The organism is Gordonia sp. 11cp, from assembly GCF_057767225.1.
The window spans coordinates 2,067,360-2,123,425 of sequence record NZ_CM173437.1 but is presented as its reverse complement, the minus strand read 5'-3'; the positions used below and the strand labels follow the sequence as shown (position 1 = coordinate 2,123,425).

The following is a 56,066-nucleotide window of genomic DNA, read 5'->3' as shown; positions in this document are numbered from 1 at the left end:
TCTACGGACAGAACGTGCCGTTCCCCGGTTTCGAGAAGGCGGCCGGCTTCATCACCAGCGTCACCCTGATCCTCATCCTGGTTGTGGGACTGTACGTTTCGTTCCGCCGGCGCGATTGGCTCTGACGACACGCGGGGCATCCGGAATACAGTGCGCCGCAACGTGTTCGAGGCTACGGCAGCGATCCCAGGAAGGCACCTGCCGACATTGATAGCGTGAGTGCGCACATCACCTACGGAAGGTACCGATGGAGTCACCCGCGATCACGATCGACGGTCTCACCAAGCGGTTCGGCAGCCTGACCGCGGTCGACGATCTGTCGTTCACCGTCGCCCCCGGCCGTGTCACCGGATTCCTCGGACCGAACGGCTCGGGCAAGACCACCACGCTGCGCATGCTCCTGGGACTGGTCGAGCCGACGGCAGGCCGCGCACTCATCGGCGACCGCCCGTTCCGGCAGATCCCCCAGCCGGCCCAGCACGTCGGCGCCGCCCTGGAGGCGTCGAGCTTCCATCCCGGACGCACCGGCCTCGGGCATCTGAAGGCACTCGCCCCGCAGGTGGGGGTCCCGACGTCGCGGTGCCGGGAGGTGCTCGACTTCGTCGGACTGTCCCAGGCCGCGGACCGCCGGGTGGGCGGCTACTCGATGGGCATGCGACAGCGGCTCGGTCTGGCCACCGCACTGCTCGGCGACCCGCAGATCATCCTGCTCGACGAACCGGCCAACGGCCTCGACCCGCAGGGCATCGTGTGGCTACGCGGTCTGCTCCGTTCCCTCGCCCACGAGGGACGGACGGTGCTTGTCTCCAGCCATGTCCTCGCCGAGGTGCGGAGCACCGTCGACGACGTCGTGGTGATCGGCAACGGCAAACTGGTTCGGGCGTCGACGCTGTCCGACTTCGAGGCCCTGGCCGAACACGCGGTCGTGGTGCGAACCCCGTCACGTGCGTCGTTCGTCGCGCTCGCGGGCGAACGCGGGTGGCACCTCGAAGACACACACGATGGTTTCCGGATTCCCGGGGTGAGCGCTGCCACGGTCGGCAGCGCGACCTTCGGCGCGGGCATCGAACTCCACCAGCTCGCCGATGTCGGCGCCGATCTCGAGGCGGTCTTCCTGCACCTCACGAAGTCGTCGGACGCACCGACCGGTCATTTCCCGAGCGGTCCACCCGGTCCCCCGACCGCCGGCCCGACTTCGCCGGAGTTGATCCGATGAGGGCCGCGCTGATCGCCGAGTACCGCAAGTTCACCTCCACCAGGATGTGGTGGGTACTGCTCATCGCGATGGTCGTCTACCTGGGTTTCATCGGTGCGGCACTGGCCTTCTCGATGACCACCGAGAACGCCGTGCAACAACCGACGACCCTGGTCGGCGCCGACCTGGCACGCTCGATCTACGCGCTCACGAGTCCGATCGGCTACGTGTTTGCGCTGGTGATCGGCAGCCTCGCCGTGACCGGGGAATTCCGGCACAAGACCATCACCGCGAGCCTGCTCGTCGAACCACGACGCGGAATCCTGCTGGTGGCCAAGCTGATCGCCGGAATCCCGATGGGCCTGCTCTACGGCGTCCTCGGCACGCTGGCGGTCGTCGCGACCGCCGCACCGATCCTCGCGACGGTCGGGGACGGCGCATTCCTCGACGACAGCTCCACCCTCGAGGTGATCGGCCTGTCGATGCTGGTGATGGTGCTGTGGACAGCGATGGGCGTGGCGTTCGGCGCGGTGGTGTCCAATCAGGTCGCCGCCATCGTCATCCTGCTGGCCTTCACCCAACTCGTCGAACCCATCGCACGCATCGCCCTGGCGACGTTCGACGCCACCTCGTCGGTGTCGAAGTTCCTGCCCGGGTCCGCGGCCGACGCCCTCGTCGGATCGAGCTTCTTCGCGACGATGGGCGGCGGCAGCGACGACCTGCTCCCGCAATGGGCCGGCGCGCTGGTCATGCTCGCCTACATCGCGGCGTTCGCGGTGATCGGCCGCTACACGACATTCCGCCGGGACATCGCCTGAGCCGGATCAGCGCTCTCACGCCGGCCGCGGAACCGCCGACGAGATGCTCTGCCCGATCCACGACGGCACGTCGCGGGCCACATCCGCCGGGCCGTGGATCTCGACCCGGTCGGCGGCAAGCGCGAGCCGCCAGTCGATGTCGCCGCGCCAGATCTCGGTGAGAGTGCGCAGATCGGTCGCCACGGTGGCATCGAGTTCATAACCGGGGTCGAAGTCGCACACCTGCGCCTCACCACCGGCGACGACCAGCCACCAGGTACCCGCCTTGCCGATGACATCACGAAAGACGAACTGCACCATGGTGCGTCGGCGCGGCCACCGATCGATCGGGACGGTGCGGTGCATGTCCCACATGAGTAGATGCGGGTCGAGGTCGGCATCGCCGAGTTCACCGATCCAGCGGACACCCCACACGCTCAACGCCTCCACGACGGTCGTGAGCTCCTCCCCCATCGGCGTCAGTGTGTACACCGAACGACCGCCGACTTCACTGCGGTTGATCACCCCGGCGCGTTCCAGCGTGCGTAACCTCTTGGTGAGCAGCGCCGGCGACATTTTCGGCACACCGCGCCGCAACTCGTTGAAATGTCTACTGCCCAAGAGGAGTTCGCGGACGATGAGGATCGTCCACCGCTCGTCGAGCAACTCCATCGCCTTGGCCACCGGGCAGAACTGTCCATACGATGTCATCGCAGCCTCCCCACTGCTGGTCGAGCCGGCCCCGAGCGAAGCGAGGCGCCGTCTCATGCTGGTTGAGCCGGCCCCGAGCGAAGCGAGGCGCCGCGTCGAAACCTCCTCGATCCAGTACACACCCGACGTCGGCCGATGACCAGTACAGAAAGTGAACTGCCGCCGGTACAGATCTTGGTCTGGAGGGCGAACCGGACTTCGTCGGATGCTCGTTGTGTCCGATCGCGGACATCCACCCGACGACTCGAGGGATTCTCATCATGACCACGACGCAACCCGCCCCGTTCGACGCCGAGATCAAGGCCCGCCACCGCAAACTGTGGGCCTCCGGCGACTATCCGGCCGTCGCCGACCTGATCGCCCCGCTGGGGCGTCGCCTCGTCGACGCTCTGCACATCACTGCCGGGGACAAGGTCCTCGACGTCGCCGCCGGCGCGGGAAATGTGGCCGTACCCGCGGCCGAAGCCGGCGGGCACGTCGTCGCCAGCGACCTCACACCCGAACTCCTGGCCGTGGGAGAAGCCCGACACCGCGATCTGCCGATCACGTGGCGTACCGCCGACGCCGAAGATCTCCCGTTCGACGACAACGACTTCGACATCGCGACGTCCTGTGTGGGCGTCATGTTCGCCCCGAATCACCAGAGGTGTGCCGACGAGCTCGTCCGCGTCGTGCGCCCCGGCGGACGGATCGGCCTGATCAACTGGACGCCAACGGGATTCATCGGCGAACTGTTCGCGGTCATGAAGCCCTACGCCCCGCCACCACCGCCCGGTGCGCAGCCGGGCCCGCTCTGGGGCGACGCCGACCACGTGCGGTCGCTGTTCGGTTCCGGTGTCACCGGACACGAGTTCGTCACCGAGACCGTCGAGATCAGCGAGTTCGACGACGGCGCGGCGTTCCGCGAGTTCTTCAAGGCCCACTACGGACCGACCATCATGGCGTACCGCAACATCGGCGACGATCCCGCGCGCGCCGGCGAGCTCGACGCCGCGATCGCCACCCACGCCGACCGCTATCTCACCGACGGACGGATGGAGTGGGAGTACCTCCGAGCGGTGCTGACGGTCGGGTGAATCGCCCTCCCGCTAGTTGAGCCGGCACCGCACCACGCTGGTTGAACCGCACCCACCGCCGGCTGACGCCACCCTCCTGCTGGTTGAGCCGGCACCGAGCGCCAGCGAGGCGCCGAGTCGAAGCCACCCGGCGACCACCATCGATCAGGGACGCGGGAGCCCCGGATCACAGCTCGGCGTACTCGACAACCAGCGGGGCGTGATCGGACAGCCGGACGTCCGGCGCCGCTTCTTTGTCGACCGTCACGGCCCGCGCCCGCCGGGCAAGTGCGGGCGTGGCCAGCTGGTGATCGATTCGCCACCCGACGTCCTTCACGAACGACTCCCCCGCCCAGCTCCACCAGGTGAGCGGCCCGGGGCGGTCGCCGTGTAGCGCGCGGACGACGTCCACCAGCCGGCGTGGACCGGTGATCTCGCCGAACCAGGCGCGTTCCTCGGGCAGGAAGCCCTCCATCTTGCGGGCCGCGCGCCAGTTGGTGACGTCATGCTCGAGGTGCGCAACATTGAGGTCACCGAGGAGGAGGAACTCCCGGCCGGCACGGCGAGCGGCGAGCCGGTTGCGCGCCAGCTCACGGGTGAACCCGACCAGAAACCGTTGCTTGCGTGCGTGTTTGGCGCCCCCGTCGGGTGCTTCACGCAGCGAACCGGGGCGCTGCAACTCGGCCGGGAGCCCACCCTTGGGCAGATAGATGTTGGCGACGGTCAGCGGACGATCGGCCAGGTCGACCTCGATGTAGCGGCCTTCGTGAGCGAAGGCGGGCAGTCCGCGGGCCTTCGGCGGATGGGTCAGCCAGGTGCGCACCGCGGCCGGCTCGCGTCGGGTGAGCACTGCGACGCCGTTTCGTCCCGCGATGGTGCCGACGTCGATCGAGGCGTGATAGCCGTCGAAGTCGCCGACGTCGTCGATGCCACACCGGAGTTCCTGCAGTCCGACCACGTCGGGCTGCCGTCCGGCAAGCCAGGCGTCGAAGCCCCGACGACGCGCGGCCCGGATCCCGTTGACGTTGAACGACGCAACGGTGAAACCACCGGTGCCCATGTCTCCTGCCTTCCGTGGTCTCGGCGGTTCACGAAAAAGCCCCCACCCGGCGTGACAGGTGGGGGTCTCGGGCGGAAGCGGAGGGATTTGAACCCCCGGTGGTTTTACCCACGCTCGCTTTCAAGGCGAGTGCATTCGGCCGCTCTGCCACGCTTCCCTGACGAGCAAGGTTACACACCGGGCGTCGAACCGGACCTCACCTGGCACTCGCGTGCGCTGTGACACCATCGAAGAGGTGAAAGCCATCGTCGTCGAATCCGAGAACCTGTCCCTCTCCGATGTGCCCGACCCGACTCCCGCAAGCGGCGAGGTCGTGATCGATGTGGTCGCGGCCGGCGTGAACCGCGCCGACATCCTGCAGCGAGCGGGCAACTATCCCCCACCGCCCGGGGCGTCGGACACCCTCGGCCTGGAGGTCTCGGGGAGGATCTCGGCGCTCGGCGACGGGGTCAGCGGCTGGTCGGAGGGCGACGAGGTGTGTGCGCTGCTCGCGGGCGGCGGTTACGCGGAGAAGGTGGCGGTTCCGGCCGAGCAGCTGCTGGCGGTGCCCAAGGGCGTCGACCTGGTGTCGGCCGCGGCACTGCCGGAGGTGGCCTGCACCGTGTCGTCGAACATCTTCGACACCGCTCGCCTGACCACCGGCGAGCTCCTGCTCGTCCATGGCGGCTCCAGCGGCATCGGCACCCACGCCACCCAGATCGCCCATGCGATGGGCGCACGGGTTGCGGTGACCGCCCGCACCCAGGACAAGCTCGAGCGCTGCCGCGAGTTCGGCGCCGACATCCTCATCGATTACTCGAGCCAGGACTTCGCCGAGGTTCTCAAAGACGCCGGAGGAGCCGACGTCATCCTCGACATCATCGGCGCCAAGTACTTGAAGTCGAATCTGAAGGCGCTCCGCACCGACGGGCGCCTCGTGATCATCGGCATGCAGGGCGGCACGACGACCGAGATCAACCTCGGGCATCTGCTGGCCAAGCGCCTGTCCGTGATGGGCACGACGCTGCGCGCCCGGCCCGTGCACGGCCCCGGCGGCAAGGCCGAGGTCGTGGCGTCGACGCTGACCCGGACCTGGCCGCTGATCGAAGCCGGGACCGTCGTCCCCGTCGTCGACCGCGTGTTCCCACTCGCCGACGCCGCCGCCGCGCACGACCATCTCAACAGCGGTGACGTGATCGGAAAGGTTCTGCTCAGCGTCGGGGACTGATCGGGTGCGGCTCAGTCCGATGCGGGTGGTTCCGCGACGCGGACGGCCTCCCCGATCTTGCCGAACGCGACACCGAGCGCCGTGAACTCCTCCGGCGTCAGCGCGTCGACGACGAAGCGCCGGATCACCTGGTCGCGGACACTCACGTGGTCGGCGAGTGCGCGCCGGCCCTGATCGGTCAGCCGTACCAGTCGATGCCGGCCGTCGGCCTTCGACTCGAAACGGTCGATGTGTCCGTCGTCGCTGAGGCGGCCGATCATGCGGGACACCGTGCTGATGCGCATGTGCACGGCGTCGGCGACCTCGCTGACGCCCAACTGCCGGTTGGTGCACACGGCCTCGAGGACGCGTAGGTCGGATACCGAGAGTCCCCGTTTCGCGAACTCGTCGTTGACGCGGGCGAACAGGGCCCAACCGCCGTTGACGAGGTTCATCCAGGTCTCGGCCTCCGCAGTGGTGAGTGACCGGGGCGGGCCCTTTTCTGGACCATCAATCGTTTTTGCCGACACAGCATGACAACATACATTGTCGTTAACTCAAACAACACCATAGTGAATATCGCCACGGTGGCGGTGAACTCTCAGGCCAGTGATCCCAGCGTGCGCACCAGGTGATCCACCTCATACGGCGTCGAGTACGGGGCGAGCCCCACCGTCACGGCACCGCCGAAGTCGGGCGCGCCCATGCGTACCAGCGCGCGGTTGGGGAGGTCGGCGAGGGCGCAGACACCGTTGTCGGCCAGGCGTCGGACCACTTTGTCGGCACCCACCGACTCGACGGTGAAGCTCGCCAGCGGAATCCGATTCTCCTCGCTGCCGACCAGATTCACATGGTTGAGCTGGGACAGCGTCGTCACCAGGTAGTAGGTGAGACGCTGGAGGTATTCGTAGACGCCGTCCATCGAGGTGACGAGGCGGCGGCGGCGCTTGCCGATCCCGGCCTCGTCCAGCCCGGCGAGATGTTCCACCGATGCGACGAGCCCCGCGAGCATCGCGCCCTGGTGGGGTTCGGGTTCGAGCCGGGCGGGTCCGCGCGCGGCCGGGTCCATCGCCATCAGCTTCAACCGCTCGATCAGGTGCGGTTCACGAAAAGCCATGGCCGCCATCCGCGGACCACCCCAGCGCTCGGCCGAGACGACCAGCACGTCGGCACCCAGGTCGTGGATGTCCAGGCTGAGATAGGGCGCCGCGTTCGTGGCGTCGACCACCAGCAGGGCTCCCGCTTCGCGGACCAGGGGCGCGATCTCGCTGATGTCGGTGATCGCGCCCGTCGTCGACGACGCGAGGGTCACCGCGACGACCTCGGTGTCGGGCGTGACGAGATCCCCGAACTGCCACGCCGGGAGCCCTCCGGTCTCGACGTCGACCTCGGCCCAGCGGACGCGGCCACCGTAACGATCCGCGGCGCGGAGCCAGGGCACGATGTTCGGTTCGTCGTCCTGTCGTGTGACGACGACGTCGCCCCGCAACCACGCGTGCGGCGCCAGCGCCTCCGCGAGGCCGGACAGCAGCGCGTATCGCGACGGCCCCAGGACCACTCCCGCGGCGTCACCGCCGACGAGGTCGGCGATCGCCCGACGTGCACCGTCGACCACCTCTGCACTCGCCCGAGCCGACGGATAGACGCCGCCCGGGGCAGCGGACAGAGAACGAAAACTGGTGGTCACCGCGGTCGCGACCGAGTCGGGAATCTGCATCCCGGCCTGCGGGTCGAGGTGGATCCACCCGTCGCCGAGCGATGGAATCAATCCACGCACATAGGCGACGTCGAAAGGCATGGCCACGAGGATAGACGTCGGCCATCGGCGGTTTTGCGGTGTCCGGGCACAATGGAGCGCATGGCTATCGAAGGCACTCCAGGACCTGGCCCGACCTCAGGACCATTCGGCTCGGCCGGGGACTCCGACAACGTGATCGTCGTCGGGGCCGGCTCCCACCCGCAGGGCGGTGACGACGACGCATCGGAGTCGACCAGCCTCGCCGACATGGTCGAGCAGCCGGCAAAGGTCATGCGCATCGGCACGATGATCAAGCAGCTGCTCGAGGAGGTGCGCGCCGCTCCGCTCGACGACGCGTCGCGCAACCGGCTCCGTGAGATCCACGAATCGTCGATCCGGGAGCTCGAGGAAGGTCTCGCCCCGGAACTACGCGAAGAACTCGAACGGCTGGCACTGCCCTTCTCCGACGACGCGACCCCGTCGGACGCGGAACTGAGGATCGCCCAGGCGCAGCTCGTCGGCTGGCTGGAGGGCCTGTTCCACGGCATCCAGACCGCGCTGTTCGCCCAGCAGATGGCCGCGCGCGCTCAGCTCGAGCAGATGCGCCAGGGTGCGCTCCCGCCCGGGATGCCGGCCGCGGGCGGCGGACCGGGCCACTCCCCGGGACCCGGGCAGTACCTCTGAGATCGGCGGGCGGGGGCGGTGGCTTCGACACGGCTCCTCGCTTCGCTCGTCACCTGCTCAGCCAGCGGGAGCAGGCACGGCTCCTCGCTCCGCTCGTCACCTGCTGGCAGAGGGGCACCTGCTCAACCAGCGGGGAGCAACGGATGTGCGGACGGGTACGCTGACTCCTCGTGTCAGCGGTAGTAGACGACGACGCGATCCCCGCGCGTCCACAGGGTTCCGATTCGCGCAGCTTCGCGCGCGCGGTCAAGGACCTCCGCGACGGGTTCGCAAGCCGCGAGCTGTGGTTCCATCTCGGCTGGCAGGACATCAAGCAGCGTTACCGCCGTTCGGTGCTGGGACCGCTGTGGATCGTCATCGCGACCGGTGTGACCGCCATCGCGATGGGCCTGCTGTACGGCGAACTGTTCGGCATGGACATCACCGTGTTCCTGCCGTACGTGGCACTCGGTTTCATCTTCTGGAACTTCATCCAGAGTTCGATCCTCGAGGGCTCGGAGGTCTTCTCGAAGAACGAGGGCCTGATCAAACAGCTCCCTGCCCCGGTGAGCGTGCACGTCTACCGGGTGGTGTGGCGAGCGCTGATCATCTTCGCGCACAACGTCGTCATCATCGTCATCCTGTTCCTGATCTTCCCGCCGCCGCTCAACTGGACCGTGTCGCTGATCATCCCGGCCCTCGCGCTGTACGTGCTCAACTCGGTCTGGGTGACGATCGTCTTCGGGATCCTGTCGACCCGTTTCCGCGACATCGGCCAGCTCCTCACCACCGCGGTGCAGCTGGTGTTCTTCATGACACCGATCATCTGGACGACGCAGAGCCTCGGCAACGCGACCGGCGAGGCGTCGTCAAGGCTGAAGCTCGTCGAGCTGAATCCGATGTTCCACTATCTCGAGATCGCGCGCGGGCCGCTGCTGGGCGAGCCGGTGGAGTTCTACCACTGGGCCGTCGTCTTGGGCTGCACCGCCGTGGGCTGGGTGCTGGCCATGCTGGTGTTGCGCAACTACCGGGCCCGCGTGGCCTACTGGGTGTAGGGACGGATTCGATGGCCAGAAACAACGATCTCGGCGACGAGCGGGTCCGTGTGGACACGTGGGACGCGTGCGTGGACTTCCCGATCTTCGACGCCAAGACGCGTTCGCTCAAGAAGTCGGTGATCGGCGCGGCGGGCGGCGTGATCGGCTCCACGGAGTCGAACGTGGTGGTCGTCGAGGCCCTCAAGGACATCAACCTGCACCTCAAACACGGCGACCGTGTCGGCCTGGTCGGCCACAACGGCGCCGGCAAGTCGACGCTGCTGCGCCTGCTGTCGGGCATCTACGAGCCCACCCGCGGCGCCTGTCGTGTGCACGGCCGCGTCGCGCCGGTCTTCGACCTCGGCATCGGCATGGATCCGGAGATCTCCGGCTACGAGAACATCATCATCCGCGGCATGTTCCTGGGCATGACCCGCAAGGAGATGCTCAAGAAGATCGACGACATCGCGGAGTTCACGGAGCTCGGCGACTATCTGCAGATGCCGTTGCGCACCTACTCCACCGGCATGCGCGTGCGCATCGCACTCGGCGTGGTGACCTCCATCGATCCGGAAATCCTCATCCTCGACGAGGGCATCGGCGCCGTCGACGCCGACTTCATGCGCAAGGCACGCGGCCGTCTCCAGGCACTCGTCGAACGGTCCGGAATCCTGGTCTTCGCCAGCCATTCCAACGAATTCCTGGCCCAGCTGTGCGACCGCGCCCTGTGGATCGACCACGGCCAGATCCGCATGGAAGGCGGGATCGAAGAGGTCGTCGGCGCATATGAGGGTCCCGACGCCGCCGCGCACGTCCGCAGGGTGATCGCCGACCTCGAGAAGTCCGATCGTCGAGACACGAACACCGCTGGACCGGCCGAGTGAGCGACGGCAGCGGCGCTCCCACGGTGATCGCGGTGGTGGTCACCCACCGTCGCGTCGAGCTGCTGGCCGAGTCGCTGGCCGTCGTCGCCGGCCAGGACCGGCCCGTCGATCACCTGGTCGTCGTCGACAACGCGAACGAACCCGAGGTCGCCGCACTCGTTGCCACACAACCTGTTCCGACGACCTACCTCGGCTCACAGCGCAACCTCGGCGGCGCCGGCGGTTTCGCCCTGGGCATGCTGCACGCACTCGCCCTCGGTGCCGACTGGGTCTGGTGCGCCGACGACGACGGACGCCCCGACGGTCCGACGGTGCTTTCGACGCTGCTCGACTGCGCCGCACGGCACGATCTCGACGAGGTGTCCCCCGTCGTCGCCAACCTCGACGACCCGGACACCCTCGCCTTCCCGCTACGACGTGGACTCGTGTGGAGGCGGAAGCGGTCGGAGCTCTTCACCGACGCCGGGAGCGAAGCGAGCGGGTCACGTGTCACCGACGGCGAGACCCAAGACGATGACTTGCTGCCGGGTATCGCCTCACTGTTCAACGGTGCGCTGTTCTCCGCGCATTGCCTCGAGCAGGTCGGTGTGCCGGACCTGCGACTGTTCTTCCGCGGCGACGAGGTCGAGGTGCACCGCCGCCTGGTGCGCTCAGGTGTGAAGTTCGGTACGTGCCTGCGCGCCGGCTACCTCCACCCGGACGGATCGGCGGAGTTCCGGCCGATCCTGGGCGGGCGCATGCACACGCAGTACCCCGACAACGCGACCAAACGCTTCTTCACCTACCGCAACCGCGGCTACCTGATGAGTCAGCCCGGACTCCGTAGGCTGCTGCCCCAGGAGTACGCCCGGTTCGGCTGGTTCTTCCTTGTGCAGCAACGTGATCCGAAGGGCTTCGCCGAGTGGGTACGCCTCCGCGGCCTCGGACGCCGGGAGCGGTTCACCCGCCCCTGAGCAGACCTCCCCTGCCCCTGAAATGCGAGCGAAGCGAGCAGACCCCTCCTGCCCCCCGAGGTGCGATGCGAGCAGACCTCCCCTGCCCCCTGAGGTGCGAGCGAAGCGAGCCTCGAAGGGCTCGGAACCTGCGTCACCAGGCCCTTCGAGGCTCGTCGCTGATATGTAGTGCTGCTTTGTCAAGTTCCATGGCGAGTTGGCCTCCTTGCTAGGGGGCTGTAGTGGGGGTTGGCCACCCGCCGCGGTGTGTGGTGGTCGTTACTCGCGACGGTGTTGTCGGACTGATATACGCGGGTTGGTTACCGCTCAACGGTGTTCGACAGGAGATGAAAACGCTGACCGACGGGTCTATGTAAGCGTGCGTACCGTGCACCCAGAGGTGCTGGCGCACATAGCGACGCCGTGGATTCGTTCCCTGTTCACCACAGCGCAGTCGCGGCGGGTGGCCAAGATTGTGTGTCAGTGCTGGTTAGTCGTCGAGCACCGCCAGCGACCAGCACCAGCCGGCGAGCTCACGAGCGATCGCGGTGTTGGCCACGCAGGGATGTTTGCTGCGGCGGTCGAATTGTTGCCAACGCTTGTGTAGCCGTCGGTTGCCGGCATGGCCACGGGCGCGGGCCGAGGGTGAGGCGGCCTCCCACCGACGGCGCATGGTCTGTCCGGGCGTGCCGTAGGGCCGCCGGTGTTGCCAGGCCGCCTCGACCAGCAACCGCCGCACGTGGGCGTTCCCGGCCTTGGTGATCGATCCCTGACTGCGGGTACCGCCGGTCGAGTATTCCGAGGGCACCAACCCGGCGTAGGGGCCGATCGTGGCGCCACTGAACCTCGACCAGTCGCCGATCTCGACGGTCAGAGCGAACGCGGTCAGCGTCGACACACCCCGCAGACATGACAATCGGGTGACCACAGCCCGCCACGGATCGGTGGCCGCGGTCTGTTCGATCAGCTCATCGAGGCGGTCTCGGCGTGCGGTCACGCTCAACACCGCGTCCAGGTCGTTGTCGAAGGCGGCTTGCAACAGCGGCAGCTCGAAACGTTGACGCTGCAGCCACTGTTGATGAACACCGGTCCAGGGTTTCCCGCCGGAGTAGACGATCCCCTGGCGCAGAAGCAGTTTGGACAATCGATGCCGCGCCCGCATCAGGTCGCTGCGAGCGTCCTCGCGGGCGCGGACCAGATCACGGGCCGCTTCGGTACCCTCCTCGGGCACACCGACCGCGACTACCTCGCCCAGGCGCAGCAACTTCGCCAGGTGCGCAGCGTCTCGGGCATCGGTCTTGACGCGGTCCCCGGCTGGCCGTTGCAGCTTCGAGGGCGCGGCAACCACACACTCCATCCCGGCCGCAGTGATCGCCCGAGCCAATCCGAAACCCGTCGGACCGGCCTCGTAGGCAACCCGCACAGGCGGAGCCAAGCTGTGAAGCCAGCTCACGATGGTCGCCGCATCGGGAACCAACGTCTCCCGAATCACGTTGCCGCTGTCCTCATCGATGGCGTGAGCGACCACCGAACGTGCGTGAACATCCAATCCGACACTTGTACCCTGAACAATCACCGGAGGCCTCCTGATCTGCAATGTGGTGCTACCGCCGAGTGTGAACTCAGCAGCAGCAACCCACGATGTGTTTGCAGCTTGAGGCCTTCGGCCCCAAGGCCCTCATACCGTCTATCGCTCCTCGCACCTCAGGGAGCAGTGGGGGTCGGTACTTTCGGATCAGGGAGCAGAGGTGGGCCCTTCTTTCGGATCAGGGAGCAGAGATGGGACCCTTCTTTCGGATCACGGAGCAGTGGGGTCGGTTCTTTCGGATCATGGGGCGGTGGGTTGATGTCGCGGGGGTCATCCCCAGCGCCGAGATCGCGCCCACCACAGCGGTTCCGGTCAGGACCCACCACGCGGTCACGAAGGCGTCGTGCACATCGTCGTAGACGACCGAGGTACCGATGATCGCGACGAGGAGGCTGACGCCGAGTGACATACCGATCTGGCGGCTCATGTTGACCACTGCGCTGCCGGTTGCCGCCTGATCGGCAGGCAGGTCGGCAGTGGCCGACGACAAGATGGACGGGAGCGCGAATCCCACGCCGATGCCGCCGATCAGCCAGCCGGGCAGGAACTCGGTGACGAAATCCGGTGTGGCGTCGACCGACAACGCGACGAGCGCGATGCCGATCGCGAAGAGCGCGCACCCGATCGCGACCAGGACCCCCACCGAGATCCGCGCGCTGAGCCGGTGGGACACCGCCGCGAAGATCGGCACCATGAGCGGTCCGGTCGAGACCGCCAGACCTGTCTCGATCGGCGAGAAGTCCCAGATCTGTTGCAACCAGAGGATGTTGGCGAGAAGGGCACCGGCGAACGGGATCGAGAACAGCACCATCGTCACGTTCGCCATCGAGAACGCGCGGACGCGCAGCAGGGCGGGTGAGATCACGGGTTCGGAATGGTGTGCCGAACTGACGACGAAACCGGCCAACGAGACCGCTGAGACCACCCAGGCCCCCGTGATGCGGATGTCCGTCCATCCCCATTCGCTGCCCTGCACCAGGCCCAGGGTGAGTGCGCCCACGGCGATCACCAGCAGCGCCGCGCCGAGCGCGTCGGGGAAGCCACTCGCGGATTCGTTCCGTGAGCGGGACAGGACCAGTGCGCCTGCGATCAGCGCAGCGACGCCCACCGGGATGTTCACCAGGAAGACCCAGCGCCACGACGCCTCGACGAGCAACCCACCCACTGCCGGACCGAAGGCAGCCGCGAGCGCCCCCGTCGCCGCCCAGATGCGAACCGACCGGGCACGACGCTCCGGCGGAATGGTCGAGACCACCAGGCCCAGGCTGGCCGGGGTGAGTATCGCCGCCCCGAGGGCCTGGACCGCACGAAACGCGACGAGCCACCAGACCCCCTGCGCCGCAGCGCATGCGGCACTGGCCGCGGTGAAGATCGCGAGTCCGAGAAGGAAGCCGCCCTTGCGGCCATAGCGATCGACGATCCGCCCGGCCGGAACCAGCAGCGCCGCATACAGAATCGCGTACGCGTTGAGAATCCACGACATCTGCGACAGGGTCGCGTCGGGGAAATCCGCACCGATGTCGTCGAAGGCGACGTTCACGATGAAGACGTCAAGGCTGGCCATGAATGCGGCCCCGGACAGGATGAGCAGGACGACGCCGGGACGAGCGAGACCGGTGCCCTCAGCCTGCGCATTCGATGCTTCGGGTGTGACGGTCATCGGGCCGGCCATCCGATGACGCGTCGGCTCTGGCGTGCGGACGCCAGGAGCCGGCCGCCGCGGTCGCGCAGGGTGGTGTCGTCGACCGACCACCCGCCGGAGGTCGAGGTGTTTCGCGTGTGGACGAGCACCGGCGCCGGCGTGGGATCGTCCAACGGTGCGGTCACGTGCATGGAGAAGGCGACCGTCGGAAGTGCCAGTGGTGCGGTGAGAGTCGGGAACACCGCGGGCGGCAGGCAGTCGGCCAAGAGCGCGAGGTATGCCGCATCGACGGCCATCGGCGTCCGCGTGGTGATCCAGGCGCGCATCCACGCTTCGCTCGCGCCGGTGAGAGGCAGCGGACCGTCGACCGGCCGCAGGTCCAGTTGCGCACCCATCGGGACTATCTCCGGCGGAATCATGAAGGCGTCCAATCCTTCCGGACCGGGGACGCCCGAGATCCGGTCGATGACGTCCGCGGACCCTGATTCTCCGACACGCCCCGCGGTGATCGCCGCCGTCGCGATCTCGACACCGGCCTGCGTGACCTCGACGTCGACGACCCGCGTGTGTCGACCCACCTCCCGAACCGACGGGGTCAGGATCAGCTCCCCGCCGTCGGGCTTGCCCACGAATCGCAGATCCAGCGCGCGCACCGACCCCTCCGGTGCCGCCTCGGCGGCGACCCGCACGGCCAGGGCGGCGATGACGCCGCCGTGCGGACCCGACCATCCCCACCAGGTCGGATCGATGGTCGCCGACCATCGGCCGTCCCCGGTCGGGCTCGCGCCGAAGCTGTCCGACAGACCGTCGTCGGCCGCGTCCTGCCTGCTGAGTTGCTTCACGCAACTCATGCAAGCAGGTTGAGTTGCATCACGCAACCCACTACGCTCGACTCATGCGCCGCGCCTCGTTCGCCGACATGAACTGCTCGATCGCCCAGACGCTGGAGATCGTCGGCGAATGGTGGACGTTGCTCATCGTCCGGGACGCGATGTTCGGCGTGACGCGGTTCGATGAGTTCTCGTCACGGCTCGGCATCGCACGCAACGTGCTGGCCCAGCGGCTCGACACGCTCGTGGAGCACGGCGTCATGAAGAAGGTGCCGTACCAGGACAATCCGGTGCGCCACGACTACCGCCTCACCGACAAGGGGCGGGACCTGTGGACGGTTCTGGCCGCTCTGCGTCAGTGGGGCGACAAATGGACCGCGACGGACGGCGCCCCGGTGGTCTCGACGCACTCGTGCGGACACACGATGACCGTCGAGCCCACGTGCTCGGGGTGTGGGGAGCTGATCGCGGTCGGCGAACTGCGCGTTCACCCCGGCCCCGGCGCGACTGCGGACAATCCGCTCGCCGGGCGCTGACCGCACCATCTGGCACCTAACCGGATCGAACGCGCCGTGGGCGGATTCCACCGACGCCCGACGCACGCAACCCCCTCCATCGCCGAGAGCATCCTCTGTCGCAACGATGTCGCCGGCCGGATGACGGCTGCGGAAGCAGCCACAATCGACAGTTGCCATGACGCACGTCACGCCGTACGGTTGTCAAAACGTTTAACCAGACTGTGAGGCGAACATGTTCGACACCAGTACGGGCGACACTGTGTCGCCTCCCCGCCATCTGCCACCCAAGCGGCAGGCGAGGCGGGCGACACTCGCCGCGTACTTCGGCAGCATGCTCGAGTACTACGACTACTTCATCTACGCGTCGGCAGCCGCGTTGGTCTTCGACACCGTGTTCTTCCCGGCAGCCGGCGACCTGTCCTTGGTCCTCTCGCTCGGTTCGTTCGGGATCGCCTATGTCGCACGCCCTTTCGGAGCGCTCCTGTGGGGCCACTTTGGCGACAAGATGTCACGTAAACAGGTCCTCGTACTCACACTTCTCATGATGGGAGTGGCCACGCTGGCGATCGGACTCATACCGTCGTACGACTCGATCGGTATCGCCGCTCCGATCCTGTTGCTGCTCATGCGCATCGTGCAGGGCATCTCCGCCGCGGGTGAGACTGCGGGCGCGGTGAGTCTGGTGGTCGAGAGTTCCGGCCAGAAGAACCGTGCGCTCAACGCCAGCTGGATCCAGTCCGGCAACCTGTCCGGCTTCATCCTGGCGAACCTGGTCTTCGTCCCGATTGCGCTGCTGCCCGACTCCGCGCTGATGACCTGGGGCTGGCGAATCCCCTTCCTCCTCAGCTTCGGTCTCATCATCCTGGGCTTCGTGATCCGGCGCGGACTCGATGAGCCGGAAGAGTTCGCCGAGGTCAAAGCCCAACTGGGCGAACGTCGTTCGTCACCGTTGCGCGAGCTTTTCGGTCAGCACAAGTCGGCCATCCTCGTTCTGGCCGCGATGGGCCTGTTCCAGGGCACGCACACGATGATCACCGTCTTTGGCCTGGCGTACGCGACGAAAGTCGTCGGTTTGGCCAACAGCGGCGTCTTGTGGACGCTCGTTCTCGTCAGCGCGATCGCGCTGCTGACTGTGCCGTTCGGCGGGTGGCTGGCCGACCGCGTCGGATACAAGCCGGTTTTCCTCTACGGGTCCATCCTCAGCATTCCGGCGGTGGCGCTGTACCTCTGGTCCTTCACCACCGGCAGCAGCGTTCTCATCGCGCTGTGCGCCATCGTCGCCTACGCGCTCGTCTACAGCATCGGCAACGGCAGCACGATGGCGTTCTTCGCGGCACAGTTCGACACGCAGGTGCGGTACAGCGGACTGGCGGTGTCGCTGCAGATCTCGGGGCTCGTGTTCGGATTCGCACCCTCGGTGGCCATCGCCCTGGTCGGGTCCGACCCTCAGGCCTGGATTCTCGCCCTCTGCGTGCAGGCGGTGCTGGCCGGGACCGCGACCATCGGGTGTCTGTTCGCGCGTTCGTCGAGTACGCCCACGGCCACCCGGAAGCCCGAAACGGAGACTGCCCATGCGTAAGACCGATCTGCGGCACGACACACCGTGGCTCCAGGTGAGCAGTGACCCCGAAGACGTCGCCCTTGTCGACTCCGAACTGCTGTGGTCGATGTACGCGCACATCACCGTCATCAGAGGATTCGAGCGCTCGCTTATCAAGCTCGCGTCCGAAGGACTCGTGCATGGACCGATGCACTCGAGTATCGGCCAGGAGGGCGGCGCGGTCGGATCTGCCCTAGCGCTGGGCGCGGATGACAAGGTGAACGGCACGCACCGAGGACATCACCAGTTCCTCGCCAAGTGTCTGGCCTACCTGAGGTCTCGCGGCACACAGATCGAGGTTTCCGGCCGACTCGACGAGTCCGTCACGGAGCTGCTTCGACGGAGCTATGGCGAGATTCTCGGTCTCCGTGATGGTTTCAGCTTCGGTCGTGGCGGCTCCATGCACCTGCAATGGATCGAGGCGGGTGCGCTCGGGACCAATGCCATCGTCGGTGGGGGGATTCCGCTCGCGGCGGGAAGCGCTTGGAGTCAGAAACTGGACGCCGGCGGACCCGATGTCGAGTCGGTGACCGTCTCCTACTTCGGCGATGGCGCGGCGAACATCGGGTCGGCACTCGAGACGATGAATCTCGCGGGCGCCTGGAAACTACCCCTGTGCCTGTTCATCGAGAACAATCTGTACGCGGTGGCAACCCACATCGACGAGGTCACGGCCGAGAGCAGGTTGTCCGCGCGGGGCCAGGCATTCGGCATACCGTCCTGGAAGGTCGACGGCATGGATCCGGTGTCGGTCTACCTCACCACGCGCGAGGCGCGACAGCACATGGCATCCGGCGGCGGGCCCACCCTGATCGAAGCGGACGTCTATCGCTTCTACCACCAGAGCGGAGTCTTCGCCGGTAGTGCCTTCGGGTACCGATCCCGGGGTGAGGAACGTGCCTGGAAGGAACGAGACCCGCTCGTACAGGCCAGGACTCACGTCGTGGCCCGTGGTCTCTGCGACGAGTCCGCAGCGCGCGCGTTCGAGTCGGCGATCAACCAGGCGTGCACGGACATCGTCGAGCAGTTCATCGAGCTGGACCCCGACGACCGCCGCGTGATCGCCGAGCGGTTCTGGCCCGATGCCGAGCGGGTGGACGATCACATCCGTAGCGACCTCCGCGAGCTGGCGGACCTCGAACACCAGGAGCAGGATGAGAGTACCGGCGAGGCCGACGACGTGACCTTCGTCGACGTGGTGGCCAAGACTCTCGGCCGCGCCCTGGACTCCGATCAGCGGGTCGTGCTGCTGGGCGAGGACATCCACCGCCTGAACGGTGGGACCAACGGCGCCACAAGCGGATTGGTCGAGAAACATGCCGACCGGGTGGTCGCCACCCCCATCAGTGAGAACTGCTTCACCGGCGTGGCCGGTGGTCTCGCCATGCTGGGCACCTACCGGCCGGTCGTGGAGTTCATGTTCGCCGACTTCGTGCTCGTCGCCGCCGATCAGGTCTTCAACCAGGTCGGCAAGGCACGACACATGTTCGGCGGGAATGTCGAGATGCCGGTGGTCGTCCGCGCGAAGGTCGGCATCGGTTCCGGATACGGGTCACAACACTCGATGGACCCGGCGGGACTCTTCGCGATGTTCCCGGGGTGGCGCATCGTGGCACCGTCGAATCCCTCTGACTATGCCGGTCTGTTCAACACGGCGCTGGCCATGAACGACCCCGTTCTGGTCCTCGAGCAGACCGAGCTCTATCTGACGCGACATCTGTTCGACGGTCGCATCGATCATCACCTCTTGCCCGGCCGTGCTCGGCTCGCGCGGACAGGCGACGACGTCACGATCATCACCTACCTCAACATGGTCGACGAGGCGCTCGCGGCCGTCGACGAAGCGGAAGTCGGTGCCGACGTGATCGACCTCCGGTGGCTCGACCGTGCCAGCCTCGACTGGGCGACCATTGAACGGAGCGTTGCGAAAACCGGACGTGTGCTCATCGTCGAGCAGGGCTCGGCGCCGGCCGGTTACGGAGGCTGGCTTTCGGACGAGATCCAACGACGCCTCTTCGATCACCTCGACCACCCTGTCATGCGTGTCGCCGGCGGAGAGGCGTCACCGACGATCTCCCGGCGATTGGAACGAGCCGCCGTGGCTCGACGAGAAGAGGTGGTCGAGGCCCTGCGCAAGCACATGGGGCTGGCATCGCCGGGCGGACAGTCATGACGTCCGACCTCGACACGGCACATCGCTCGAGACCCGCCCGGCGTCCCTGCTCGCCGCTTGCCCGGCGTATCGCGCGGGAGGGTGGTCTGGACATCGGCGAGATCCTCGGGACGGGACCGGGAGGCAGAGTCGTCCGGCGAGACGTCGAACTGGCTCTCGACGCGACCAGGACAGACGACGACGCAGACAAAGCACATGCCCCCAATGTCCTCGCGACGGACACCATCGCGCAGATCGATGTCGTCGTCGAACGTCTCGCGCCAGATGATCGGGCGGACATTCCGCCCACGGGCCTGACCGAGGCGATCGAATCGGCCGTGCGCGCGGCATGGGCCGTCCGGATGGGCCCGGACTTCGCTGCCGGCATGCGACGACGCGGGATCCCGTTCTCCGTCAGGCGACGAGATTCCGAAGCACCGGTGAGCACCATCGGTGTCGACCGTCGCGGCGCGAACTGGGTTGTGCCAGAACGGCCTGAGGACACCGTGATCGCGGTCGCGGCCGGCGCGACGACAGACCGTGTGATCGCCGTGGACGGCGCGATCGGCATTCGCCGGGTCACGGTCGTGACTGCGCGAGCCGACGCTCGACTCATCGATGCGCGGGAGTTGTCGTCGTGGCTGGGTCTGGTCCGCGACCGCATCGAACACCCTGACAACCCACCCCGCACGACCGAAAACACCTCGAGGAGAGGCCAATGATTGAACAGACGATCGTCGTGACCGGCGCGGCTCGCGGAATCGGCTGCGCAGCAGCGCATGTGCTCGCCAACGCCGGTTACGGAGTCGTCCTCGCGGACCGCGACGACGTGAGGCTGGAGAAGGTCGCCTCCGAACTCCCCAGAGGCACCGTGGTCGCTACGGTGACGACCGATGTCACCGAACGCCGAAGTGTGGACTCGATGTTCACGCTCGCGTCCACGGCCGCAGCGGGTTCACTCCGCGGCTGCGTGCACTGTGCTGGAATCGTCGGCACGAGTCCCCTCGAAGCCACCGACAGCGACGAGTGGCACCGCGTGTTGGACGTCAATTTGACCGGGACTTTCCACGTCGTGTCGGCCGCGGCCGAGGCCCTCGTCGAGGGCGGGTCCATCGTGACGGTGTCTTCGCTCGCGGCCCAGACTTCCTCCCGTTTCGCCTCGCCCGCCTATGCCGCGTCCAAGGCGGGCGTCGTCGGCCTGACCCGCTCGTTGTCCACTCCCCTCGCCCAACGCGGGATCCGGATCAACTCGGTTGCGCCCGGCGCCATCGACACCGAGATGCTCCTGGAGTTCGGCGCGGCGAACCGGGATACCCTCAAGAGCGCCAATCCGATGGGCCGACTGGGTGATCCGGGTGAAATCGCCGAGGTGATCGAGTTCCTGGTCTCAGGCGCCAGTTCCTTCATGACCGGTCAGGTGGTCTCGGCGAACGGTGGCGCGTTCGTCGGATGACGGGACCGCCGGCGCCTTCGTCACGATGCCGGACCGGCGACCGAACCGCGTTCGACGAGTTCGCACGGAAGCACGCGATGGGTCGGCGTCCCGGGTTCAAGCGGGGCGCCGACTCTGTCGATGACCATTTCGACTGCACTCTGCCCCATCTGGAAGTACGGGATGGCCACCGTGGTCAGTGTCGGAAGCAGTCCCGCAGAGATCAATTCGAGATCACCGAACCCGATGATCGACAGGTCACCCGGGATGTGCAGGCCGAGGTTCGCCGCCGCCTGGTACACACCCATCGCCATGTGATCGCTGAAGCAGAAGATCGCCGTCGGCCGATCCGGCCGGCTGAGAAGCCGCCGGGCAGACTCGCGCGCCCCAGCCGGGTTCGTCTCGCTCGCGGCGATGAGGTCCGGGTCGTGAGTCACCCCGTATCCAGCGAGCGCATCCTCGTATCCGGCTCGTCGGGCATCAGCGGCGACGAGATCCTGAGTCGTGGTGACGAAGCCGATACGACGGTGCCCGGCATCGAGTAGGCGCCGGACCGCGCCGGCCGCGCCCGACCGTTCGTCTGACTGCACCTCGGAATGCCTCGACACCGTCGGATGACCGTGCACGACAGCGGTCAGCTGGTCGTCGAGGATCGCCGGTACCTCAACGCTTTCCTTCACCAGCGATGCATACAGGACGGCGTCGACCTGGTGGCGCAACAGAGAACGGATCGCGCGTTCCTCGGTGGCGGCGTCGCCCTCGCTGTTCACGACCATGAGGACGTGGTCGGCGCGCTGCGCGGCATACTGCGCTCCCAGCACGATCTTTCCGGCGTAGGGCGTGGTGACGATCTGATTGCTCACCATCCCGATGACCCCGGACTGTTGCATCCGTAGACCGCGGGCGAGCGAATTCGGTTGATAGCCGATCTCCTTGGCCGACTCCTCGACGAGTTTGCGGGTCGCCTGGCTGTAGCGCTCGAGTCGCTTGCCGTTGAGTATCTGCGACACCGTCGCCACCGAGACACCCGTGCGTGCCGCGACATCGCGGATGCTCACCCGACGTTCCATAAAGAGTCAGTCCTCGTCCGAGTCGGTCGTCAACCTGCCGTGACCTGAAGCCAGGGTAGTCGCCGACGATGAGGCAACACGACGGGGACCGGCCGTATCGCAGCGGATACGGCCGGCCCCTCGAGGTGCGCGGGGCTCAGGGGCCGACGCGCACCGGAGCAGCAGCGTTCTCGTGCTGGTGCCCGATCGCGGCGATGGGCATCCAAGCGGCTTCCCTGGATCGAGCACATGCGACTACCGCGACGCCACAGAGCACGATCTCCACCAGCACCGCGAGCGGCCACTTCGAGGCGTCGTTGCTGACGAGCCACAGGGCGATCGACGGGCCGAAGCCGTACACCAGGCCGGAAATCTGCATGCTGATCGCCAGACCGCTGTAGCGGACGTTAACCGGGAACTGTTCGGCGAACAGGGCCATGGTGCTGCCGTTGCCGATGCTGTAGGTCACGCTGTAGACCAGGACGGCAGTGACGACGATCCACAGCTCCTGCCCCATCGCCAACGTCCACATGTAGAGCGCGAACGCGACGATGCACCCGATCGCGCCGATGCCGAAGACCCGCTTGCGCCCGTACCTGTCCGACAGCCAACCACCGAGCGGCACCGTGGCCAGGGAGACCGCACTGACGACAAGCAAGATGGTCAGCATCAATGTTTCCGACACCCCGGCGAGGTCGGTGGCATAGGCGAGTCCGAAAACCGTGACCATGATGTGGGTTCCCTGGAACAGCCCCAGTGCGCTCACTCGAGCGACATCGGCCTTGTGATTCGCGAAGAGGTCTCGCAGCGGCGAGCGTCGCGACCGCGGATCGCTCTTGCGGTCCTGTTCGAAGACCTCGGGCTCGTCGAGGCGGATTCGGATGATGAACGCCGCGACGATGAGCACCAGACTCAGGTAGAACGGAATGCGCCAGCCCCAGGTCAAGAGGTCCTCTTCGGGCAGGGCGGAGACCGGGATGAATACCAGGGTGGCAAGAATGAAGCCGGTCAGATTGCCGGTCTGAATCCAGCTGGAGTTGAACGCCCGCCCCTTGTCTCCGGACGCCTCGACTACGAGACTGCTCGCGCCGGCGGTCTCGCCGGCGGCGGAGAGGCCCTGGAGCATCAGCATGAGAGTCAGCAGGATGGGCGCTGTGACGCCGATGGATTCGTAGGAGGGGATGAACCCGATAACGAAGGTCGCACCGCCCATCAGCAGGAGCGTCCAGACCAGGATCTGCTTCCTCGACAACTTGTCACCGAAGTGTCCCCAGAGCAGGGCGCCCACCGGACGGATGAGCCACGAAACCCCCAGGGTGCCCAGAGACACGAGGAGAGAGTAATCGCCTGCGCCCGCGAAGAAGACCTTGTCGAAGACAAGCGTCGCCGCGGCCGCATAGATGAAGAAGTCGTAGTACTCGAGCGTGCTGCCGATGTACCCGGCGAAGGTCGCGCGACGACTCTGCGTCGCCTCGGCCGGTGGTAGGTCGCCGAATTCTGGCTTGTCGACGTCGATTGCCATGGTGGACTCCGTAAGTTGCTGTGTGGCAGTTGAATGTGGATGTCAGTGCTTGGGGACGGCTGGTCGATCAGTGGTCGATGTCGAGGACGCCGCGGATGTTCTTGCCGGCGAGGAGGTCGTCGTACCCCTGGTTGACCTCTTTCAGCGGATACCGGTTGGTGATTAGCTCATCGAGCCGGAGCTTGCCCTCCTGATAGAGCCGCACGATCTTCCGGATGTCGGCATGGGGTGATCCCGACCCGAAAAGGCATCCGACGAGTCGCTTCTCGTAGAGGGTGAGTTCGAGGCTGGGAATCACGAGGTTGGTCGCCGGATTCGCCAGCGCGGTGACGACCACCACACCGCCCTTGCGTATCAGCGCGAATGCGTCGGAGACCACCTGGGGTTCGACGAGACTCACCGTTACGATGCACGAGTCCGCACCCTGCCCGCGGGTTTCGGACCAGACGAAATCATGTGCCTCGATCGCGGTTTCGAAAGCGTGGGTGGCGCCGAGTTCGAGTGCCTTCTCGCGCTTGAAGGCAACCGGGTCGACCGCGACCACGATCTCCGCGCCCGCATGCGCTGCGCCCTGTACCGAGTTGATCCCGATTCCGCCCACCCCATAGACGACCACCACGTCGCCCGGCCTGGCGTCGGCCGCATAGACCGCCGACCCCCACCCGGTGGGCACGCCGCACGCGGCGATCGCCACGACGTCGAGGGGCACATCGTCGTCGACCACCACGACCGCGGATTCCGGGATGACGTTCCACTGCGAGAACGTTCCGAGGAGATCCACCCCACCCATACCCGTACCTCGAGCGTGCAGACGTTGGGTGCCGTCGAGCATGGTGCCCTGCATGAGGAATGCCCCGTTGTCGCACAGGTTCGACTTGCCCATGAAGCAGAACCGGCAGCGCCCGCAGTGCGGCATCCAGGACGTGATGAAGTGGTCCCCGGGGTTGATGTGGCGGACGCCGGGCCCGACTTCCTCGACGACGCCCGAGCCCTCGTGCCCGCCGACAATCGGCGGGTCGATCTGCACGTCCCCGTGTCGCAGGTGTTCATCCGAATGGCAGAGGCCGGCGTGGTCGTATCGGACGAGGACCTCGCCCTCCTTCGGCGGATCCAGCTCGAGCTCGGTGATCTCGAAGTTGCCTGTGGGCTGCCACATCACGGCGGCGTTCGTCTTCATCGTGGGGACTCCTCATCAGACTGCGAACTCTCACCGGCGTGATCCCGGTCGAGTGGTTAAACGTTTTGACACCCGCAGTGTAAGAGTGGTCGCCGCCATAGGCAAGAGTTGGTGTTGTCCGCGTCTCAATCGCGGCGAGAACACCATCGGTCGAGTCGTTCCCCGCGCACGACAAAGCGGGCGGGTATTCGATGGATCGTCATCGAGTACCCGCCCGCCTCTGCGTCGTGCGGCCGCCGATTGGGCGTCGCTCGCCAGGAATGCCGGTACTGCAGCATCATTCGCGGCCCGCATGGTAGTCGGACCGGAGCCGCCCAGATAGGTTCGGATCGAACTCTTCCCGTACGGTTTCGGCCACGCCCTTGGGTATCCCCGAGCAGTTGCTCGACCTGTGCACCAACGGCGACAAGGCGCAGTTCGACGACATCATGCGCACCGCAATGGACGCACCAACAGGCCAGGCCAACCGCGAAACCTGGGCATTTCGGGCCCGCCCCTACGGTGTCGAGGGATACTCGGCAGCACTCGCCGAGGTCACCAAATACAACCTGGGCGCCTTCGACGCCCGCGTCGCTCCGCCCGCCTATGGGCCAGGCGCGGCCCAGGTTGACCTATGACTGGCGACCGGCGGCATTGAGGTCAAAGGGATACATCTCGTGTAGGTCGTACGTCGAGACTAGTGCGGCCAACAGCTTGACCACCTCCGCGAGGTCTGCGCGGTCACCGGATATGGCGCGTGACTGGCATGCCCGTCTGTCGAGCCGCGCGCATATCGACAATCTGTGTCGTTCGAGTTCGAGTGCGAGCACCAGAGCCTGGACCCGCGTGATTGCTCGACTCCGCTCGGCTGGGGGCATCCGGACCGACCTCCCTCGCTGACCCGCCCACCTCTGGGTCGCGCGCCACCGGTGGGCGTCGCTCGCCAGGGATGCCGGTCCGGAAACATCATTCGCGGAACTGCTGCTTGACCCACCCCTCTTCCCAGTTCGACACCTGGTGGGTCTTGCCGAGGAGTTCCTGGAACAGCCACTTGCCGTCTTGTTTCACGAACTGGTCGGTGTAGTTGATCGTCAGGATGACCGCATCCTTCTCGTCCGGGTCGTCCGCGGATTCGATTGTGCAGAGGCACAGGAGGTAGAAGTAACCGGTTGCCGTCTGACGATCCTCGGCGATCTCGATCCGCGGGGCGATCATGTAGTGCAACGCCCACGAGATCCTCTCCGAGAGCGCCCCGAAGTGGGCCTTGATCTCTTCGTGGCCCACCATCGATCCCCCTTCACCGTCGACGACCCAACGGCCGTCGGCGGCGAAGAGACTTGCGATTCCCTCGGGGTCGTATCCGTTGTCACAGAAGCCGGCGTATCGATACTTGAGATCTTCGATTGCCCGGATGTCCTCCAGACGGCCGAGGCGTTCGGCGAGTTCGGTGATGTCGACGGTCTGAGTGGTGGTCATGGTTGCGCCTCCTGTTGTTGCGATGTTCGTTGGCTCAGTCGAAGTCGGTTGATTCGCCGGTTTCAGCCCAGCTGGGCGAGGACCTTGGACACGTTGTCGAGGTTGCGCATCCCCTCGGCCGGACTGGCGGCGGGGTCGACCCACAGCACTGCGCGTTCGACGCCTTGCGCACGGTACTTCTCGAGAACCGCGGGGTCAGGTGGCGCGGATGCGACCGCCACCCCAACCGACTCGGGGTCGCGACCGACCTCTTCGGCCGCTCGGCGGAGTCGAGGGATGCTCTGTTCCAGCAGCGGATCCCCGAGTGGCGGGACAACGTACCACGCGTCGGCCCACTGTGCGGCGGCCCGCATCGTCGTCGGTCCGGAACCGCCCAGGTAGGTCCTGATCGTCCGCCGCTCAAAGGGTTTCGGCCATGCCCATGACGGTTCCAGCGAGGCGATGTCGCCGGTATAGGACGCTTCGTCCTGCTCCCACAGGGCCTGCATCACCTTGAGCTTGTCCCGGACAGTGGAGTAGCGCTTCTTCCACTCGACGCCATGCGCCTCGGCCTCCTCGACGTTCCAGCCGAAACCCACCCCGCAGACGACTCGCCCCTTGGACAAGTGGTCGAGGGTGGCGAACTGCTTCGCCTTCGCGATCGGATCATGCTGCGCCAGCAGACATACCCCGGTACCGAGCTTGATCGAGGTCGTTCCGGCGGCCATCATCGACAGGGTGACGATCTGATCGTGGGTGCGTAGGTAGAAATCGGGCAGGCCCGGCCCGCCGTAGGCGACCGGATACTCCGTTCGGCGAGACATCGGGATGTGCGTGTGCTCGGGCACGAAGATGGATTCGAACCCGTAGGCCTCGGCCGCTTGTGCGAACTCGACGGGGTCGGGCCCCTGGTCGGTGAAGAAGAAAACGACGCCGATGTCCATGACAGTCAACCTTTCTCGTTGGACAGTGTGCGTGTGGGATCAGATGACGTCCCGGTTCGACGCGGCCAGAACCTGGCCACCAATGTCCCGACATCCTGCTGCTGGACGGCAACGGCGACGGCGATCACCGCGGCCTGCACCAGGTACTGCGTGGAGGACGGCGCACCGAGGGAGAAGACCAACTGGGTGAGCTGGCTCAGGAACAGTGCGCCCACCGCGGTTCCGAGGATGTTGCCGCGACCACCTGTCAGCGCGGTTCCACCCACCACCACCGCGGCGATCGCCGGAAGCAGATAGCTGTTGCCGGCGTCCGTGTTCGGCGTGCTGACGTATCCCGCGAGCAGGACACCGGCACCCGCGTAGCACAACGCCGCGGCCACGTACCCGGAGATCTTGATACGGGAGGTTCGCACCCCTGCCACGAACGCTGCGCGCTCGTTGGCTCCGACCGACACGATCTGTCGACCCCAGGCCGTGCGCCCGGTCGCGAACATGGTCAGCACCATCAGCCCGAGGGCGAGCCACACCGTGTTCGAGACTCCCAGTGACTTCTCGAGCGCGAATGACGACACGGATTCGGGTGCGCGCGTTGGTGTTCCGCCCGAGTATGCGAGAGCACCGCCGAGCAGAACCGCATTCATCGCCAGCGTGGCCACCAGCGGCGACACCGAGAACGCGGAGACGACGAACCCGTTGAGGCAGCCGACGACCACCGCGATGACGGCCACGACAGCGATCGCGGTGAGGATGCTGCCGTGGTCGTTGGCGTACTTGCTGCTGACCAGGGCGCCCAGCGTCATCATCCCGGGCAGTGACAGATCGATGCCCTTGAGCATGACGACGATCGTCTGGCCGATGGCGGCGATCGCGAGTATTCCCGCGTACGGCAGCAGGGAGTCGATCGCACTGCTGGACAAGCTGCCCGGCGCGATGATCGCGCTGAGCACGAAGAGTCCGACGGTGACCGTGATCACCGAGAGCGACCGGCTCGACTGCACCTGGTGTCGCAGCCGGGATGCGCTCTGGCCCAAGGCGGGACCGGTTGGTGTGGTTGTGGTTGACATTCGGATCAGCTCCGCTCGGTGAGGGTCCGGGACTTCGAGTAGAAGGCCGCGGCCAAGATGGTGAGGCCGCCGAGCAGCCACTGCTGCCAGTACAGCGGCAGGCCCAGGAACTGGACAACCGTGTTGATCTGGGTGACCAGCACTGCGCCGAGAAGGGCACCGAAGAACGATCCACGCCCGCCGAAGATCGACGCGCCGCCCAGGACCGCGGCGCCGATGCTGGCCAGCGTGTAGCTGTCACCGATGCTTGCATTGCCCGTGCCGGACTGGACCATGAGGAGAATCGCGGCCGGGACGATCAGGATCGAGCAACCGGCGTAGGCGCACAGCGCGACCCATTTCGTTCGCACTCCCACCCGCTCGGCAGTCGGTGCCGCCGATCCGGTCGCCCGCAACCTGATTCCGAAAGTCGTTCGGTACAAGCAGAACTCCATGACGACGGCGACCACGATCGCCACGACCGCCATCACCGGCACGAAGCCCCAGGTACCAGAGACATACGAGAGGAAGAACGGGTCGATCTCGCCCGCGGGGAGGGGACGCATCAGCAGAGCCAGGCCCTGGAGCGCGGTGAAGGTGACCAGTGTGGCGATCAGAGGGTTTATCCGGACGACGCTCACCAGTGCCCAGTTGACAGTGCCGACGACTGCGGCCACCACCACGAGCACGAGGACCCCCAGGGCCATACCCACGGGAGTTCGGTACGCGGACAGGATGAATGAACCAACCACCACCAGCAGACCCGCGAGCGGCCCCACGGATAGATCGATCCCGCCGATCATCATGACCACCTGCTGGGCTATCGCGAAGAACGCGAGGGTGGCGAGTAGCGGCAGCACCAGCGAGAAGTTCTGCGCGGTCAGGTAGGTGTCGCTCTGGGTCGCGGCGATGATCCCGAGCACGATGGTCGCGAACGCGAGGATCGCACCGGGAGTGAGGTCGTTGCGCGAGATCTTGCGCAGGACACCGACGCGCGCGGTCTCCGCGCCCGCCTTCACCCGACCGTCGGTGGCGCTCAGCGCTGCCTGGGCGATGGCGTGTTCACTGACCTCGTCACCGACCAGTTCGCGGGCGATTGTTCCGCGAGAGAAGACCACCACCCGGTCGCAGAGTTGCTCGAGTTCGGCCGCCGACGACGAGAGCACGATGATCGCCTTGCCCGAGGCGGCTGCCTCGCGAAGGATCGAGTAGATCTCCTCGCGGGCGCCGATGTCGACGCCCTGGGTGGGCTCATCGGCGAGGATGACGCGCGAGTCGGTCAGCAGCACCCGGCTCAGGACAACCTTCTGCTGATTGCCGCCCGACAGGGTGTCGATGTCGACTTCGGCATTGGGGGCCTTGACGTGCATGGAGCTGAAGCTCGCCGACGTCAGTTTCCGTTCGCGGCCGGTGGAGATCACGCCCGCGGTCGAGATCCGGCGGAGGGCCGACAATGAGGCGTTCTCACGGAGGCTCAGACCGCCGAGAACGCCCTCGACGTGGCGGTCGTGCGTCAGATACGCGATACCATTCCGCAGTGCCGCAGATGGATTCGCGGCATCCACGCGGCGCTCGGCCACCGAGATCGCACCCGAATGTGCGGTGAGTCCACCGAGGGCGCGGATGACCTCGCGCTGCCCCTGGCCCTCGACGCCGGCGAAACCGACGATCTCACCGGCGCGAACAGTGAGATCGATGTCGGAGAAGCGCTTTCCCGAGAGATCGGATACGCGCAGGAGGTCGTCGCCCGGGTTCTGCCCCGCAGCCTTCGTGCGGGTGAAGGACCGGTCGAGCTCACGCCCGACGACCAGGTTGACGACGTCTTGCTCGGTGACCTCGGCAGCGTCGAAGGTACCCACCAGCGCACCGTCGCGCAGAACCGAGACCGTGTCGGCGATCTGCTTGACCTCGTTCAGGCGGTGCGAAATGTAGACCACCGCTCCCCCGGCAGCCGTGTGCTCGCCGATGAGGCCGAACAATTCGGCCACCGCGGGTGGGAGCAGGTGCTCGGTCGGTTCATCCAGGACGATGACCTTGGGTGCCTCGGCCAGCGCGCGAGCGATCTCGACAACGAAGCGAGCGTCCGGACGGAGTTCACGGACCGGCGTTTCCGGATCGATGGTCGCGACCGAGCTCCATCTGCCCAGGATGTCTGCGGCCCACCGTGTTTGCTCGCCGATGGCCGGACGTGCATGGGCCGGCATGCCGAGTCGCATGTTCTCGGCGACCGTGAGGTCGGGAAGTAGTGCGGGCTCCTGATAGACGATCGCGAGCCCTTGATCGCGGCACCACGCAGGTGAGGGCGTCTCGCTGGTCTGCCCCCCGATTTCGATCGTTCCGGAATCCGCGGCAACCGAGCCGGCGGCGATCCCGACGAGAGTGGACTTGCCTGCGCCGTTCTGCCCGACAAGGGCATGGATCTCGCCCGGCCGGACAACCAGGGACACGTCTTTGATCGCGTGCACACCCGGATATCGCTTGTCGATGCCGTCGAGCCGCAACACCGGTTCGCGGCCATCCGCACCCGACGCCGTCGCGGTCACCGCCGGAGCCGCGCGCCCCGAGGGTGAGGGCCCCGCGGTGGGACGTTGCCCCTCACTCAAGGTGTCAACCATTTCACTGTCCTTCTCGAAGTCGCAGATTTCGCTGGCAGTCCGTGGCGCAGCGGATACATACGAACGTTTGCTCGTCTATTGTGAGGTGGCACACGCCTGGAGTCAAGAGTGGCGTCAGCCGCACCTCAGGCGGGGCCGTCGGCGCGCGGAAGAACGTCCGCCGGCCGGGCACGAGCGCACCGGCCGGCGAATGATCCTGATGATCGGAGCTACTGGAAGACCGCGGCCAGCTCTTCCGGCGACAGCGCCGACGACAGGTCGGCATCCGGCGGCAGGTTCGGCTCGCAGGTCGGCAGCTTGCCGTTCTTCGTGTCCACGAAGGTCTCGAGTTCGAACTGTTCGGGCTCGTTGTCCGGCTTGTCGTTGAGCGCTGCGAGCGCCTTACGTGCTGCGATCCGCACGACGGTCGTGGTGCCGTCCAGGGTCAGGAGCTGGAACTGCGGATTCGACTCGTGATACTGCAACCACATGCACCCGAGCTCGTTGTCCGTCGCCGAGGTGGCGAGCGGCGGGATCGGCCGCCCGGCATTGACGAACGCGCGCAGACCACCCTTGGAAGCCACGCCGTAATCCGACACCAGTGCGTTGATCTGGGGGTACTTCGCCAGCGCTCCGGCCATGGCCCGCTGCTCGTACGCCGGATCCCAGTTCGACGGCATCGGCGCGTCGGTCAGCGAGGTGAACGGGTCGCCGATCTCCTCGGTCGTCTCCCAGAACCCGTCCCACAGGGCGACCGTGGACGGGCTGCCACCCGGCAGACCACCGGAGAACAGCACCTTGCCGTTCGCGGGGACCTGGGGCTGGAGCCACTTGGCCATCACGTCGCCCTCGAGGTCGAAGTTGTACTGGACGTAGCCGTCGTAGTCCACGCCGACCTTGCCCCCGGGATTCCCGATGTAGGGAACCACGACGACGCCGGCACGCTTCGCGTTCTTCAGCGCATTGAGCGCCTGACTACCGAAGTCGTCGTACGTGACGATCGCGTCGTAGCCCTGCGCCACATAGGAATTGATGGCGGTGATGTACTTCTGCAGGTCGCCGTCGGCCTGCGTGTACTGCAGCGTCACATTTGGGCAGGCCGACAGTTCGTCGGTCAGCTCGGCCTGGGTGATCTTGCGCCAGGAGTTGGCGCCGAAGCCGGCGACGTGCGCGATCTTCAGCGGCTGGTCACCGCACAGCTCCTCGACCGGCAGCGGCGCGCCGCCGTCGCCGGCAGATGCGCCGGCGCCGGAATCGGACGCCTGGGGAGGTGCCGTGGTGGTACAACCGGCCACTCCGATCGCCACGGCCACGCTCAGTGCCGCCACCCATGTGCGACGACGGAAGAGAGTTCTCATCGTTATCCTCAGTTCTACAGACGAACGTTTGCTCGTTTATATTGTGACCCAGGACACCGGTCTCGTCAATATGTGAGCGCTGCAATTCCTGAGGCGAGACATCCCATGCGACAGCGGATCTCAACGCAAAGCGCCGGCTGGGAGAATCCCAGCCGGCGCACCCGCCAACTCGACCGCTTCGCGGCGGCCGCCACGCGGTTCGCGTTCCGTGCGTTACGCGTTGGCGGCCGACGCCGCCTCGGCGGGCGAACGGCGCAGCATCATGCCTGCTCGTCGCACCGTGCACACCACCTCGCCACGCTGATTGAACCCACGATGCTCGAACCGCACCACGCCTCGGTCGTTCTTCGACTTCGATTCGCGTCGAGACAGGATCTCGGTCTCGACGCGCAGGGTGTCACCCAGGAACACCGGCGCCGGGAAGGTGATCTCCTCGAATCCCAGATTGCCGAGAGTCGTTCCGAGAGTGGTCTCCTGAACCGGGATCCCGACCACGACGCCCAGGGTGAACACGCTGTTGACGAGAATCTGCCCGTGCTGCGTCGACTTGGCGAAGTCCGCATCAAGGTGCAGCGGTTGTACGTTCATCGTGAGGGTGGTGAACAGCAGGTTGTCGGTCTCGGTGACCGTCCGCGTCACCGCGTGGGCGAGTTTGATCCCCGGTTCCAGGTCTTCGAAATACATTCCGGCCATGGATATCTCCTTGTGTCAGGCGGTAGGTCAGTAGCTTGCGATGGCGTCAGCTAGCTCGACGACCCCGCGGGCGGTCTTGATGTGGGCGATGTCGACGTGCTCGCCCTCGAAGAGCACGGCCGCCCGGCCGCCGCTCTGCGCCTCGTCGAAGGCCGCGATCATTCGTCTGAATCGGTCGACGACCTTGGGGTTCGGGGCGTAAACGTCGTTCGCGACGGCCACATGCGACGGATGGATCAGGACCTGACCCGCGAAACCCAGTCGACGGTTCTGCTCGGCGAACTCCCGGAGTCCGTCGAGATCCTTGATCTCCTGCCACAAGCCGACGATCGGGTGCGGTAGACCTGCTGCGCGACAAGCCAGCACGGCCTTGCTCCGATAGTGCAGCGTCTCCAGTCCCTCGGGCGTCCACTCGAAGCCGACCTCGCGCGAGACGTCGGCGTCCCGCGCGGCTGCCACCATGAGCGAGGCCACCCGCGGATGGGCTGCCGCGATCCGTTCGCAGTTCACGAGCGACTGGGCGGTCTCGAGCGTCGGAACGAGTTCGGTCGAACCGCGTTCGACGGCCGCCATGATCTCGAAGTGATCCAACAGTACGGCGAAATCGCGGACGTCCTGCTTGTCGTAGATCTTCGGCAGGAGCAGTCCGGTGAGCCCGGGTCCGACCACGGCTTCGAGGTCACGACCGAAATGCGGGGTGTCCAGCGGGTTCGGCCGCACCAGTACCGTCGTGTCGGGAAACTCGTTCGCCAGCTGGGCGATCGAGCGTCTCACCTCGTCACGGGCGTCCTGTTTGGACCCCTCGGGTACGGAATCCTCGAGATCGAGGATGACGGCGTCGACCCCGGTCCGGGCGGCTTTCTGGGCCCATCCGGCCCGGTGTGCGGGAACGAAGAGAAGTGATCGTAAGGGGCGCATGATTCCTCACAGATGGGTCGAGATGCGGACAGGGTCCGTGGTCATACCGGGATGACGCCGTTGCGTCGCGCCGGCGCCGTGCGATCGCGGCGAACATAAAGCCCCAGACGGCTGTTCAGCTCGGCGCGCAACTCATGCGCCGGCACGACTGCCTCGACGGCGTTCTCGTTGGCGATCTTGAAGACATCGATACCGTCGGCGTACTCCGCCTGCTTCTCGGCGATGAAGGCCGCCCGCTCTTCCGGGTCTTCGATCGCCTGAATCCGGTTGTAGTGGATTCCGTTGACGGCTGCATCCGGCCCCATCAGGGCGGGCTTGGCCGTCGGGAGCGCGATCAACGCATCGGGCTGCATCGGCGCACCGGACATCGCCAGGTACCCGCCGCCGTAGGCCTTGCGGAGCAGCACGGTGATCCGGGGCACGCGACACTCCGACACCGCGAAGATCATCTTCGCGCCGTGACGGATGATGCCCTGACGTTCCACGGCTGAGCCGATCATGTATCCAGCGATGTCGACGAGGAACAGGATCGGGATGTTAAAGGCATTGCAGATCCAGATGAACCGCGCGGCCTTGTCCGAGGAGTCCGGGAAGATCACTCCGCCCTTGACCGTCGGCTGGTTGGCGACGATCCCGACGCTGCGGCCGTGGAGCCGGGCGAAGCCGGTGACGAGTTCGGGTGCGAACAAGTCCTTGTACGGGAAGAAAGTCGAGTCGTCGACGAGTGCGTCGATCAGCTCGTGGATGTCGAAGACCTCGGACTCCACCTCGGGCACGATCTCCTTGATCGTCCGACCGGCAGAGGGGTCGGCGACCTCGGCCATCGGCGGCTCCTGCTGCCAGTTCGAGGGCAGGTAGGACAGCCACACGCGGATCGCAGCAATCGCCTCTTCATCGTCCTCGACGAGGACGTCGCTGAGACCCGACACCGTCGAGTGCATCTCGGCGCCGCCCATCTCCTCGAGAGTGACGTCCTCACCGGTGACCATCTGCGCCAGACGGGGCGAGCCCAGGTACGCGGTCGCGTGTCCCCGCACCATGATCGTGAGGTCACAGAGCGCCGGTACGTAGGCGCTGCCGGCCGGCGACGGGCCGAACAGCGCGCACACCTGCGGCACCCGACCCGAGTACTGCACCTGGTTGTAGAAGATGTTGCCCCATGCGCGGCGACCGGCGAAGCTCTCGAACTGTTCGTCGATCCGCGCTCCCGCGGAGTCGAAGAGGTAAACGATGGGCACACCCGTCGAGTCCGCGAGTTCCTGTGCGCGCACTATCTTCTCGTAGGTTCGCTTACCCCAGGTACCGGCTTTCACGGTGTAGTCGTTGGCGATCACCACCACGTCGCGCCCGTCGACCTTGCCGACGCAGGTGACCACGGCGTCACCCGGGAGTCCCTCGTCGAAGCGCGCCAGCAGGCCGTCCTCGAAGGACCAACCCTCGTCGAAGAGAAGTGCGAGGCGATCGCGGACGAGCATCTTGCCCGCCTCGATCTGCTTCTGGCGTTGCTTTTCACTGCCGCCGAGTCGTGCCGCGATGAGCCGGGCCTCGAGTTCCTCGTGCGGATCGAGGGCCATGCCCGCCGACTCGGGCGCTTCCGTTGTCTGTGTCATGTCGTCACATCCCGAATTCGTACTTGCTGTTTGCTTGACCTCGGATAGGGCCGGAACCTAACCTAAAAACGAACGTTTGCTCGTACGTTAACACGAGTTCGCATTTCACCGCTAGAAGGAGATTCCAATGACCTCGACGAACATCCGCAGTGCCGAGCGCATCGGTGTCCCCGACCACCGGTGGGAGGATCTCGAACCCGGCGTCGTGCTGTGCAGTGCGGGGATGACGATTACCGACGCACATCTGGTCAACTGGGCCGGATTGACCTGCGACATCGTCTCGCTGCACCTCGACGAGCAGTACGCCGCGAAAACACAGTTCGGACAACGGATCGCACACGGTCCGTTCACTCTGTCCATCGCCCTCGGCCTCATGACGCAGACCGGGTACTTCTCCAACGTGGTCGCCTGGCTGGGCCTCGACGAGGTCAGGGCTGCGCAACCGGTCCTGATCGGAGACACCATCCGGGCGCAGGCCGAACTCGTCACCGCGCGCCCGACGAAGAAGGCGGACCGCGGCATCTGGTCATTCGACTACACGGTGCTCAACCAGCGCGACGAGCCGGTGATGACCTTCCGCAGCTCGTTCATGATCTGGCGGCACGCCTCCGCATGACCGCCACGACGAGCAACCGGCCCCCGATCGACTCGATCGGGGGCCGGTCGCGCATCGAGGTCGGACCAGCCGACGCATACGCTTAGGACCCGGGGATGCCGAGTTCTCGGATCGCCAGCTCGATGTAGGTGTCGACAAGTTTGTCGAGGCTCTTCGGCCCCGAGGGGCGGTACCACGACGACACGTGGGCGCCCTGTGCCAGCACCGAATACGCCTGGATCTTCGGATCGAGGACGTCGGCGCCGGTCTCCGCCACCACCTTCTTCACCAGGCGGATGAAGAGATTCTCGTACTCCGCGCGCTTGGTCAGCACCTTGTTGCGGTTGTCGTCGTTGAGGGAGCGAAGCTCGGAATTGCCGATGAAGACCTGCTGGGCGTGCTCGGCGTGGTACCGGATATGGCAGCCGACGGCAGCCCGGTACCTGTCGACGGCATCACCGCCGGCCGCGTCGACCGCGTCATGTACCGCGTCGAGCAACTCGTCCATCACCGAGATCATAATGTCGGCGAGGAGGTCCTCCTTGCCGTCGATGTGGTTGTACAGGCTGCCGACCTGGAGATCCACCTCGGCGGCCACCCCACGCAACGACGTGGCCTCGTAACCATGTTCAAAGAACAGTTTGACGGCCGCGTCTCTGATGGCCGCGCGGGTACGGGCACCACCGGTGGTGAGGCGGGTAGCGCGAGGCATACAACCCTCCGCAATCTGTGTCTGGTGTCTCGTGATCAGGGAAATTACAAACTATCGTACGTTGCTTTCAGTTGCCGTCTCGACGGCGCGGCGGCGCCACTCGACCCGTCGTACCGGACCGAATGACACCGCCGCGGCTGAGATCGACAGATCACTCGCGGTCGACGACCACGTGATCCTCGAGGACCACGACGCTGTTGACGTCCAGGAAGTTCTCGACGTCGTCGAGCGCCTTCTGGCCTTGCGGCGAGGCCCATGCGGCGTCCATCACCTCGGCGCTCTCGTAGTCGAGGATGACCAGGCCGTCGAGCCCGAAGGCGTTGTCGGGCTCGTCCGCTCCGCCCTGCGGGACGATGTGACGCTGCACGTAGCGCACGACGCCCGGGATCTCGGCGGCCAGCGGCGCATGGACCTCGCGCCAGTACTTGTCGAATTCGGCGAACGACATGCCCTTCTTGCGCTTCAAGAGCGCGACGGTTCGAAGTGTCATCAACAGACCTCTCTGTGTGTTCAACTCTCGGATGACGCGGCTTGACCGCCGCCGTCTGACGCGGGCCGGTTCACCAGCCCATTGCACTGCGAATCCGGGTCTTGACGATCTTCCCGCTGGGATTCACGGGCAGGTCCTCGGAGCCCACCAGCTTGATCACCTTGGGCACCTTGTATCCCGCCAGATGGTTGCGCAGGAACGCGCTGAGGTCCGCCTCGGTCACCGTGACGCCGGAACGCACCGCGATCACCGCACGGACTTCTTCGTCCCACTGAAGACTCGGCACACCGATGACCGCTGCCTCCATCACCGCGGGATGGGTGTGCAGCAGCTGTTCGATCTCGGATGAGTAGACGTTCTCGCCGCCGGTCTTGATCATGTCCTTGGCACGGTCCCGGAAGTACAGGTACCCGGCCTCATCCCGCTCGGCGAGGTCGCCGGTACGAAGCCAACCGTCACCGTCGAGCACCTCCGCGGTGGCCTCGGGGCGACCGTAGTAACCGGTCATCACGCCGGGCCCACGCACACAGATCTCACCGATCTCACCGACCGGCACCGGTGTCGACGAGAAGAGATCCCGCAGTTCGACTTCGGCCAGCAGGTACTCCTTGCCGATCGACCCGTCGATGTCGGATCGCATCATGTCGGCCGGGAGGAGCCGGGTCACCATCGGTCCCGCCTCGGTGAGGCCGTACCGGAAGTACAGGTCGACACCGGGGATGAGGTCGGACACGGCCTGCTTGTCCGGGAGTCGGAGCAGTCCGGCCCCGGAATGCAGCGCCCGGAACGTCTCGCGGAACCCGTCGCGATCGAATGCACCGGCGTTGAGCATCCGTCGGATCATGTTGGGCACCAGGAACATGTTCGTGATGGACTCACGTTCGACGAGTTCGGCGACGCGCTCCTCGTCGAACTTTTGCACCAGGTAGCAGCCGTTGCCCGTGATGTAATGCGGGACAACCCAACACAGCAGTGCTGCGGAATGGAACAGCGGCGTCGTGACGAGTCCCCGGTCGTTGGGCCGGGCGCCGATCCCGCAGTCGGAGATCTCGTTGATCGCATTGGTCAGGACGGCGCGATGCGACAACACGACCCCCTTGGAGAAACCCGTCGTCCCGCCCGTGAAGAGGATGCACGCAGCGTCCTCGGCGGCCACCGACTGCTGGTCGAGTCGCTCGGCAGTCGGCAGCTGAGCGTCGATCTCGTTCTGCGCCAGAATCGTCAGCGGCCGCTCGATGTCCGAGCTCGCGGTGGCGCGGTCCAGCGCGTCGGCGAAATTGTCCGCCACCAGGATGACGGACGCACCGGTCTCGTTGATGCCGTGCACGAGTTCGCCCTCGGCCCAGCGCCAGTTGTACGGAACATACGCGGCGCCGGCGGCGACGATGCCCAACATGGTCTCGACACCGAAGATCCCATTGTCGGCCAGGACGCCGACGGTGTGACCCGGCTCGACGCCGCGCGACCGCAGGATGCCCGCCAGACGGAAGGCGCGGTCGGCGAGCTCACCGTGGGTGACACGGCCGTTGTCATCGGCCAGCGCCTCCGCGCCGGGGTTCAATCGTTCGTTGCGACGGATCGCATCGACGAGAGTGAACATCTCAATTCTCCTCATTCAAGGTCGTCAGCATGTGCTCAGCGGCGGCCCGGAGCGACGTGGAACCGTCCGTCGCGCAGGATGTCTACGCGACGGACGGAGGTCTAGCCGCCGACTTTCTGACTGGCACCGGCGTCGATGGGCAGGTTCACACCGGTGACGTACCGAGAGTCGTCGGTCGCCAGGTACACCACCGCGCGGGTGACATCGATCGGCTCCACGTAGGGCAGGTCGGCGAGTGAGTGCATGGTGGCGAAGGCCGGCTTGGCGTCCTCGACGGTGGGTGCGTCGAGATCGGGCCGGAACAGTTTGTAGAAGGTGTCGTTCTGCAGAAGGGCGGTGTTGACGTTCGTCGGCGACACGGCGTTGACGCGAATCCCCTTCGGTCCGAGCTCATTGGCGAGGGTGTGCATCAACCCGATGATGCCGTGCTTGGCGGTCACGTAGTGACCGACGTTGGGGTAGCCGCCGAGGCTCGAGGTACTTCCGGTGAAGATGACCGACCCGCCTTCGCCGCGACGGACCATGTCGGGAACCGCGGCCTTGACCGTGTGCCACACTCCGGTGAGGTTGATGTCGATCATGTCGCGCCACTGGTCCTGGGTGAGTTCGAGGACCGTGCCGGCCGAAATGACGCCGGCGTTCGCGCACACGATGTCGATCCGCCCGAGTTCGGCGATGCCACGCTCGGCCGCCTCGACCATCTGGTCCAGATCACGGACATCGGCTTCGGCGGTGACGACGCGACGACCGAGCGCCTCGACCTGACGGGCCGTCTCGGTGAGGTCCTCGGGAGAGGCCATCGCGTAAGGAATACTGTCGACCTGTTTGGCGATGTCGACCGCGATGATATCGGCGCCCTCCCGCGCCAGTCCGAGAGCATGCGAACGTCCCTGTCCGCGTGCAGCTCCGGTGATGAAGGCGACTTTGCCGTCCAGCTTGCCCATCTTCTCTCTCCTCTGATCTCCGATGACCCGCCGCCGTGGACGCCCTTTCGAGCGAAACTAGCGTACGTTCGTTTTCAGTGTGAGTCAGCTTACATACTCCTGTCAACCCTGATCCACCACCCCGTGGGGGCATCGTGCGCCGTAGCGTGCCCCGCCCCGGGAAGGAGTCGCGGTCGACAGTGTCCGGCAAGCGTGACAAACAAACGCCCGTTCGTTAATGTGGCCTTCGCTACACCACTGACCGACTGTGTACCACGTCGCTCCGATGACGCTGTTGGCACAACAAGGCACATATCGACGACGTTGAGAGAGGTGACGACCCATGTCAGTCGACAACGAGAGAGCAGAGTGGACCAGACTCTGGAATGCGCCGGAGATGCTCGCGCTCAGAAAGGACAGGCGGAGCTTCTTCCTGGTGGCCTGGACACTGTTCGGCATCGCATTCGGCGCCCTCCTGGGCTTCGCGGCCTTCGCGCCCTCCGTGATCGCGGCCCGTCCGGCCTCCGGACTGAGCGTCGGTCTGATCCTCGGCCTCGGGTACGTCGTCGTCGTCATGTCGCTGGGCGCGTGGTACGTGCGGCGCGCACGTCGCTGGGACCTGCTCGCCGCGGCCGCTCTCGAGGCCGACAACCGCCGCACCCAATCGCCCGAGGGAGTCGACCATGCGTGACGGATTCAACACCACGGCAGTCATCGTCAGCGTCCTCCTGCTGTCGGTGACCTTCATCGCGACCTACTACGCCGCGCGCCGGACCCGGACCTCGGCCGAGTTCTGGACCGCGGGCGGCACCATGACGGGCCGCAAGAACGGCATCGCGATCGCCGGCGACTTCCTGTCCTCGGCGTCCCTCCTCGGATACGCGGGGCTGGCATACCTGTACGGGATGGACGGCATCGTCTACGCCGTCTTTGCATGCGGCATCTTCCTGCTCGTCCTCTTCCTCATCGCGGAGAAGTTGCGCAACCTCGGACGATTCACGTTCGCCGACGCGCTGGCAACACGACTCCGGTCACGTCCGGTGCGGATCGTGTCCGCGATCTCGACACTGTTCATCTGCATCTTCTACCTGCTCGCCCAGATGGTTGCAGGCGGCGTCCTCATGGAAGCCCTTGCGGGGATCGACTTCTCGTGGGGCGTGGCGATCGCGGCGGTGCTCATGCTCTGCTACGTCCTGTTCGGCGGGATGCTCGCCACGACGTGGCTACAGATCATCAAGGCGCTCGCCCTCATGTCCGTCGTCGGACTGCTCGTGATCCTCGTCCTCATCCGGATCGATCCCAACCCACTTGACATCGTCGAGCAGGCCGTGTCCCAGAGTTCCTACGGCAGTGAATATCTAAGCACCGGGAACTCGTTCGACGGATCGTGGAACATCGTGTCCATGGCCGTGGCGGTGACCCTGTCGGCGGTGGGTCTGCCACACGTCCTCATGCGCTTCTTCACGGTGCCCGACGCCGTGCAGGCACGACGCTCCGCGATCTGGGCCATCAGCCTCATCGGCGGGTTCAATGTCCTGATCGCGTTCCTGGGCATCTCCGCCCGGGCCGCGCTCGGGACCGGCGGCGAGGAGGTCGCGGGCAAGGGCGGCAACCTGGCCCTGCCGGCTCTGACGGTGTGGCTCGGCGGCGGGGAGGGTTTCGCCTCCGACCTGCTGCTCGCGCTGGTCGTCGCGGTGTCCATCGCCACGCTGCTCGCCGTCTCGGCCGGTCTGGTGCTGAGCGCCTCGAGCGCAGTCGCACACGACCTGTGGTCGCAGACATTCCAGCGTCCAGAACGGGAGGAGATCACGGTCGGACGTATCGCGGCCGTGTCGCTGGTCGTCATCACCGTGGGCGTGTCGCTGGTCATCGGTGGTACGCAGAACGTGACGTTCCTGGCCACACTCGCCACCGCAACCGCGGCGAGCGCCAACTTTCCGGTGCTGATCCTCACCCTCCTGTGGCGGCGCATGCGCACGCTCGGTGCGGTCATCGGGGCCCTGTCCGGTCTCATCACCTCGCTGGTCCTCATCGTGCTCGGCCCGCTGGTCTGGCCGAGCCTGGCGCCGCTGATCTCGGACGGCCTCTCGACCGAGGCGCCGTTCCCACTCGCGTTCCCCATCCTGTTCTCGGTGCCGGCCGGCTTCCTCGGTTGTGTGATCGGCAGCTATCTCAGCAAGGACGGACCCGACGATGCGGCCTTCGACGAACTCCAGGTTCGCGCGCTGACCGGCAAGGGCCTCGACCGGTCCGACGTCCTGCACCACTGACCCGACGGCGCCGGAAGGACCGAGCCGATGACAACCGACAAAAGCGAACAGACACAGGCGTATTCGATGGGAACGGCGTCAGCAGCCCGCACCACCCCACGTGGGGTGGTCACCGGCGCCGGGGCCGGCATCGGCCGGGCCTGTGTCGACCAACTGGTGAGAGCCGGCGCTCTGGTCGACGCCTGGGATCGTGATGCCGACGTCGTGGCGGGGTTCGACGGGGTGTCCGACGTCGTCGGCCGGGTCGTCGACGTCACCGACGCCGACAGCATCCACCGCGCTGCCGAGGCTGCCGTTCGGCGCATGGGCACCGAGATCGACTTCGTCGTCAACTGCGCCGGCACATTCCTCGTCGGACCGCTGGCCGAGGTACCGCTCACATCGGTACGGGCGCTCTTCGAGGTCAATGTGATCGGCACGACGGCTGTGACCCAGGCTTTGTTGCCGAACTTGATCTCCGCCCGGGGCTCGATCGTCAACGTCGCCAGCTCGGTGGCGCTTCGTGCCGCGGCGAGCAACTCCCATTACGCCGCATCGAAGGCCGCCGTCGCCCACCTCACCCGTTGCTGGGCCGCCGAACTCGGCCCGTCCGGGGTGCGCGTCAACGCCGTGGCGCCCGGGCCGACGGCCACGTCGATCTATCGGGCGGCCGGGATGTCCGCCGACGACGAGAACGCACTGCTGCGCGACCGTGCCGCTTCGATACCCCTACGGAGGACGGGTGAACCCGTCGACACCGCTCGCTGGATCACCCGGCTCGCGTTGGAGGACAACTGGACAACCGGCGCCGTGATACCGGTGGACGGGGGTATGTCCCTGTGAACCGCCACCCCCACGCCGAACGCCGGCGGACCGGTCTCCCGGCCGCCGGCATTATGGTCTGATCAATCAGTTCGTGTAGCTGAAGACCGCGGTGGCACCACCGTCGATCGTCAGCGTGACCCCGTTGATCCCCCGTGCCTCCATGCTCGCGAGGAAGGCGATCGTCGCGGCGACGTCGTCGGGTGAGACGATCCGCCCCGCAGGGGTTTTGGCGATCATGCTGCGCTCGTTCGCGATGTCCACCATCGGCGTGCGCATGGCACCCGGAGCGACCGCGTTCACGGTCGTCTCGGTCCCCCAGAACTCGAAGAGCAGCGAACGGGTGAGACTGGACAGAGCCGCCTTGGATGCGGCGTATGCGGCCAGCGGATAGCCGATCTGCGCGCTGATCGACGAACAGTTGACGACGCGGCCGTGCTCGGCCGATCGCAGGTCGTCCAAGAATGCCTTCGCCAGCAGGAACGGTGCAGTGACGTTGACATCGAAGGTCCTACCCCAGTCGGCGGCACCGGTGTCGGCGACCGATCCCCGACGCAGGTATCCCGCGATGTTCAGGAGGTTGGACACGGCACCGACACGCTCGTGCACGTCCCCCACCAAACCCTCGATGGCAGCGGGGTCGGTCAGATCGCGGTCGAACGTGTGTACGTCGGCGGTCGTAGGGAGTTCGCCGATCGAGGCGTGCAGCGCGCCCGCGTCAACATCGACTGCGACGATGGTGTGGCCGAGGTCGACGAAACGTGCGACCACGGCCCGACCGAGCCCGCCGGCAGCACCCGTCACCAAGGTGACGGGAGACATCAGGCGTCCTCGCTCGCCGCCGGTGTGATGACGACGAGTTCGTCTCCCGACGCGACGACGTCGCCGACCTTGATCCCGAGGGTCTCGACGACCCCGTCGACCGTTGCCCGCAACGGGTTCTGCATCTTCATCGCCTCGACGATGACGAGCACGTCACCGCTCGAAACCGTCTGTCCGACTTGGACGTTCACATCGGTGATCGTTCCCTGCATCGGGCTGACCATGCGGCCGCTCCCCGCCGCGCGTCGTGCGCCCTTCCGCTTGCTCCCGCCACCACCGGAACGACGGGGAGCCGATGCCGATGCCGCGGGCTGGCCCCCGGCAGACTGAATCGCGGTCTGACCGAAGAACGGGATGACGTACCGACGTTCGCCGACCCACACCTCGTCACGGGACGACTCCTCCTCGTCGGCGACGTCCTCGTCTTCGCCGGCCGCCCCCGTCGCCGCCGGCAACAGTGCCGCCAGATCGATGTCGCGTTCCAGCCAGTTCGTGTTGATGGTCGCCGCCCCGAAGTCGGGCTGGGCGAGTACCGCCAGGGCGGCGGGGGCGGTCGTCGGCACGCCGGTGATCGTCAGCTCCGACAACGCCTTCTGCATACGGTCGATCGCGTGTTCGCGGCTCGGCGCCCAGGCGATCAGCTTGCCGACCATGCTGTCGTAGTGCGCCGCCACCTCATCGCCGGAGCTGTAACCCGAGTCCCAGCGGACACCGGTGCGGTCGGGGGCCTGCACGACGGACAACGGTCCGGGCGCCGGCAGGAACAGGCCGCCGTCAACGTTCTCGGCATTGATGCGCACCTCGATGGCATGGCCGCGGGGCTGGATTCCGGACCCGGCGAAAGACAGGGGTTCGCCCGACGCGACGCGGAGCTGCTCGGCGATCAGATCGACTCCGAGCGTCTCCTCGGTGACCGGATGTTCCACCTGGATTCTGGTGTTCATCTCCAGGAAGTAGAACTTGTCGTCGGCGGCCTCGACCAGATACTCGACCGTGCCGGCACCGACGTAGTCGACCTCCTTGGCGAGACGGACCGACGCCTCGCCCATCGCGGTACGAAGCTCGTCGGAGAGTCCGGGAGCCGGCGCCTCCTCGACGAGCTTCTGGTGGCGTCGCTGGACCGAACAGTCGCGGTCGCCGAGCCACACGACGTTGCCGTGCTGGTCGGCGAAGACCTGGACCTCCACGTGGCGCGCATGCGACAGATACCGCTCGAGGTAGACATCGCCGCGGCCGAACGCCGCGGTGGCCTCGGTGCGGGCCGCGTCGAGCGCGGGCTTCGCCTGCGACGGATCGGCCACCGTGCGCATGCCGCGTCCGCCGCCGCCATAGGATGCCTTGATCGCAACGGGGTATCCGTGCTCGGCGCCGAACGCGGTGACGTCGTCGGCGGTGTGGATCGCGCCGTCGCTGCCGGGTACGCCCGGAACTTCCGCGCGTTGGGCGACCGCCCGGGCCGCGACCTTCTCGCCCATCACGGTGATGGCGGCGGGCGGCGGTCCGACCCAGATCAGACCCGCATCGATGACGGCCTGGGCGAAGTCGGCGTTCTCGGCGAGGAATCCGTAACCGGGGTGCACGGCTTCGGCTCCGGAGTCACGCGCCGCCGCGATGATCTTGTCGATGTCGAGGTAGGACTCGCCGGGGGCGACCCCACCGAGCGCCACCGCTTCGTCGGCCAGGCGGACGTGGCGCGCCCCGGCGTCGGGATCGGAATGCACGGCCACACTGGTCACGCCCAGTTCGCTGCATGTCCGGATGATCCGTACGGCGATCTCGCCGCGGTTGGCGATCAACAGTTTCTTCAGCATCACTTCGCTCCTTGCACGACCGACATGACCTCTCGGGCCACGCATTGATTGCTACAGGCACCCAGACCGGAGATCTCCGTCCGAACTGTCTGCCCCGGTTCGAGGAAGACCTGCGGGTCACGGCCGGCCCCGACCCCGGACGGGGTTCCGGTGAGTACGACGTCCCCCGGGAGGAGGGTCATCACCGTCGACAGATACGACACGAGTTCGGCAGGCCCGAACAACAGATCAGCGGTCGAGGACTGCTGGCGCACCTCGCCGTCGACAGTGCAGACGATCTCGAGGTCTGCGGCGTGGTCCACCTCGTCTGGCGAGACCAGCCACGGACCGACCGGTGTCGTGGCGTCGAAGGTCTTGCCCAGCAACCACTGTGACGTGCGCCGCTGCCAGTCACGGGCCGAGATGTCATTGGCCACGGTGTATCCCGCGATCGCCGCCCGGGCTTCGGGAACATCGGCACGATGCACGCGTTCGCCGATGACGAGCGCGAGTTCCGCCTCCCAGTCCCAGCGTCGGGAGTCCTCCCACAGCGCAATCGGGTCGGCTGCACCGACCAGCGCCGTGGAGAACTTGGAAAAGATGTTGGGCACGTCGGGCAGTTCGTGACCCATCTCGAGGATATGCGCGCGGTAGTTGTGCCCGACGCAGACGACCTTCCCGGGGTCTTCGACGACCGGGGCGAAGTCCAGCGTGGTTCCGCCCAGTACCGCTCCGTCGACGACGTCGCCGTCGAATCGGTCCGGGTTACGGTGCGCTCCGGCTTCGAGCGCCGCCCGCAGTGAGGAGAACGGCAACGTCCGCAGCGCTCCGTCGGTGTCCGCAACGACGCGCGACCCCTGGGGCGTCCGCACTGTCGACAACCTCATCGTCATCCCATCTAGTAAAAACAAGCGTTCGTTTGTAATCTACGTCTCGGGGTGGGTCACGTCAACCGTGTCGGCCGTGCAATCCCCGACGGAAAGGAACCGGAGTGTCTCCGAACTTGTTTGCCGAGCTGCTGGACGTCCTCGCGGTGCAACCGTGCGGCCCCGACACCTACCTCGGACCGGTCGCGCGACATCGGCTCCCGCGCGTCTTCGGAGGTCAGGTACTGGGTCAGGCAATCGTCTCCGCCGGGCATTCCGTGGGGCCCGCGCGGCGTCCGCACTCCCTGCACGCGTACTTCCTCCGCGGCGGGGACGCCCGCCTGCCGATCACCTACCGGGTGCGGCGAATCCGCGATGGCGGCACCCTGAGCACGCGAGGCGTCGACGCCTACCAGGGCGACGCCCACATCTTCACGATGATGACGTCGTTCGTGTCGGTGTCGGTGTCGACGCCTGACGCCCCGTCCGATTCCGTCGGTCCACTGGACCACCAGAGCGTTCACCCGCCGGCACATCCCGGTCCGGACGGCCTGCTTCGCCTGGACACGATGCTCGAGCCGGTGCTCGACAATCTGCCGTCGTGGTGGCGCGACGGGCAGCCCTTCGACATCCGGTTCACCGAACATCCGGCTGCTCTCGCGGAGGGACGGACAACAGCTCCGTCGCAGTATTTCTGGGCCCGGCCGGACACCGCGAACCCATCGAGCCAGGACCCGACGACGCGCTGCGCGCTCCTCGCGCACCTCTCCGACCTCACCCTCCTCGACCCGGCCCTGATGCCGCTCGGACGATCCTGGTACGGCGCCGGATTCACCGAAGGCGCAAGCGTGGACCACTCGATGTGGTTCCACACGATCCCGCCGATCGACGAATGGCTTTTCGCAGAACAACACTGCCCGGTCAGCGCCGGCTCCCGGCCGTTGTGCACGTCCCGCTTCTTCGACGCCGACGGCACCCTGGTCGCGTCGGCGACTCAGGAGGGAGTGCTCCGCACAACCGGATGACGAACCGGGGATAGGCCTCAGGGCCTATTGCGTCGATCACACAGCCAGACGTACAGTAGCGAGCGTACGTTCGTTTGTTAGAAGGGAAGCATCGTGGCCGCAACAGACAAGCCCGTCATCACCCGAAAGGGAGAGGAATACGCCGACACCGGGCAGTCCGGAGGCGCCGTCCGCGTGTCCGGCGTCAGCGTCCAGCACACGCCGGCGACGAAGATCTGGTACGGAAAGGTCTCCAACAAGCCGGGTTACCGCTCGTTCCCCCACCACCACGGCGAGGCCGAGACCGGCGGGTACGTCCTCAAGGGGCATGGCCGGATCTACTTCGGCGAGAACTACTCCGAGTACTACGACATGACCGAGGGCGACTTCGTCTTCGTGCCGCCGTTCATGCCGCACGTCGAGGCGAACATGAGCACCACCGAGGAACTCGTCTGGTTGACCGCCCGGACCCCGGAGAACATCGTCGTCAACCTCGACGACGTCGATGACTCGACGCTCGAGGGCTACCGGCGCGCATAGCGTCTCGGCGACATCGAATCGGAGGAACAGACCATGACCACAACTCGTGGAGAACACGAGCGCCCCTCACGCATGGCCGGCAAAGTCGCCCTGGTGACAGGAGCCGCTCGCGGACAGGGCCGTGCGCACGCTCTGGCGCTCGCCGCCGAGGGCGCCGACGTGATCATCACCGATCTCAAGGGGACGGTCGACACAGTCGGATACGACCTCGGCTCCGAGGCCGAGCTGTCCGAGGTGCACGCACAGATCAGCGACCTTGGAGTCCGCGTACACAGCGCCGCGGTCGACGTCCGCGACGCCGACGGCATGGTCGCGGCGGTCACGTCCGCGGTCGCCGAGCTCGGCCGCCTCGACGCGGTCGTTGCCAATGCGGGCATTCTCGGTGCGCCCGTGCCGAGTTGGGAGATGGCTCCCGACGAGTGGCGGACGATGATCGACATCAACCTGACCGGCGTCTGGACGACCTTCCGCGCGGCGATCCCTCACATGATCGCGGCCGGCAACGGCGGGTCGCTCGTCGGCATCAGCTCGATTGCAGGTCTGCGCGGCATCCCCAACGTCAGTCACTACGTTGCTGCCAAGCACGGCGTCGTCGGCTTGATCGGGTCGCTCGCGAACGAGCTCGCTCCCCACAACATCCGGGCGAATTCGATCCATCCGACCAACGTGCGGACGCCGATGATCGACAACCCGTTGGCGGCCAAGATCTTCCGTCCCGATCTGGAGAGCCCGACCCTCGACGACGGAATCGAGGTCCTCAAGCGGATCAACCTCCTCGACACGCCGTGGGTCGACATCGCCGACGTGACCGACGCCGTCGTCTGGCTGCTGTCCGACGAGTCCAAGCGGGTCACCGGAATCAACCTGCCGGTCGACGCGGGAATGCTTGCCAAGTACGGCGGCTGAGGCCGACACACACAGCGAGAAGGAGCCCGGCAGATTCTGCCGGGCTCCTTCTCTGTTGCGGTATCAGGCCATCGAGATCGTGATCGCCTTGCTCTGGAGGTAGCTGTCCAGGGCTTCGCCACCCATCTCCTTGCCCCAACCGGAATCCTTGAAGCCTCCGAACGGAAGCGCCGCGTCGAAGACGTTGTAGCAGTTCACCCAGACGGCACCGGCATTCACAGCTTCGGCGTAGCGGTGGGCGCGGCCGATGTTCGTCGTCCAGACACCCGCCGCGAGACCGAAGGTCGTGTTGTTGGCACGCCCGATCACCTCGGCCTCGTCGTCGAACGGCATCACCGAGACCACCGGCCCGAAAATCTCCTCGCGTGCGACGGTCATGGTGTCGGTGACACCTTTCAGCACCGTCGGTTCGAGGAAGTAGCCGGGCTCGCGCACGGTCGCGCCACCGGTGAGTACATCTGCGCCCTGCTCGAGTGCACCCTCGACGAACGACACCACCTTCGAACGCTGGCGTTCGGTGATCATCGGGCCGACCAGGGTGTCGCGCTGGGCGCTGTCGCCGATCGCGATGGTCGGGACGAAGTCGATGATGCGCTGCTGGACCTCGTCGACGATGGACCGCTGGACATAGAGGCGCGAGCCCGCAGTGCAGGCCTCCCCCTGGGCGTAGAGGACGGCACCCAGTGCGCCGGGCACTGCCAGGTCGAGGTCGGCGTCGTCGTAGATGACGACCGGCGACTTGCCGCCGAGTTCGAGGGTCATTTTGGTCAGGTTCGACGCGGCCGCGGAGACGATCGTCTTGCCGGTCTCCACCGACCCGGTGAATGCCACCTTGTCGACGAGCGGGTGACCGACGAGGGCGGCGCCGGCCTCGTGTCCGTTCCCGGTCACGACATTGACGACACCGTCCGGGAATCCGGCTTCGACGGCCAGTTCGGCGAGGCGGATGGGTGCCAGCGACGCCAGCTCGGCAGGTTTGAGCACGACGGTACATCCGGCGGCGAGCGCGGGTGCCAGCTTCCACGTGGCAGCGAGAGCAGCCCCGTTCCACGGGATGACCTGCGCCACCACCCCGACCGGCTGGCGGCGGGTGAAGGACAGGTAGTCGTTCGGTTGCTGCCGCGACAGTGGGATGGTCCGGCCTTCGAGTTTCGTTGCCCACCCGGCCATGTACCGGACGAGGTCGACCATGTTCGGCAGATCGACATCGCGGATGAACGCGAAGGGCTTGCCGCAGTCTCTCGTGTCGATCAGGGCGATCTCGTCCGCATTGGCCTCGATCAGGTCAGCGAACCGGAACATGATGCGGGCACGTTCTTCGTGGGGCATCCGGCGCCACGGCCCCGAATCGAACGCGCGCCGGGCCGCCTCGACCGCGAGGTCGACGTCGGCGGAGGTCGCAGCGGCCAGCTCGGCGAGCTTGTCGCCGGTCGACGGGTTGTGTGTGTCGAGCGTCGCCCCGTCGAGGGCGTCCACCCACTTTCCGTTGATGAGGAGTTGGTGGCGGCTCACACCGTTGGACATGGGGTTCTCCGTTTCTCTGGTGTCGTTCGAACTATAGACGAACGGTCGTTCATACAATTGTCTTTCCCGACTCAGAATGAGCGAGGCATCCCGAGGTGCCGCTCTCCGAGGAAGTTGCGCAGCATCTCGTTCGTGAGCGGCGCAAAGGTATAGAGCCGTGCATCGCGAAACAGGCGTTCCATTGGATATTCGGTGCTGAAACCGGCCCCTGCCATCACACGCATCCCCGAGTCGGTGGCGAAGACGGCCGCCTCGGACGCCGCGACCTTCGCCATCGCGCTGAGCGTGTCGGCGCGGCGCCCGGCCGCGGCGGCTTCGGCGGCCCGCGCGAGGAGCGCATCGGCGGCCTCGATCTGGATCGCACTGTCGACCAGGCGCGTCTGCAAGGCCTGAAACGAGGCGATGGGCCGCCCGAAGGCCACCCGCTCGGCAGCGTAGGACGTCGCCGTATCCAGCGCGCCGCGAGCGATGCCGAGCGCGACCGCGGCCGCGTTCAGGCGCTCGCCGTTCAGGGTGGACAGGACCTGACGGAAACCCTGCCCGACCGTCCCGAGCACAGCCTGAGCCGGCACCCGGACGTCGTCGAAGCCGACGAGACAGGTGTCGAGTCCGTGAATGGCGAAGGTGTCGAGTTCATCAACCTGCACGCCGGCGGCATCCGTCGGCACCACGAACATGGTGATGCCATCGATGCTGCTCACCGCCGCTTCTGCGGTTCGCGCCAGCACGATCATGTGGTCGGCGACCCGGGGCCCGGAGATCCAGGTCTTCGCTCCGCTGATCGTCCACGAACCATCCGGATGTTCGGTGGCCCGCGTGCGCATCGCGGCCGCGACATCGGTGCCGCCGTCGGGCTCGCTCAACGCGAACGACACCCGCCCGACCCCGTTTACGAGCGGGCCGAGGACGGTTCGGCGCTGTAGGTCATTGCCGAACTGGGTCAGCAGTCCGACCCCCATGTATTGGACGACGAGACACACCGCCATCGACGTCGGGCCCGAGCCCAGCTGCTCGAGTACCGCAGCCTCGAGTCGCGGGTCTGGCTGCTCGGTCGAATGTTCGTCGACCCCGAGCCCGATCAGACCCGCCGAACCCAGCGCGTCGTAGAGCTCCGCGTTGAAGACACGCTCACGGTCGAGTCGACCGGTGACGTCCGGCGGTGAATGCCGGGCAACGAGGTCGGCGACCAGACCTCGGACCGCTTCAGCCTCCGCATGCCCTGTCTCGGTTTCGACTGCCGCGCTCATGTTCTCCTCCGCTCGTTGTCCAGCTCATTGCCCTGCCTCAAGAGTGACCATTGACACACTGCCACCCGCCCGCAATACTAACGAACGCACGTACGTTTTACTAGGGCGGCCCCACCGTCCCGGACACGTGCCAATCGACAAGCCGCATCAGCGGCGGCGAGGAGAAACGTCATCGTGTTGTTCGACAGCTATCAACTGGGTTCGCTGGAACTGGCCAACAGGGTCGTCATGGCGCCCATGACCCGGGTCCGCGCGACCAAGGACGGCCTGCCCTCCCCCTCAGCAGCCGACTACTACGCGCAGCGCGCGTCGGCCGGGTTGATCGTCAGCGAGGGTCTGTCACCCTCCCTCCAGGGACAGTCCGAGCCCAACATCCCCGGCATGTACCGCGACGACCACGTCGAGGCGTGGAAGCCGATCACGGCGGCCGTACACGATGCCGGCGGACGGATCTTCGCCCAGCTGATGCACGGCGGGCGCATCGGGCACCCCGAGATCAATGGCATGCAGCCACTCGGCGCCTCGGCGATCGCGGCGAACGGCACGATCTTCAACTCCGGTGGACGCCTGGCGTTCGTGACCCCCAAGGAACTCTCACGCGAGGAGATCCGCGAGCAGGTCGAGGTTTTCGTTCGCGCGGCCGAGCGCGCCATCGACGCCGGCTTCGACGGCGTCGAACTCCACGGCGCCAACGGGTACCTCATCCAGCAGTTCCTCTCCGACAACAGCAACCAGCGCGACGACGAGTACGGCGGGTCGCCGGAGAATCGGGTCCGCTTCCTCCATGAGATCGCGGTCGCGGTGAGCGAACGGATCGGCGCCGACCGCGTGGGGGTGCGCATCTCTCCCGGCGGCAAGTTCCACGACATGAACGAAAGCGACCCGGCCGCACTGTATTCCGCGCTCGTTTCGGCACTGAACCCGCTGGGCCTGGCATACCTGCACACGCTCGAGACCGCGTCGCCGGACGTGGCGGAGCTAATCCGCGACAAGTGGACGGGACCGCTCATCGTCAACCCGGCCACCGTCGGGAGCTCGCAGTACGCGAACCTCTCGTCCGCGCAGGACTCGATCGAACGAGGTGCCGACCTGGTGAGCTTCGGCCGCTACTTCATCTCCAACCCCGACCTCGTTCGGCGACTCCGTGACGATCTGGAGCTCACCGCTCCGGACGAATCCACCTTCTACTCCGGTGGGGACCGCGGTTACGTGGACTACCCGGCGTGGTCGTCGGAACTCGCCTCGCGCTGACCGTTCGTCATAGTCAGCACCGATCGTCGGAGTCAGCACCGCCTTCGGGAGCCGGCGCACCGCTGTGATGCGGTGCGTCGGCTTCGCCGTACACCCGAACGCCACACACATCCAGGAAGTCAGATGTCAGTCAAAGTCATAGCCCTGATCACATCCCGCCCTGACATCAGCCGTGAGCAGTTCCTGCACAGCTGGCAGGTGGAACACCCCAAGTACGTGTGGGCCATGCCCGGGGTCGAGCGTTACATCCAGAACCCCGCCATCGAGCACCGCAAGAAGTGGCCTCACGACGGGATGGCAGAGCTCTACTTCCCCTCGGTCGCCGCTGTCGCGACCGCCTTCGCGTCACCCGAGGCCGACGCCTTGCGGGTACACGAGGAAGAGTTCATCGCCGACATCACCTGGTTCCTCGTCACCGAGAATGAGGTTCGACCCACGGCCTGATATCCGCCCAACCTGCGACGATGCCGAACAGCATGTTGCCTAACTAGAACGTGTTCTACTGTGATGGGAGTTCCACTGCCGTCCCGAGGAGCATGATGCGGTTCACCTTCGCCGAGGCCATGACCGACCCGTCGTACTACGCGCCGCTCGCGCAGGCCGCCGAGGCGGCCGGGTACGCCGGCTTCACCATTCCCGATTCGCTGGCGTATCCGGAGGAGTCGGACGCGAAGTACCCGTACACCCCGGACGGCAATCGCGAGTTCCTGGACGGGAAAGCGTTCATCGAGACGTTCATCCAGGCGGCGGCGCTCGGCGCGGTCACCTCGACCATCCGCTTCACCCCCTTCGTGGTGAAACTCCCGGTCCGCCCGCCGGCGCTGGTCGCCAAGCAGGCAAGCTCGGTGGCCTATCTGACGAACAACCGGTTCGCGATGGGTGTCGGCACGAGCCCCTGGCCCGAGGACTACGACTTCATGGGCGTGGACTTCAAGCGTCGCGGTAAGCGGATGGACGAGTGCATGGACATCATCCGCGGACTCACCACCGGCGAGTACTTCGAGTTCCACGGCGAGTTCTACGACATCCCGAAGATCAAGATGACCCCCGCACCCACCGAACCCATCCCGCTGCTGGTGGGCGGGCACGCCGACGCCGCGCTGCGTCGTGCGGTCATCCGCGGCGACGGGTGGATGCACGGCGGCGGCCCGCCCGAGGAACTCGAGACGCTGCTGGACCGGATCGAGGAGATCCGCAAGGCCGAGGGAAAGACGAACGATCCATTCGAGATTCACGTGATCTCGATGGACGCCTATACCGTCGATGGTTGTAAGCGCCTGGAAGACAAGGGGATCACCGACGTGATCGTCGGCTTCCGGTTGCCGTACGTCATGGGCGAGGACACCGAGCCGCTGCAGACCAAGATCGACCATCTGAACTGGTACGCGGAGAACGTGATCGCCAAGGTCAACGGCTGAGATAGGGGTCCGCCCACCGCCCCCGGAGCAACGCACCGGCCCGACGCGCCACCGCGTCCGCTGTTGCACCACCCCTCGCCCTGCGGCAGACTGCACGGACGGACAAGTGTGCAAACCCCGGTGAGTGAACACCTCGGGCGGGAGGACAGCGATGACCGATTCGGCCGACGGGTCGATGTCGTCGTCGCTGAGCAGGCGAGGATTCTTCCGCGTCGCCGGAGTCGCCGGAACCGCCTTCCTCGGCGCGTCGGCACTGGCGGCGTGCGGTGGTGGATCGTCGGACAACGCCAACACCATCAAGGCGGCCATCGCCGGGGAACCCGACCAGCTCGATCCGCAGAAGTCGAGCTCCTACTTCACCTTCGAGGTACTCGAGAACGTGTTCGACACGCTCGTCGAACCCGACGATCAGCTGCAGATGCGCCCAGCCCTGGCGGAGAGCTGGGAGATCAGCGCCGACGGCCGGCAATGGGATTTCACGCTGCGCAACGGGGTCACGTTCCACAACGGCGACCCGTTCACCGCGGCCGACGTCGAATACTCCTTCCGCCGGATCATCGACGAAGAGCTCTCCAACGCATACAAACTCGAGGCCATCGAGTCGATCACCGCACTCGACGAACGCCGGGTCAGATTCACCGTCAACGCACCGACGCCCAACCTCCTCACCAGCATCGGCGGGTTCAAGGGGTTGGCCATCGTCAACCGGCGCAACGTCGAATCGGGTGAGATAGCCACCAAACCCGTGGGGACAGGTCCGTTCTCCTTCGTCTCGCGGTCGCCCGGTGCGTCCATCGTGCTCGCGTCCAATCCCGATTACTGGGGTGGCGCGCCCGCCGTCGACGGAGTCCACTTCAGCTTCATCTCGCAGGGCACCACCGCGGTGTCGGCACTGAGATCCGGCGAGATCGACTGGACCGACGCCATTCCCGCACAGCAGCTGAGCATCCTGCGCCGCGACGACACACTCGACGTCGGCACCGTGGTCGCCAACGACTACTGGTACGTCACGATGAACTTCGACGCCACGCCGTTCGCGGACACCCGGGTGCGCCAAGCGGTTGCGTACGCCATCGACCGGAAGTCGATCGCCCAGGTCGTCGGATACGGCACCGCGACGCCCAACGAGCTGGCGATCCCGTCGACGAGTCCCTGGTTCGCCCCCTACGACCGCTACACCGCAGGACTCGACCGCGACGCGGCTGTCGCGAGATCCAAGGAACTGCTCAGGCAGGCCGGCATCCGTGGGCTCGACATGCGACTGATGGTGACCACCGAGTACCCCGAGACGGTGACGGCGGCGCAGGTGATCGCGTCGAACCTCGGTGACGTAGGGATCGACGTGGCGATCGAACAACTGGACTTCGGGGCGTGGCTCGACCGCCAGGCGGCCGGCGACTTCGACGCCTTGCTGCTCGGCTGGCTCGGCAACATCGACCCGGAGGACTTCTATTACGCCCAGCACCATTCCGAGGGCACCTCGAACGCGCAGAAGTACTCGAACCCCAGGGTCGACGCGCTCTTGGACAGCGGCCGCACCGAACTCGACATCGAGGCCCGCAAGAGGATCTATGCCGACGCCGCGAGCATCATCGCCGACGACGTGAGCTACCTGTACCTCTACAACCCCTCGTCGACGCAGGCCTTCGTGAAACAGCTCCAGGGATACGTCGTCCGCTCCGACAAGGCCATCCGGTTCCGCGACGCCCGGCTGGAGAGGAGCTGAGATGACCGCACTGCACTCGCCGCTGCTGCGCTTCATCCTCGTGCGGTTGCTCTACACGGTCGCCGTGCTGCTCGGCGTGATCGTCGCGGTGTTCTTCCTGATGCAGATCGTCCCGGGCGATCCCGTGCGGATCGCGCTGGGCACCCGCTACACGCCGGAATCCTATGAGGCCCTTCGCAGCGCCTCGGGTCTGGACCAACCGCTCGCGACCCAGCTCGT

The 56,066-nt window shown here is 66.3% G+C and carries 54 protein-coding genes and 1 tRNA gene (2 of these 55 cut by a window edge); 27 read left to right on the top strand and 28 right to left on the bottom strand.

The features are described 5' to 3' along the window. From AC3B6C_RS09340 to AC3B6C_RS09330, 3 genes are all read left to right on the top strand, one after another. Positions 1-125 carry the end of a magnesium transporter CorA family protein gene (locus tag AC3B6C_RS09340; RefSeq protein ID WP_488375806.1) on the top strand. Its footprint begins 964 nt before the window's first position, so only the last 125 of its 1,089 coding nucleotides appear in the window; the start codon falls outside the window, past its left edge; it ends in the stop codon at positions 123-125. Positions 126-247: 122 nt separating this feature from the next. After that, the gene (locus AC3B6C_RS09335) at positions 248-1,216 is read left to right on the top strand and encodes an ABC transporter ATP-binding protein (protein WP_488375805.1); all 969 of its coding nucleotides are present in this window, start codon (positions 248-250) and stop codon (positions 1,214-1,216) included. Further along, positions 1,213-2,013, top strand: coding sequence for an ABC transporter permease subunit (locus AC3B6C_RS09330; protein WP_055476096.1), 801 nt, complete (start codon positions 1,213-1,215; stop codon positions 2,011-2,013). Before AC3B6C_RS09335 ends, AC3B6C_RS09330 begins: the two co-directional genes overlap by 4 nt. Positions 2,014-2,028: 15 nt before the next feature. Here the strand turns inward: AC3B6C_RS09330 and AC3B6C_RS09325 are convergent, their stop codons facing one another. Continuing rightward, complete coding sequence (locus tag AC3B6C_RS09325) at positions 2,029-2,703, bottom strand: winged helix-turn-helix transcriptional regulator (protein WP_010843231.1); 675 nt, start codon at positions 2,701-2,703, stop codon at positions 2,029-2,031. 260 nt (positions 2,704-2,963) lie between these two features. Here AC3B6C_RS09325 and AC3B6C_RS09320 point away from each other — a divergent pair, with 260 nt between their 5' ends. Then, positions 2,964-3,779, top strand: coding sequence for a class I SAM-dependent methyltransferase (locus AC3B6C_RS09320; protein ID WP_010843230.1), 816 nt, complete (start codon positions 2,964-2,966; stop codon positions 3,777-3,779). 166 nt (positions 3,780-3,945) lie between these two features. Here the strand turns inward: AC3B6C_RS09320 and AC3B6C_RS09315 are convergent, their stop codons facing one another. Both AC3B6C_RS09315 and AC3B6C_RS09310 read right to left on the bottom strand, forming a co-directional pair. After that, positions 3,946-4,818 carry an exodeoxyribonuclease III gene (locus AC3B6C_RS09315; protein ID WP_488375804.1) on the bottom strand — a complete coding sequence of 291 codons (873 nt, stop codon included), beginning with the start codon at positions 4,816-4,818 and terminating at the stop codon, positions 3,946-3,948. Positions 4,819-4,890: 72 nt separating this feature from the next. After that, positions 4,891-4,975: transfer RNA gene (locus AC3B6C_RS09310), tRNA-Ser, on the bottom strand. 78 nt (positions 4,976-5,053) lie between these two features. On the opposite strand from AC3B6C_RS09310, the gene AC3B6C_RS09305 reads away from it, so the two are divergent. Further along, complete coding sequence (locus AC3B6C_RS09305) at positions 5,054-6,025, top strand: NAD(P)H-quinone oxidoreductase (protein ID WP_488375801.1); 972 nt, start codon at positions 5,054-5,056, stop codon at positions 6,023-6,025. An 11-nt stretch (positions 6,026-6,036) separates the two neighbouring features. Here the strand turns inward: AC3B6C_RS09305 and AC3B6C_RS09300 are convergent, their stop codons facing one another. Together AC3B6C_RS09300 and AC3B6C_RS09295 are read right to left on the bottom strand one after the other, a co-directional pair. Continuing rightward, positions 6,037-6,459 (bottom strand): MarR family winged helix-turn-helix transcriptional regulator, encoded by a 423-nt coding sequence (locus AC3B6C_RS09300; protein WP_010843226.1) that lies wholly within the window; start codon positions 6,457-6,459, stop codon positions 6,037-6,039. 146 nt (positions 6,460-6,605) lie between these two features. After that, positions 6,606-7,802 (bottom strand): cysteine desulfurase-like protein, encoded by a 1,197-nt coding sequence (locus AC3B6C_RS09295; protein ID WP_044505679.1) that lies wholly within the window; start codon positions 7,800-7,802, stop codon positions 6,606-6,608. Between the two features lie 60 nt (positions 7,803-7,862). Here AC3B6C_RS09295 and AC3B6C_RS09290 point away from each other — a divergent pair, with 60 nt between their 5' ends. The 4 genes from AC3B6C_RS09290 to glfT1 all read left to right on the top strand — a co-directional run bounded on the left by AC3B6C_RS09290 (position 7,863) and on the right by glfT1 (position 11,279). Then, the gene (locus AC3B6C_RS09290) at positions 7,863-8,426 is read left to right on the top strand and encodes a bacterial proteasome activator family protein (protein WP_035717639.1); all 564 of its coding nucleotides are present in this window, start codon (positions 7,863-7,865) and stop codon (positions 8,424-8,426) included. A 170-nt stretch (positions 8,427-8,596) separates the two neighbouring features. Continuing rightward, the gene (gene wzm, locus AC3B6C_RS09285; protein ID WP_010843223.1) at positions 8,597-9,460 is read left to right on the top strand and encodes a galactan export ABC transporter permease subunit Wzm/RfbD; all 864 of its coding nucleotides are present in this window, start codon (positions 8,597-8,599) and stop codon (positions 9,458-9,460) included. An 11-nt stretch (positions 9,461-9,471) separates the two neighbouring features. Beyond that, complete coding sequence (gene wzt, locus AC3B6C_RS09280) at positions 9,472-10,326, top strand: galactan export ABC transporter ATP-binding subunit Wzt/RfbE (RefSeq protein ID WP_010843222.1); 855 nt, start codon at positions 9,472-9,474, stop codon at positions 10,324-10,326. Beyond that, a complete protein-coding gene (gene glfT1, locus AC3B6C_RS09275) occupies positions 10,323-11,279 on the top strand; it encodes a galactofuranosyltransferase GlfT1 (RefSeq protein WP_488375800.1) in 957 nt (318 codons plus the stop codon). Before wzt ends, glfT1 begins: the two co-directional genes overlap by 4 nt. Before the next feature lie 469 nt (positions 11,280-11,748). On the opposite strand, the gene AC3B6C_RS09270 is transcribed toward glfT1, so the two are convergent. The 3 genes from AC3B6C_RS09270 to AC3B6C_RS09260 form a co-directional block, all read right to left on the bottom strand. Beyond that, on the bottom strand, positions 11,749-12,834 hold the full coding sequence (locus AC3B6C_RS09270) for an IS110 family RNA-guided transposase (RefSeq protein WP_488375799.1): 1,086 nt from the start codon (positions 12,832-12,834) through the stop codon (positions 11,749-11,751). A 190-nt stretch (positions 12,835-13,024) separates the two neighbouring features. Beyond that, a complete protein-coding gene (locus AC3B6C_RS09265; protein ID WP_488375798.1) occupies positions 13,025-14,506 on the bottom strand; it encodes an MFS transporter in 1,482 nt (493 codons plus the stop codon). Next, positions 14,503-15,330 carry an acyl-CoA thioesterase gene (locus tag AC3B6C_RS09260; protein WP_488376240.1) on the bottom strand — a complete coding sequence of 276 codons (828 nt, stop codon included), beginning with the start codon at positions 15,328-15,330 and terminating at the stop codon, positions 14,503-14,505. Before AC3B6C_RS09260 ends, AC3B6C_RS09265 begins: the two co-directional genes overlap by 4 nt. Positions 15,331-15,383: 53 nt before the next feature. Between AC3B6C_RS09260 and AC3B6C_RS09255 the strand changes: the two genes are divergently transcribed. The 5 genes from AC3B6C_RS09255 to AC3B6C_RS09235 all read left to right on the top strand — a co-directional run bounded on the left by AC3B6C_RS09255 (position 15,384) and on the right by AC3B6C_RS09235 (position 21,041). Next, complete coding sequence (locus tag AC3B6C_RS09255; protein ID WP_488375797.1) at positions 15,384-15,854, top strand: winged helix-turn-helix transcriptional regulator; 471 nt, start codon at positions 15,384-15,386, stop codon at positions 15,852-15,854. Positions 15,855-16,068: 214 nt separating this feature from the next. After that, positions 16,069-17,415 (top strand): MFS transporter, encoded by a 1,347-nt coding sequence (locus AC3B6C_RS09250; RefSeq protein WP_488375796.1) that lies wholly within the window; start codon positions 16,069-16,071, stop codon positions 17,413-17,415. Continuing rightward, entirely contained in the window at positions 17,408-19,609 is a 2,202-nt protein-coding gene (locus AC3B6C_RS09245) for an alpha-ketoacid dehydrogenase subunit alpha/beta (RefSeq protein WP_488375795.1), read from the top strand. The genes AC3B6C_RS09250 and AC3B6C_RS09245 overlap by 8 nt, the downstream gene beginning before the upstream one ends. Continuing rightward, positions 19,606-20,310 carry an E3 binding domain-containing protein gene (locus tag AC3B6C_RS09240; protein ID WP_488375794.1) on the top strand — a complete coding sequence of 235 codons (705 nt, stop codon included), beginning with the start codon at positions 19,606-19,608 and terminating at the stop codon, positions 20,308-20,310. Before AC3B6C_RS09245 ends, AC3B6C_RS09240 begins: the two co-directional genes overlap by 4 nt. Beyond that, positions 20,307-21,041, top strand: coding sequence for an SDR family NAD(P)-dependent oxidoreductase (locus AC3B6C_RS09235; protein ID WP_488375793.1), 735 nt, complete (start codon positions 20,307-20,309; stop codon positions 21,039-21,041). Before AC3B6C_RS09240 ends, AC3B6C_RS09235 begins: the two co-directional genes overlap by 4 nt. 20 nt (positions 21,042-21,061) lie before the next feature. Here the strand turns inward: AC3B6C_RS09235 and AC3B6C_RS09230 are convergent, their stop codons facing one another. The 3 genes from AC3B6C_RS09230 to AC3B6C_RS09220 form a co-directional block, all read right to left on the bottom strand. Continuing rightward, positions 21,062-22,078: a LacI family DNA-binding transcriptional regulator gene (locus AC3B6C_RS09230; RefSeq protein WP_488375792.1), complete on the bottom strand. Its 1,017-nt coding sequence runs from the start codon at positions 22,076-22,078 to the stop codon at positions 21,062-21,064. A 148-nt stretch (positions 22,079-22,226) separates the two neighbouring features. Beyond that, positions 22,227-23,591 carry an MFS transporter gene (locus tag AC3B6C_RS09225; protein WP_488375791.1) on the bottom strand — a complete coding sequence of 455 codons (1,365 nt, stop codon included), beginning with the start codon at positions 23,589-23,591 and terminating at the stop codon, positions 22,227-22,229. Between the two features lie 67 nt (positions 23,592-23,658). Next, positions 23,659-24,768 carry an NDMA-dependent alcohol dehydrogenase gene (locus AC3B6C_RS09220; RefSeq protein ID WP_488375790.1) on the bottom strand — a complete coding sequence of 370 codons (1,110 nt, stop codon included), beginning with the start codon at positions 24,766-24,768 and terminating at the stop codon, positions 23,659-23,661. Positions 24,769-25,130: 362 nt separating this feature from the next. Here AC3B6C_RS09220 and AC3B6C_RS09215 point away from each other — a divergent pair, with 362 nt between their 5' ends. Beyond that, positions 25,131-25,385: a hypothetical protein gene (locus tag AC3B6C_RS09215; protein ID WP_488375789.1), complete on the top strand. Its 255-nt coding sequence runs from the start codon at positions 25,131-25,133 to the stop codon at positions 25,383-25,385. A gap of 328 nt (positions 25,386-25,713) precedes the next feature. Here AC3B6C_RS09215 and AC3B6C_RS09210 read toward each other — a convergent pair whose 3' ends face one another. From AC3B6C_RS09210 to AC3B6C_RS09175, 8 genes are all read right to left on the bottom strand, one after another. Continuing rightward, a complete protein-coding gene (locus tag AC3B6C_RS09210) occupies positions 25,714-26,223 on the bottom strand; it encodes a nuclear transport factor 2 family protein (protein ID WP_488375788.1) in 510 nt (169 codons plus the stop codon). Between the two features lie 62 nt (positions 26,224-26,285). Beyond that, positions 26,286-27,146, bottom strand: a complete 861-nt coding sequence (locus AC3B6C_RS09205; protein ID WP_488375787.1) for an LLM class F420-dependent oxidoreductase — start codon at positions 27,144-27,146, stop codon at positions 26,286-26,288. 5 nt (positions 27,147-27,151) lie between these two features. After that, a complete protein-coding gene (locus AC3B6C_RS09200) occupies positions 27,152-28,210 on the bottom strand; it encodes an ABC transporter permease (RefSeq protein WP_488375786.1) in 1,059 nt (352 codons plus the stop codon). Between the two features lie 5 nt (positions 28,211-28,215). Beyond that, the gene (locus tag AC3B6C_RS09195; RefSeq protein ID WP_488375785.1) at positions 28,216-30,804 is read right to left on the bottom strand and encodes an ATP-binding cassette domain-containing protein; all 2,589 of its coding nucleotides are present in this window, start codon (positions 30,802-30,804) and stop codon (positions 28,216-28,218) included. Between the two features lie 209 nt (positions 30,805-31,013). Continuing rightward, positions 31,014-32,141: a substrate-binding domain-containing protein gene (locus tag AC3B6C_RS09190; protein WP_488375784.1), complete on the bottom strand. Its 1,128-nt coding sequence runs from the start codon at positions 32,139-32,141 to the stop codon at positions 31,014-31,016. 213 nt (positions 32,142-32,354) lie between these two features. Further along, positions 32,355-32,834: a MaoC family dehydratase gene (locus AC3B6C_RS09185; RefSeq protein ID WP_488375782.1), complete on the bottom strand. Its 480-nt coding sequence runs from the start codon at positions 32,832-32,834 to the stop codon at positions 32,355-32,357. A gap of 27 nt (positions 32,835-32,861) precedes the next feature. Then, the gene (locus tag AC3B6C_RS09180) at positions 32,862-33,752 is read right to left on the bottom strand and encodes an HpcH/HpaI aldolase/citrate lyase family protein (protein WP_488375781.1); all 891 of its coding nucleotides are present in this window, start codon (positions 33,750-33,752) and stop codon (positions 32,862-32,864) included. Positions 33,753-33,793: 41 nt separating this feature from the next. Further along, a complete protein-coding gene (locus tag AC3B6C_RS09175; RefSeq protein ID WP_488375780.1) occupies positions 33,794-35,362 on the bottom strand; it encodes an acyl-CoA carboxylase subunit beta in 1,569 nt (522 codons plus the stop codon). A gap of 127 nt (positions 35,363-35,489) precedes the next feature. On the opposite strand from AC3B6C_RS09175, the gene AC3B6C_RS09170 reads away from it, so the two are divergent. After that, a complete protein-coding gene (locus AC3B6C_RS09170) occupies positions 35,490-35,978 on the top strand; it encodes a MaoC/PaaZ C-terminal domain-containing protein (RefSeq protein WP_488375779.1) in 489 nt (162 codons plus the stop codon). Positions 35,979-36,060: 82 nt separating this feature from the next. On the opposite strand, the gene AC3B6C_RS09165 is transcribed toward AC3B6C_RS09170, so the two are convergent. The 4 genes from AC3B6C_RS09165 to AC3B6C_RS09150 all read right to left on the bottom strand — a co-directional run bounded on the left by AC3B6C_RS09165 (position 36,061) and on the right by AC3B6C_RS09150 (position 39,703). Beyond that, positions 36,061-36,669 carry a TetR/AcrR family transcriptional regulator gene (locus tag AC3B6C_RS09165; RefSeq protein WP_488375777.1) on the bottom strand — a complete coding sequence of 203 codons (609 nt, stop codon included), beginning with the start codon at positions 36,667-36,669 and terminating at the stop codon, positions 36,061-36,063. 151 nt (positions 36,670-36,820) lie between these two features. Continuing rightward, a complete protein-coding gene (locus tag AC3B6C_RS09160; RefSeq protein WP_488375775.1) occupies positions 36,821-37,159 on the bottom strand; it encodes an EthD domain-containing protein in 339 nt (112 codons plus the stop codon). A gap of 70 nt (positions 37,160-37,229) precedes the next feature. Next, on the bottom strand, positions 37,230-38,759 hold the full coding sequence (locus AC3B6C_RS09155; protein WP_488375774.1) for a class I adenylate-forming enzyme family protein: 1,530 nt from the start codon (positions 38,757-38,759) through the stop codon (positions 37,230-37,232). 101 nt (positions 38,760-38,860) lie between these two features. Further along, a complete protein-coding gene (locus AC3B6C_RS09150) occupies positions 38,861-39,703 on the bottom strand; it encodes a mycofactocin-coupled SDR family oxidoreductase (RefSeq protein ID WP_488375773.1) in 843 nt (280 codons plus the stop codon). A gap of 322 nt (positions 39,704-40,025) precedes the next feature. On the opposite strand from AC3B6C_RS09150, the gene AC3B6C_RS09145 reads away from it, so the two are divergent. Genes AC3B6C_RS09145 through AC3B6C_RS09135 form a run of 3 tightly spaced genes read left to right on the top strand, consistent with a single transcriptional unit; the run spans position 40,026 to position 42,774 of the window. After that, on the top strand, positions 40,026-40,373 hold the full coding sequence (locus AC3B6C_RS09145; protein ID WP_488375772.1) for a DUF485 domain-containing protein: 348 nt from the start codon (positions 40,026-40,028) through the stop codon (positions 40,371-40,373). Continuing rightward, complete coding sequence (locus AC3B6C_RS09140; RefSeq protein WP_488375771.1) at positions 40,366-41,952, top strand: solute symporter family protein; 1,587 nt, start codon at positions 40,366-40,368, stop codon at positions 41,950-41,952. Before AC3B6C_RS09145 ends, AC3B6C_RS09140 begins: the two co-directional genes overlap by 8 nt. 27 nt (positions 41,953-41,979) lie before the next feature. Then, a complete protein-coding gene (locus tag AC3B6C_RS09135; protein ID WP_488375770.1) occupies positions 41,980-42,774 on the top strand; it encodes an SDR family NAD(P)-dependent oxidoreductase in 795 nt (264 codons plus the stop codon). Positions 42,775-42,840: 66 nt separating this feature from the next. Here the strand turns inward: AC3B6C_RS09135 and AC3B6C_RS09130 are convergent, their stop codons facing one another. The 3 genes from AC3B6C_RS09130 to AC3B6C_RS09120 are packed head-to-tail and all read right to left on the bottom strand — an operon-like array spanning position 42,841 to position 46,237. Beyond that, complete coding sequence (locus tag AC3B6C_RS09130; RefSeq protein WP_488375769.1) at positions 42,841-43,575, bottom strand: SDR family NAD(P)-dependent oxidoreductase; 735 nt, start codon at positions 43,573-43,575, stop codon at positions 42,841-42,843. Further along, positions 43,575-45,386: an acetyl/propionyl/methylcrotonyl-CoA carboxylase subunit alpha gene (locus tag AC3B6C_RS09125; RefSeq protein WP_488375768.1), complete on the bottom strand. Its 1,812-nt coding sequence runs from the start codon at positions 45,384-45,386 to the stop codon at positions 43,575-43,577. The genes AC3B6C_RS09130 and AC3B6C_RS09125 overlap by 1 nt, the downstream gene beginning before the upstream one ends. Continuing rightward, the gene (locus AC3B6C_RS09120) at positions 45,386-46,237 is read right to left on the bottom strand and encodes a fumarylacetoacetate hydrolase family protein (protein WP_488375766.1); all 852 of its coding nucleotides are present in this window, start codon (positions 46,235-46,237) and stop codon (positions 45,386-45,388) included. Before AC3B6C_RS09120 ends, AC3B6C_RS09125 begins: the two co-directional genes overlap by 1 nt. 119 nt (positions 46,238-46,356) lie before the next feature. Between AC3B6C_RS09120 and AC3B6C_RS09115 the strand changes: the two genes are divergently transcribed. From AC3B6C_RS09115 to AC3B6C_RS09105, 3 genes are all read left to right on the top strand, one after another. Further along, entirely contained in the window at positions 46,357-47,256 is a 900-nt protein-coding gene (locus AC3B6C_RS09115; RefSeq protein ID WP_488375765.1) for an acyl-CoA thioesterase, read from the top strand. A gap of 93 nt (positions 47,257-47,349) precedes the next feature. Then, positions 47,350-47,775: a cupin domain-containing protein gene (locus AC3B6C_RS09110; protein ID WP_488375764.1), complete on the top strand. Its 426-nt coding sequence runs from the start codon at positions 47,350-47,352 to the stop codon at positions 47,773-47,775. Positions 47,776-47,808: 33 nt separating this feature from the next. Continuing rightward, a complete protein-coding gene (locus AC3B6C_RS09105) occupies positions 47,809-48,681 on the top strand; it encodes a mycofactocin-coupled SDR family oxidoreductase (RefSeq protein WP_488375763.1) in 873 nt (290 codons plus the stop codon). A gap of 63 nt (positions 48,682-48,744) precedes the next feature. Here the strand turns inward: AC3B6C_RS09105 and AC3B6C_RS09100 are convergent, their stop codons facing one another. Both AC3B6C_RS09100 and AC3B6C_RS09095 read right to left on the bottom strand, forming a co-directional pair. After that, entirely contained in the window at positions 48,745-50,205 is a 1,461-nt protein-coding gene (locus AC3B6C_RS09100) for an aldehyde dehydrogenase family protein (RefSeq protein ID WP_488375761.1), read from the bottom strand. A gap of 71 nt (positions 50,206-50,276) precedes the next feature. Beyond that, positions 50,277-51,452 carry an acyl-CoA dehydrogenase family protein gene (locus tag AC3B6C_RS09095; RefSeq protein ID WP_488375760.1) on the bottom strand — a complete coding sequence of 392 codons (1,176 nt, stop codon included), beginning with the start codon at positions 51,450-51,452 and terminating at the stop codon, positions 50,277-50,279. A 174-nt stretch (positions 51,453-51,626) separates the two neighbouring features. Between AC3B6C_RS09095 and AC3B6C_RS09090 the strand changes: the two genes are divergently transcribed. From AC3B6C_RS09090 to AC3B6C_RS09070, 5 genes are all read left to right on the top strand, one after another. Continuing rightward, positions 51,627-52,703, top strand: coding sequence for an alkene reductase (locus tag AC3B6C_RS09090; RefSeq protein WP_488375759.1), 1,077 nt, complete (start codon positions 51,627-51,629; stop codon positions 52,701-52,703). Positions 52,704-52,826: 123 nt separating this feature from the next. Then, positions 52,827-53,147, top strand: coding sequence for an EthD family reductase (locus AC3B6C_RS09085; protein WP_488375758.1), 321 nt, complete (start codon positions 52,827-52,829; stop codon positions 53,145-53,147). 95 nt (positions 53,148-53,242) lie between these two features. Then, a complete protein-coding gene (locus tag AC3B6C_RS09080) occupies positions 53,243-54,121 on the top strand; it encodes a TIGR03619 family F420-dependent LLM class oxidoreductase (protein WP_055476831.1) in 879 nt (292 codons plus the stop codon). Positions 54,122-54,272: 151 nt separating this feature from the next. Continuing rightward, complete coding sequence (locus AC3B6C_RS09075; RefSeq protein ID WP_488375757.1) at positions 54,273-55,847, top strand: ABC transporter substrate-binding protein; 1,575 nt, start codon at positions 54,273-54,275, stop codon at positions 55,845-55,847. A gap of 1 nt (position 55,848) precedes the next feature. Continuing rightward, positions 55,849-56,066: the start of an ABC transporter permease gene (locus AC3B6C_RS09070; protein ID WP_488375756.1), read on the top strand. 748 nt of this gene lie beyond the right edge of the window; only the first 218 of its 966 coding nucleotides appear in the window; the start codon lies at positions 55,849-55,851; its stop codon lies off the right edge, out of view.

What these genes read in the sequence shown, in the direction of transcription:
- AC3B6C_RS09335 (WP_488375805.1), top strand. Translation starts at nt 248, where the DNA reads ATGGAGTCACCCGCGATCACGATCGACGGTCTCACCAAGCGGTTCGGC.
- AC3B6C_RS09330 (WP_055476096.1), top strand. Translation starts at nt 1,213, where the DNA reads ATGAGGGCCGCGCTGATCGCCGAGTACCGCAAGTTCACCTCCACCAGG.
- AC3B6C_RS09325 (WP_010843231.1), bottom strand. Translation starts at nt 2,703, where the DNA reads ATGACATCGTATGGACAGTTCTGCCCGGTGGCCAAGGCGATGGAGTTG.
- AC3B6C_RS09320 (WP_010843230.1), top strand. Translation starts at nt 2,964, where the DNA reads ATGACCACGACGCAACCCGCCCCGTTCGACGCCGAGATCAAGGCCCGC.
- AC3B6C_RS09315 (WP_488375804.1), bottom strand. Translation starts at nt 4,818, where the DNA reads ATGGGCACCGGTGGTTTCACCGTTGCGTCGTTCAACGTCAACGGGATC.
- AC3B6C_RS09300 (WP_010843226.1), bottom strand. Translation starts at nt 6,459, where the DNA reads ATGAACCTCGTCAACGGCGGTTGGGCCCTGTTCGCCCGCGTCAACGAC.
- AC3B6C_RS09295 (WP_044505679.1), bottom strand. Translation starts at nt 7,802, where the DNA reads ATGCCTTTCGACGTCGCCTATGTGCGTGGATTGATTCCATCGCTCGGC.
- AC3B6C_RS09290 (WP_035717639.1), top strand. Translation starts at nt 7,863, where the DNA reads ATGGCTATCGAAGGCACTCCAGGACCTGGCCCGACCTCAGGACCATTC.
- wzt (WP_010843222.1), top strand. Translation starts at nt 9,472, where the DNA reads ATGGCCAGAAACAACGATCTCGGCGACGAGCGGGTCCGTGTGGACACG.
- AC3B6C_RS09265 (WP_488375798.1), bottom strand. Translation starts at nt 14,506, where the DNA reads ATGACCGTCACACCCGAAGCATCGAATGCGCAGGCTGAGGGCACCGGT.
- AC3B6C_RS09255 (WP_488375797.1), top strand. Translation starts at nt 15,384, where the DNA reads ATGCGCCGCGCCTCGTTCGCCGACATGAACTGCTCGATCGCCCAGACG.
- AC3B6C_RS09250 (WP_488375796.1), top strand. Translation starts at nt 16,069, where the DNA reads ATGTTCGACACCAGTACGGGCGACACTGTGTCGCCTCCCCGCCATCTG.
- AC3B6C_RS09245 (WP_488375795.1), top strand. Translation starts at nt 17,408, where the DNA reads ATGCGTAAGACCGATCTGCGGCACGACACACCGTGGCTCCAGGTGAGC.
- AC3B6C_RS09240 (WP_488375794.1), top strand. Translation starts at nt 19,606, where the DNA reads ATGACGTCCGACCTCGACACGGCACATCGCTCGAGACCCGCCCGGCGT.
- AC3B6C_RS09235 (WP_488375793.1), top strand. Translation starts at nt 20,307, where the DNA reads ATGATTGAACAGACGATCGTCGTGACCGGCGCGGCTCGCGGAATCGGC.
- AC3B6C_RS09225 (WP_488375791.1), bottom strand. Translation starts at nt 23,591, where the DNA reads ATGGCAATCGACGTCGACAAGCCAGAATTCGGCGACCTACCACCGGCC.
- AC3B6C_RS09220 (WP_488375790.1), bottom strand. Translation starts at nt 24,768, where the DNA reads ATGAAGACGAACGCCGCCGTGATGTGGCAGCCCACAGGCAACTTCGAG.
- AC3B6C_RS09210 (WP_488375788.1), bottom strand. Translation starts at nt 26,223, where the DNA reads ATGACCACCACTCAGACCGTCGACATCACCGAACTCGCCGAACGCCTC.
- AC3B6C_RS09205 (WP_488375787.1), bottom strand. Translation starts at nt 27,146, where the DNA reads ATGGACATCGGCGTCGTTTTCTTCTTCACCGACCAGGGGCCCGACCCC.
- AC3B6C_RS09200 (WP_488375786.1), bottom strand. Translation starts at nt 28,210, where the DNA reads ATGTCAACCACAACCACACCAACCGGTCCCGCCTTGGGCCAGAGCGCA.
- AC3B6C_RS09195 (WP_488375785.1), bottom strand. Translation starts at nt 30,804, where the DNA reads ATGGTTGACACCTTGAGTGAGGGGCAACGTCCCACCGCGGGGCCCTCA.
- AC3B6C_RS09190 (WP_488375784.1), bottom strand. Translation starts at nt 32,141, where the DNA reads ATGAGAACTCTCTTCCGTCGTCGCACATGGGTGGCGGCACTGAGCGTG.
- AC3B6C_RS09185 (WP_488375782.1), bottom strand. Translation starts at nt 32,834, where the DNA reads ATGGCCGGAATGTATTTCGAAGACCTGGAACCGGGGATCAAACTCGCC.
- AC3B6C_RS09180 (WP_488375781.1), bottom strand. Translation starts at nt 33,752, where the DNA reads ATGCGCCCCTTACGATCACTTCTCTTCGTTCCCGCACACCGGGCCGGA.
- AC3B6C_RS09175 (WP_488375780.1), bottom strand. Translation starts at nt 35,362, where the DNA reads ATGACACAGACAACGGAAGCGCCCGAGTCGGCGGGCATGGCCCTCGAT.
- AC3B6C_RS09170 (WP_488375779.1), top strand. Translation starts at nt 35,490, where the DNA reads ATGACCTCGACGAACATCCGCAGTGCCGAGCGCATCGGTGTCCCCGAC.
- AC3B6C_RS09165 (WP_488375777.1), bottom strand. Translation starts at nt 36,669, where the DNA reads ATGCCTCGCGCTACCCGCCTCACCACCGGTGGTGCCCGTACCCGCGCG.
- AC3B6C_RS09160 (WP_488375775.1), bottom strand. Translation starts at nt 37,159, where the DNA reads ATGACACTTCGAACCGTCGCGCTCTTGAAGCGCAAGAAGGGCATGTCG.
- AC3B6C_RS09155 (WP_488375774.1), bottom strand. Translation starts at nt 38,759, where the DNA reads ATGTTCACTCTCGTCGATGCGATCCGTCGCAACGAACGATTGAACCCC.
- AC3B6C_RS09150 (WP_488375773.1), bottom strand. Translation starts at nt 39,703, where the DNA reads ATGGGCAAGCTGGACGGCAAAGTCGCCTTCATCACCGGAGCTGCACGC.
- AC3B6C_RS09145 (WP_488375772.1), top strand. Translation starts at nt 40,026, where the DNA reads ATGTCAGTCGACAACGAGAGAGCAGAGTGGACCAGACTCTGGAATGCG.
- AC3B6C_RS09140 (WP_488375771.1), top strand. Translation starts at nt 40,366, where the DNA reads ATGCGTGACGGATTCAACACCACGGCAGTCATCGTCAGCGTCCTCCTG.
- AC3B6C_RS09135 (WP_488375770.1), top strand. Translation starts at nt 41,980, where the DNA reads ATGACAACCGACAAAAGCGAACAGACACAGGCGTATTCGATGGGAACG.
- AC3B6C_RS09130 (WP_488375769.1), bottom strand. Translation starts at nt 43,575, where the DNA reads ATGTCTCCCGTCACCTTGGTGACGGGTGCTGCCGGCGGGCTCGGTCGG.
- AC3B6C_RS09125 (WP_488375768.1), bottom strand. Translation starts at nt 45,386, where the DNA reads ATGCTGAAGAAACTGTTGATCGCCAACCGCGGCGAGATCGCCGTACGG.
- AC3B6C_RS09105 (WP_488375763.1), top strand. Translation starts at nt 47,809, where the DNA reads ATGACCACAACTCGTGGAGAACACGAGCGCCCCTCACGCATGGCCGGC.
- AC3B6C_RS09100 (WP_488375761.1), bottom strand. Translation starts at nt 50,205, where the DNA reads ATGTCCAACGGTGTGAGCCGCCACCAACTCCTCATCAACGGAAAGTGG.
- AC3B6C_RS09095 (WP_488375760.1), bottom strand. Translation starts at nt 51,452, where the DNA reads ATGAGCGCGGCAGTCGAAACCGAGACAGGGCATGCGGAGGCTGAAGCG.
- AC3B6C_RS09085 (WP_488375758.1), top strand. Translation starts at nt 52,827, where the DNA reads ATGTCAGTCAAAGTCATAGCCCTGATCACATCCCGCCCTGACATCAGC.
- AC3B6C_RS09080 (WP_055476831.1), top strand. Translation starts at nt 53,243, where the DNA reads ATGCGGTTCACCTTCGCCGAGGCCATGACCGACCCGTCGTACTACGCG.
- AC3B6C_RS09075 (WP_488375757.1), top strand. Translation starts at nt 54,273, where the DNA reads ATGACCGATTCGGCCGACGGGTCGATGTCGTCGTCGCTGAGCAGGCGA.